51 protein-coding genes (1 of these 51 only partly in view) are annotated in these 57249 nt (G+C 62.4%); 6 read left to right on the top strand and 45 right to left on the bottom strand.

Annotation, left to right across the window (positions count from 1 at the left end):
* The 4 genes from U5775_RS30625 to U5775_RS30610 all read right to left on the bottom strand — a co-directional run.
* Positions 1-518: the 5' portion of a VOC family protein gene (locus tag U5775_RS30625; RefSeq protein ID WP_322061875.1), read on the bottom strand. The gene continues 85 nt to the left of window position 1, outside the view; the window shows 518 of its 603 coding nt (coding positions 1-518); it begins with the start codon at positions 516-518; the stop codon falls past the left edge of the window.
* Positions 519-684: 166 nt separating this feature from the next.
* Complete coding sequence (locus U5775_RS30620; RefSeq protein WP_322061874.1) at positions 685-1779, bottom strand: porin; 1095 nt, start codon at positions 1777-1779, stop codon at positions 685-687.
* Positions 1780-1875: 96 nt separating this feature from the next.
* Positions 1876-3126 carry an MFS transporter gene (locus tag U5775_RS30615; protein ID WP_322061873.1) on the bottom strand — a complete coding sequence of 417 codons (1251 nt, stop codon included), beginning with the start codon at positions 3124-3126 and terminating at the stop codon, positions 1876-1878.
* Between the two features lie 123 nt (positions 3127-3249).
* Positions 3250-4608, bottom strand: coding sequence for an MFS transporter (locus U5775_RS30610; RefSeq protein ID WP_322061872.1), 1359 nt, complete (start codon positions 4606-4608; stop codon positions 3250-3252).
* Positions 4609-4924: 316 nt separating this feature from the next.
* Here U5775_RS30610 and U5775_RS30605 point away from each other — a divergent pair, with 316 nt between their 5' ends.
* Positions 4925-5593, top strand: coding sequence for a helix-turn-helix domain-containing protein (locus U5775_RS30605; RefSeq protein ID WP_322061871.1), 669 nt, complete (start codon positions 4925-4927; stop codon positions 5591-5593).
* Between the two features lie 8 nt (positions 5594-5601).
* Here the strand turns inward: U5775_RS30605 and U5775_RS30600 are convergent, their stop codons facing one another.
* The 5 genes from U5775_RS30600 to U5775_RS30580 all read right to left on the bottom strand — a co-directional run bounded on the left by U5775_RS30600 (position 5602) and on the right by U5775_RS30580 (position 13746).
* Positions 5602-6891 carry a 2-oxo acid dehydrogenase subunit E2 gene (locus U5775_RS30600; RefSeq protein WP_322061870.1) on the bottom strand — a complete coding sequence of 430 codons (1290 nt, stop codon included), beginning with the start codon at positions 6889-6891 and terminating at the stop codon, positions 5602-5604.
* A gap of 33 nt (positions 6892-6924) precedes the next feature.
* Positions 6925-9588, bottom strand: coding sequence for an alpha-ketoglutarate dehydrogenase (gene mdeB, locus U5775_RS30595; RefSeq protein WP_322061869.1), 2664 nt, complete (start codon positions 9586-9588; stop codon positions 6925-6927).
* 49 nt (positions 9589-9637) lie between these two features.
* Positions 9638-10180 carry a VOC family protein gene (locus U5775_RS30590; RefSeq protein WP_322061868.1) on the bottom strand — a complete coding sequence of 181 codons (543 nt, stop codon included), beginning with the start codon at positions 10178-10180 and terminating at the stop codon, positions 9638-9640.
* Entirely contained in the window at positions 10164-11924 is a 1761-nt protein-coding gene (locus tag U5775_RS30585; RefSeq protein WP_322061867.1) for an FAD-dependent monooxygenase, read from the bottom strand. Before U5775_RS30585 ends, U5775_RS30590 begins: the two co-directional genes overlap by 17 nt.
* An 850-nt stretch (positions 11925-12774) precedes the next feature.
* Positions 12775-13746 carry a helix-turn-helix transcriptional regulator gene (locus tag U5775_RS30580; protein WP_322061866.1) on the bottom strand — a complete coding sequence of 324 codons (972 nt, stop codon included), beginning with the start codon at positions 13744-13746 and terminating at the stop codon, positions 12775-12777.
* Positions 13747-13976: 230 nt separating this feature from the next.
* On the opposite strand from U5775_RS30580, the gene U5775_RS30575 reads away from it, so the two are divergent.
* Positions 13977-14630 carry a TetR/AcrR family transcriptional regulator gene (locus U5775_RS30575; protein WP_322061865.1) on the top strand — a complete coding sequence of 218 codons (654 nt, stop codon included), beginning with the start codon at positions 13977-13979 and terminating at the stop codon, positions 14628-14630.
* 199 nt (positions 14631-14829) lie between these two features.
* Here U5775_RS30575 and U5775_RS30570 read toward each other — a convergent pair whose 3' ends face one another.
* The 5 genes from U5775_RS30570 to U5775_RS30550 all read right to left on the bottom strand — a co-directional run bounded on the left by U5775_RS30570 (position 14830) and on the right by U5775_RS30550 (position 20585).
* Positions 14830-16101 carry an MFS transporter gene (locus U5775_RS30570; RefSeq protein WP_322061864.1) on the bottom strand — a complete coding sequence of 424 codons (1272 nt, stop codon included), beginning with the start codon at positions 16099-16101 and terminating at the stop codon, positions 14830-14832.
* A gap of 149 nt (positions 16102-16250) precedes the next feature.
* The gene (locus tag U5775_RS30565; RefSeq protein ID WP_322061863.1) at positions 16251-17231 is read right to left on the bottom strand and encodes a fumarylacetoacetate hydrolase family protein; all 981 of its coding nucleotides are present in this window, start codon (positions 17229-17231) and stop codon (positions 16251-16253) included.
* A 39-nt stretch (positions 17232-17270) separates the two neighbouring features.
* Positions 17271-18071, bottom strand: a complete 801-nt coding sequence (locus U5775_RS30560; RefSeq protein WP_322061862.1) for an alpha/beta hydrolase — start codon at positions 18069-18071, stop codon at positions 17271-17273.
* Positions 18059-19753, bottom strand: coding sequence for an FAD-dependent monooxygenase (locus U5775_RS30555; RefSeq protein WP_322061861.1), 1695 nt, complete (start codon positions 19751-19753; stop codon positions 18059-18061). The genes U5775_RS30560 and U5775_RS30555 overlap by 13 nt, the downstream gene beginning before the upstream one ends.
* Positions 19754-19796: 43 nt before the next feature.
* A complete protein-coding gene (locus U5775_RS30550; protein ID WP_322061860.1) occupies positions 19797-20585 on the bottom strand; it encodes an SDR family NAD(P)-dependent oxidoreductase in 789 nt (262 codons plus the stop codon).
* A gap of 491 nt (positions 20586-21076) precedes the next feature.
* On the opposite strand from U5775_RS30550, the gene U5775_RS30545 reads away from it, so the two are divergent.
* Both U5775_RS30545 and U5775_RS30540 read left to right on the top strand, forming a co-directional pair.
* Positions 21077-22174 (top strand): porin, encoded by a 1098-nt coding sequence (locus U5775_RS30545; RefSeq protein WP_322061859.1) that lies wholly within the window; start codon positions 21077-21079, stop codon positions 22172-22174.
* Between the two features lie 349 nt (positions 22175-22523).
* Positions 22524-23384 (top strand): NAD(P)H-binding protein, encoded by an 861-nt coding sequence (locus U5775_RS30540; RefSeq protein WP_322061858.1) that lies wholly within the window; start codon positions 22524-22526, stop codon positions 23382-23384.
* Positions 23385-23707: 323 nt separating this feature from the next.
* Here the strand turns inward: U5775_RS30540 and U5775_RS30535 are convergent, their stop codons facing one another.
* The 13 genes from U5775_RS30535 to U5775_RS30475 all read right to left on the bottom strand — a co-directional run bounded on the left by U5775_RS30535 (position 23708) and on the right by U5775_RS30475 (position 36014).
* Positions 23708-23881: a hypothetical protein gene (locus U5775_RS30535; protein WP_322061857.1), complete on the bottom strand. Its 174-nt coding sequence runs from the start codon at positions 23879-23881 to the stop codon at positions 23708-23710.
* A 104-nt stretch (positions 23882-23985) separates the two neighbouring features.
* Positions 23986-25065: a porin gene (locus U5775_RS30530; protein ID WP_322061856.1), complete on the bottom strand. Its 1080-nt coding sequence runs from the start codon at positions 25063-25065 to the stop codon at positions 23986-23988.
* 78 nt (positions 25066-25143) lie between these two features.
* Positions 25144-26739 (bottom strand): hypothetical protein, encoded by a 1596-nt coding sequence (locus U5775_RS30525; RefSeq protein ID WP_322061855.1) that lies wholly within the window; start codon positions 26737-26739, stop codon positions 25144-25146.
* A 114-nt stretch (positions 26740-26853) separates the two neighbouring features.
* Positions 26854-27711, bottom strand: a complete 858-nt coding sequence (locus tag U5775_RS30520; RefSeq protein ID WP_322061854.1) for a fumarylacetoacetate hydrolase family protein — start codon at positions 27709-27711, stop codon at positions 26854-26856.
* Positions 27711-28118 carry a RidA family protein gene (locus U5775_RS30515; protein WP_322061853.1) on the bottom strand — a complete coding sequence of 136 codons (408 nt, stop codon included), beginning with the start codon at positions 28116-28118 and terminating at the stop codon, positions 27711-27713. Before U5775_RS30515 ends, U5775_RS30520 begins: the two co-directional genes overlap by 1 nt.
* Positions 28119-28139: 21 nt before the next feature.
* Positions 28140-29669: an aldehyde dehydrogenase family protein gene (locus tag U5775_RS30510; protein ID WP_322061852.1), complete on the bottom strand. Its 1530-nt coding sequence runs from the start codon at positions 29667-29669 to the stop codon at positions 28140-28142.
* Positions 29670-29696: 27 nt separating this feature from the next.
* A complete protein-coding gene (locus tag U5775_RS30505) occupies positions 29697-30122 on the bottom strand; it encodes a cupin domain-containing protein (protein ID WP_322061851.1) in 426 nt (141 codons plus the stop codon).
* Positions 30119-30886, bottom strand: a complete 768-nt coding sequence (locus tag U5775_RS30500) for a ribonuclease activity regulator RraA (RefSeq protein ID WP_322061850.1) — start codon at positions 30884-30886, stop codon at positions 30119-30121. The genes U5775_RS30505 and U5775_RS30500 overlap by 4 nt, the downstream gene beginning before the upstream one ends.
* A 97-nt stretch (positions 30887-30983) precedes the next feature.
* Positions 30984-31916 carry a VOC family protein gene (locus tag U5775_RS30495; protein WP_322061849.1) on the bottom strand — a complete coding sequence of 311 codons (933 nt, stop codon included), beginning with the start codon at positions 31914-31916 and terminating at the stop codon, positions 30984-30986.
* Between the two features lie 35 nt (positions 31917-31951).
* On the bottom strand, positions 31952-32488 hold the full coding sequence (locus tag U5775_RS30490; RefSeq protein ID WP_322061848.1) for a flavin reductase family protein: 537 nt from the start codon (positions 32486-32488) through the stop codon (positions 31952-31954).
* Between the two features lie 50 nt (positions 32489-32538).
* Positions 32539-34086, bottom strand: coding sequence for a 4-hydroxyphenylacetate 3-hydroxylase N-terminal domain-containing protein (locus U5775_RS30485; RefSeq protein WP_322061847.1), 1548 nt, complete (start codon positions 34084-34086; stop codon positions 32539-32541).
* A 380-nt stretch (positions 34087-34466) separates the two neighbouring features.
* On the bottom strand, positions 34467-35429 hold the full coding sequence (locus tag U5775_RS30480; protein WP_322061846.1) for an XdhC family protein: 963 nt from the start codon (positions 35427-35429) through the stop codon (positions 34467-34469).
* A gap of 36 nt (positions 35430-35465) precedes the next feature.
* Positions 35466-36014, bottom strand: coding sequence for a hypothetical protein (locus U5775_RS30475; protein WP_322061845.1), 549 nt, complete (start codon positions 36012-36014; stop codon positions 35466-35468).
* Between the two features lie 181 nt (positions 36015-36195).
* On the opposite strand from U5775_RS30475, the gene U5775_RS30470 reads away from it, so the two are divergent.
* Positions 36196-37191, top strand: coding sequence for a LysR substrate-binding domain-containing protein (locus U5775_RS30470; RefSeq protein ID WP_322061844.1), 996 nt, complete (start codon positions 36196-36198; stop codon positions 37189-37191).
* A 179-nt stretch (positions 37192-37370) separates the two neighbouring features.
* Here U5775_RS30470 and U5775_RS30465 read toward each other — a convergent pair whose 3' ends face one another.
* The 17 genes from U5775_RS30465 to U5775_RS30385 all read right to left on the bottom strand — a co-directional run bounded on the left by U5775_RS30465 (position 37371) and on the right by U5775_RS30385 (position 53936).
* Entirely contained in the window at positions 37371-37805 is a 435-nt protein-coding gene (locus U5775_RS30465) for a cupin domain-containing protein (RefSeq protein WP_322061843.1), read from the bottom strand.
* Positions 37802-38575, bottom strand: a complete 774-nt coding sequence (locus tag U5775_RS30460; RefSeq protein WP_322061842.1) for a ribonuclease activity regulator RraA — start codon at positions 38573-38575, stop codon at positions 37802-37804. Before U5775_RS30460 ends, U5775_RS30465 begins: the two co-directional genes overlap by 4 nt.
* A gap of 22 nt (positions 38576-38597) precedes the next feature.
* Positions 38598-39437: a xanthine dehydrogenase family protein subunit M gene (locus U5775_RS30455; protein ID WP_322061841.1), complete on the bottom strand. Its 840-nt coding sequence runs from the start codon at positions 39435-39437 to the stop codon at positions 38598-38600.
* Positions 39438-39439: 2 nt separating this feature from the next.
* Positions 39440-39943 carry a (2Fe-2S)-binding protein gene (locus U5775_RS30450; RefSeq protein WP_322061840.1) on the bottom strand — a complete coding sequence of 168 codons (504 nt, stop codon included), beginning with the start codon at positions 39941-39943 and terminating at the stop codon, positions 39440-39442.
* A gap of 35 nt (positions 39944-39978) precedes the next feature.
* Positions 39979-40620: a carbon monoxide dehydrogenase subunit G gene (locus tag U5775_RS30445; RefSeq protein ID WP_322061839.1), complete on the bottom strand. Its 642-nt coding sequence runs from the start codon at positions 40618-40620 to the stop codon at positions 39979-39981.
* 45 nt (positions 40621-40665) lie between these two features.
* The gene (locus U5775_RS30440; RefSeq protein ID WP_322061838.1) at positions 40666-40977 is read right to left on the bottom strand and encodes a YciI family protein; all 312 of its coding nucleotides are present in this window, start codon (positions 40975-40977) and stop codon (positions 40666-40668) included.
* A gap of 30 nt (positions 40978-41007) precedes the next feature.
* Positions 41008-43365, bottom strand: a complete 2358-nt coding sequence (locus U5775_RS30435; protein WP_322061837.1) for a xanthine dehydrogenase family protein molybdopterin-binding subunit — start codon at positions 43363-43365, stop codon at positions 41008-41010.
* 29 nt (positions 43366-43394) lie between these two features.
* Positions 43395-43913, bottom strand: coding sequence for a flavin reductase family protein (locus U5775_RS30430; protein WP_322061836.1), 519 nt, complete (start codon positions 43911-43913; stop codon positions 43395-43397).
* A gap of 68 nt (positions 43914-43981) precedes the next feature.
* Positions 43982-44386: a RidA family protein gene (locus tag U5775_RS30425; protein ID WP_322061835.1), complete on the bottom strand. Its 405-nt coding sequence runs from the start codon at positions 44384-44386 to the stop codon at positions 43982-43984.
* 45 nt (positions 44387-44431) lie between these two features.
* Entirely contained in the window at positions 44432-45358 is a 927-nt protein-coding gene (locus U5775_RS30420) for a VOC family protein (RefSeq protein WP_322061834.1), read from the bottom strand.
* 45 nt (positions 45359-45403) lie between these two features.
* Positions 45404-46933, bottom strand: coding sequence for a 4-hydroxyphenylacetate 3-hydroxylase N-terminal domain-containing protein (locus tag U5775_RS30415; RefSeq protein WP_322061833.1), 1530 nt, complete (start codon positions 46931-46933; stop codon positions 45404-45406).
* Between the two features lie 99 nt (positions 46934-47032).
* The gene (locus U5775_RS30410) at positions 47033-48043 is read right to left on the bottom strand and encodes an ABC transporter permease (RefSeq protein WP_322061832.1); all 1011 of its coding nucleotides are present in this window, start codon (positions 48041-48043) and stop codon (positions 47033-47035) included.
* Positions 48044-48059: 16 nt separating this feature from the next.
* Positions 48060-49610, bottom strand: a complete 1551-nt coding sequence (locus U5775_RS30405; RefSeq protein ID WP_322061831.1) for a sugar ABC transporter ATP-binding protein — start codon at positions 49608-49610, stop codon at positions 48060-48062.
* A gap of 100 nt (positions 49611-49710) precedes the next feature.
* A complete protein-coding gene (gene torT / locus U5775_RS30400; RefSeq protein ID WP_322061830.1) occupies positions 49711-50739 on the bottom strand; it encodes a TMAO reductase system periplasmic protein TorT in 1029 nt (342 codons plus the stop codon).
* 373 nt (positions 50740-51112) lie between these two features.
* Positions 51113-51853: an aspartate/glutamate racemase family protein gene (locus U5775_RS30395; protein WP_322061829.1), complete on the bottom strand. Its 741-nt coding sequence runs from the start codon at positions 51851-51853 to the stop codon at positions 51113-51115.
* Positions 51854-51912: 59 nt separating this feature from the next.
* Positions 51913-52998, bottom strand: coding sequence for a porin (locus U5775_RS30390; RefSeq protein ID WP_322061828.1), 1086 nt, complete (start codon positions 52996-52998; stop codon positions 51913-51915).
* 74 nt (positions 52999-53072) lie between these two features.
* A complete protein-coding gene (locus U5775_RS30385) occupies positions 53073-53936 on the bottom strand; it encodes a fumarylacetoacetate hydrolase family protein (protein WP_322061827.1) in 864 nt (287 codons plus the stop codon).
* Between the two features lie 222 nt (positions 53937-54158).
* Between U5775_RS30385 and U5775_RS30380 the strand changes: the two genes are divergently transcribed.
* Complete coding sequence (locus U5775_RS30380; RefSeq protein ID WP_322061826.1) at positions 54159-55082, top strand: LysR family transcriptional regulator; 924 nt, start codon at positions 54159-54161, stop codon at positions 55080-55082.
* Positions 55083-55287: 205 nt separating this feature from the next.
* Here the strand turns inward: U5775_RS30380 and U5775_RS30375 are convergent, their stop codons facing one another.
* A complete protein-coding gene (locus U5775_RS30375; RefSeq protein WP_322061825.1) occupies positions 55288-56832 on the bottom strand; it encodes a methyl-accepting chemotaxis protein in 1545 nt (514 codons plus the stop codon).
* Between the last annotated feature and the right edge of the window lie 417 nt (positions 56833-57249).

Here is a 57249-nt window from a genome sequence, read left to right as displayed (position 1 = left end):
AGGCGCACCATCTCATCGGGGTTGAATTCGATACCAAGCGGGTTATTGGTAAACGTCGGCGTATGAAAGAAGGCTGCGGCATCGGCCGGGTCGGCGTAGTTGTCGACCTGAAACTCAATCATCGTGCCTTCGGGGTCGCGGTAATAGATCGAAGTAGTAGGGCCATGATTGATGCACCAGACCGGCTGCACGGAGGCCGCCTTCAACCGCTCGTAGTGCACGAGGAGTTCGCCGATTGTGCGGAAGCTGTAGGCAACGTGGTCAATCCCCGCATGGCCGGGCGCCTTTACCGGAGCATCGGGCGTGTTCACGAACGCCGCGCGATGGTGCTCGTCGTCGAAGGTGATAAACGTCACCATGTCGTTCTCGAACACGACGCGCGCGTCAAACACGATCAGATACCAGTTCACGACCTTGCGGTAGTCAGCGCAGCGCAGCACGAGATGCGCCATCTTGAACGGCACGACTGGGCGGTCGGCAACGGCGGAAGCGGCCTGTGCCGCGGGTGTCGGGATCATCTTGCGTCTCCTTGGATGATGTGCGCACGTCGCGCGAAATAGCGGGCCAGCATGGCCTTGCCTCACTGTAGAGGTGTCCTCGGCGGCAGGTTTGACGTTAATTGCGCTAACGACAATTTCTTGCTCACGATTGCCAACCGCTGCCCGCTGACGCAACGGCTCTACCTCAAAACGACGTCTGGATCCCCGCGCGGGCAATGGCCTGGGTCGGCGAACTGGACGCGGCGTCGGCATCGACCACGCCGCAGATCAGCGCGTCGGCGCCGCTATTCGCCCGCTGGTAGATCCCCTGCACATAAACCAGCGTGCGCTTCGACAGGGAATAGCTGAATGTCGCGGCAAGCTGGTTCGCATGCGCGTTCGACACCGTGTCGTTGCCCTTCATGTAGGTGTAGTTGCCGGCGAGCGTCCACGCTGGCGTGATCGTCCAGCTCGCGCCGGCCTCGGCGGCATAGACAGCCGCGCCGTTGAAGCGGTTGCGCACCGTTGTGAACAGCGCGGCGGCGATGACCTTCCCAAAGTCGTAGTGAGCCCCGACACCCCAGTTGCGAACCGGGACGAGCGGATCGACAGGTGTGGCGCCGGCATACCTGACTTCGGTGTATGCGCCACCCATACCGAAAGGCCCGTGGTCGTAATTAACGCCGAAGCTCACCGCGCTGCCTGCGCTGAACTGGCCCGGCACGCCGCCGAACGCATACATGGCGCCGACACGCACGCCGGCCCAAGTCGGCGACTGATATTTGAGCGAATTGTGGACCTGCTCCCCGGCGAGGCGATCCCAGTCGAAACCGCCCGTCGGGTTGTTCGGAATGTCGAGCCCTGTAAACGGCCCGGCACGAAACGCGTAGAGACCGCCCGAGAAAAACGCCGGGTCATTGTGCGCGCGCGCGAGCGACTCGAACATGAAATCGAACTGGTTGCCGAGTGTCAGCGAGCCATAGTGCGTGTCCTGAAGTCCAACGTAGGCCTCGCGGCCGAACAGCCCCTCGCCCGGAAGAATGTTGCCGCCCCCGATCTGATACTGGCTTTCGAGCCGGAAAACGGCTTTGGTGCCACCGCCCAGATCCTCGCTGCCGAGCAGCCCGAACAACGTGGGCGTATAGATACCATCCGCGAACTTGAAGTTGCTGTGGCCGCCTTCGTTCGAAACCCACGACAGGCCGGCATCGATCAGCCCGTAAATCTGGACGCTGCTCTGGGCGCATGCCGAACCGGATGCCAGCAGACACGCCAGGGCGAGACTAGTCGAGTATTTCATTGATATTCCTTCGTTTATGTACGACCCGGTCGAAGCAGTTCCGGTCGCGACGAAGCGGTCGCGGGAACGTCATCGGATTGGCCTGGTGCGTTGAGATCAAGGCGACGTTGTCGCAACGTTTGCCCCACTGCGCAAAGGCGCGGTCTCCTTGAGCGCAAGTGCGACGAACAGACCGACCGCGAGGGCGCCGATCGCGAGCCATGGCACATACTGAATGCCGAAGCCTTTCGCGACGTGTCCCGCGAGCGCCGGCGCCACGCCGCCGCCAAATATCTCCCCCACGCCGATCACGAGCCCTGAGGCCGTGGTCGCCAGATGAGGCGGCGCCGATTCGGCGCTGATCGGCCCGACGGTCAGCGTAATCAGGCTGAATACGAAGAAAATCGTTGCGAGCAGGTAGCAGAACAATGGCGCCTCGCTCGGACCTGTCCCGTCGAACAGCCAGAACATCAAAAGCGCGCCGAGCACGGAGATCACCATGACCGGCCGGCGGCCGAGCCGGTCGGATACCGCCGGCATAATCACCGTGCCTAGCGCGCCGCCGATGCCCGTCGCGGAGAGCACGAAGCCCATCTGTGCCATGTCGAGATGCAGATAGTCGACGAGGTAACTCGGCAGGAACGCGCCCACGACGGTGAGCACGGTGATCCAGCAAAGCATACCGAGCATGTTCAGGCGCACATTGCGAATACCCAGCACTTCACGCCATGCGCGCGGCAGCGTAATGTGCTCGTTCACCTGCATCGCGTTGACTTGATGAGGCGCATCGCGCAGCACACGCCAGGTGAAGTAGCAGAGCACGAGACCGGGAATCGACACGATGGCAAATACCGCATGCCACGGGATCCAGCGCAGCATCTGCGTCACGACGATCGGTGTGAGGCACAGGCCAAGCAGCGGCGCCGCCGCCTGTTGCAGACCGATGTTCAGGCCATGCCTAGCCGGCTTCGACGCGTCGAGCGTCGCAGTGATACAGGCTGGCGCGTACGCACCCTCCGCAAGCCCCATGCAGGCGCGAATCAAGATCAGGCTTCCCACTCCCGCCGCCAGCCCGCTGGCCCCCACGAGCACCGAGAACACGAGCATCGCCGGAATGATCACCTTGCGATGTCCGATGCGATCGGATAGCCGGCCCGTCAGCATCGCCGACGCGCCCCACGCGATCGAAAGCGCCCCTGTGATGTAACCCATGTCCCGGTAATCCAATCCCAGGTCTTTCATCATGACCGGGAACAGCGGCATGATCAAAAACCGGTCTACGCCCACCAACCCGAACCCCAACGACAACAGCGCAACGATTTTCCATTCGTAGCCGGCATCCCAATCCTTTGACGCACTGCTTTTCATTGTCTCTCTCCAAACCAGTCTTGTTTTATCGATGTTTTATTGAATAAATTTAATTCGTCATCCTATATATAAGTGAAATTTCTGTCCCGAATCGTATGCTTCCCGGGCAGCACGTCCGGCCGCTTACTGCGTGTCAGCGTTCGTTGAGGTGTCGTAAGCCAGAATCTCCGGCTCGTTGCGCGCAGGCGTCCATAGCGCAAACCCCGCACCGCACGCGAGCAGCAGAGCGGCAAATGTCAGCCCTGCCGCGAAACTATGCGTGTAGTCTCGCAACCACCCAACCGCGAGCGGGTTGAGCGCGGAGCCCAGGTTGCCGATCGCGTTGATGGCGGCAATGCCCACTGCGCGCCGTTGCGGGCTCAGCAACCGGTCGGGAATGGTCCAGAAAATAGACATTGCGGCGTATGACCCCGCCACGGCAATGCACAACCCTGTCACCCGCAGAACGGTATGCCCCGGCGCCGCGGCAATCAGCCAACCGCTCGCGGCGGCCAGCATCGGTAGCAGCAGATGCCAGCGTCGTTCCTGGGTGTGGTCGGAATGACGGCCCCACAGGATCATCAGGACGATCGACGCTGCCTGCGGAATGGCGGCCACCATGCCGACCGATCGATTTCCGTGCACGCCATCGAGCGTCTTGATAATGAGCGGCATCCACACGATCATCGCCAGGCTGTTCACGAGGCAGAAGTACGCGACGGAGAAACGCAGCACGGCGGGCGAAAGCAGTTCGGCAACGAGGCTGCGGGGTGCGGATGCCGCAGACACGGGCACCGCGGCCGGCGTCAGCTGCGCTTGAAGTGCACGCTTTTCGGCCGCGCTGAGCCAGCGCGCGTGCTGTGGCGAATCGTCGAGCCACACGAAAACGATCATGCCGAGCAGGACAGACGGCATGCCTTCCAGCAGGAACAGCCACTGCCATCCCTTGAGCCCTACCGTGCCGTCGAGTGCCAGGACGTAACCCGATACCGCGGAACCGACCGCGGCCGTGACGGGCTGCGCGATCATGAAGAGCGCGTTGGCGCGCGCACGCCAGGCCGGCGGAAACCAGAAGGTCAGATACAACAGCATCCCGGGCAAAAAACCCGCTTCGGTCATACCGACGACGACGCGCAAAACGTAGAGGCTCGCCGGTCCCCGCGAAAGGAAGGTGAGCGTCGAGGCCACACCCCACGCGATCATGATCGCGCTGATCCAGCGACGTGCCCCAAGACGAGCGAGCATGATGTTGCCAGGCACGCCACAGACGATGTACGCGGCGTAGAAGAGCGCCGTGGCAACGCCGAACTCCACCCCGCTCAAACCGAGGTCGGGCACCATCGTGAGCGCGGCGAAGCCTATGTTGATGCGATCCAGAAACGAAAACACGTACAACAGAAACAAAAAGCCGAGCAGGCGGCGCGAAACCTTGCGGACCACGGCACGCTCCGGCATGAGCGACAACGCCTGACTGCTACCTGGCGCAAAACTGGGCCAACGCATGACTGTCTCCGGAAACTCGTCCGAGGGACGATTTTTTAGGATGCGGCTAACGGCGCATTCCGATATCGACTTTGAGTCAATACAGGGTCAGTATGACGATGCCGTTTTCTGTGGGACTATTTGTAAATCTATGCAGTAATTGACTTTAAGTCAATAACGGATTTACCGATATCGGGTAACCCCCGATCATTCCCGATGATGACCGACCCTGCCGACCAAGCGCCACCGGCAAAACGCAATATTGACTAAAAGTCGGTAATATGGCTCCATTGGGGCATCGCGAAACACACGAGCACCTTCGCTCCCGCACCCGAACATGGCCACTCGAGCAGCAAAGAAAACCTCGACCGCAACTCTGCGGCGCCCTAGAACTCGTCAGACCGGCGCCGACGCCGAGACCAGCGAACGCCTGCTGAGCGCCGGCGAGCGTCTGTTCGCGCAATACCCGTTCGACGAGGTGTCGATCGACGACATCGCCGAGGCGGCCGGCGTCGCCCACGGCTTGCTGTTCCACTACTTCAAGACCAAGCGCCATTTCCTGCTGGCCGTCACGCGCCGGGCAGCTGAACGCGTTGACGCCGCACATCTGAGCGTGCCGCCCCAGGCCACATCCGAGGCCGCCGTGCGCGCGTTCCTGAAGTCCCATATCGACTCTGTGTCTTCGCGGCGCGTCTCGTTCATCGGGAACTCACGCGGCGGTGCAGGCGTGGACGCCGAGGTCAAGGCGGTCTGGGAAGAGTCGCGCCGCCGCGCAATTCACCTGCTGTGCGGCTACCTGGAGATCGAAGCGCCGACGCCGAAGCTCCACGCACTGATTCGCGCGTGGATCGGGTTCATCGACGAACTGCTGATCGCGTGGATACAGCATCCCGAAATCGGCGAGCAGCCGCTTATCGACACCAGCGTCGCCAACCTGCGCACGACGCTCGCGAACTACGCGCTGATTGATCCGGGCGTGAAACTCGTGATGCGGCGCCCCCTCTAGGCGAGTCGTCACAGCGCCACACGTCGGAAGTCGCTCATCAGCGCCGCGATACAGGAGAGAAAGCGTGCGGCTTCAGCGCCGTCGACAGCGCGGTGGTCCCACGATAAGGACAGCGGCGCGATCAGACGCGGCTCGAATGCGCTGCCGCTCCAGACCGGTTGCATCGTCGCGCGGCCGACGCCGAGGATTGCTACCTCCGGCGCGTTGATAATGGGCGTGAAATGCGTGCCCCCGATTCCGCCGAGCGACGACACCGAGAAACATCCCCCCTGCATCTGCTGCGCGGCGAGCTTGCCGGCGCGGGCAGCGGCCGCGAGCGAGGCCATCTCCGTCGCGATCTCGCGCACACCCTTGCGCTCGACGTCGCGCACCACTGGCACCACGAGCCCGGCGGGCGTATCCGCGGCAAAGCCGATGTGCCAGTAGCCCTTGCGCACGACTTCTCCGCCTTCGAGACTCACGTTGAATTGCGGAAATCGCCGGAGCGCCACAGCGCAGATTTTCAGCACGAATGAGAGCAATGTGATCTTCGCTGCATCCGGACCGGCCTCGCGGTTCAAGGTCGTGCGCAACGCGTCAAGCTCGGTGACGTCGACTTGATCGAAGTTCGTGACGTGCGGAATCGTGACCCAGTTGCGATGCAGATTGGCGCCCGATAAGCGGCGGATCCGCGTTTGCGGTTCGCGCGTGACCGGCCCGAAGCGGGCAAAGTCGACCTGAGGCCAAGGCAGGAGCTGCAGCCCCGACCCGCCGCTTTCGGCCGCCGCCGCGGGCCGTGGCGCGGCGAGCGCAGCCTTCGCGTGCGCCAGCACATCCTCGCGCACCACGCGGCCGCGTGGGCCGCCGGGCTTCACGTCCGCTAGATCGACGCCCAGCTCGCGGGCGAGCTTGCGCACGGATGGCCCCGCCGCGACGTTCGCGTGGCCAGCGCCACGAACGGGTGCCGGCGGCGGCACAGGATGAACGTCTGACTGCGCGGCGACTTGCGCCACGCCGCCCCCGACAGCCAGCGGCCGCGCTTCCGCTGTGGCCGTAGCGGCTGCCGCATCTTTGGTGATCTCTTTCGCCACCGCTGCCAGCCGAGCGATTTCGCTTCCCGCCGACACGACATCGCCCGGTTTCAGCAATACTTCGCCGATCGTGCCGGCGTGGCTGCTCGGCACGTCCATTGTCGCCTTGTCGGATTCGAGCGTGACGAGCACATCGTCGATATTCACCGTGTCGCCGGCTCGCACCAGCACTTCGATTACCGGAATGTCCCGGTAGTCCCCGATATCGGGAACCCTGATTGACTGCATCGACTCCCCCTGCTTCGTTAGATCACGTGCGGCTCATGACTGCCACGACGCCTCACCTGCGGCGTCGATCCCGTAACGCGTGCGCGCTTCGGCATGTTTTGTCCTGTCCACCGCCGCCAGCGCCGCAACGACGATGTGATGGCGATCCACGCCGAAGAACCGGCGCAATGCAGTGCGCGTGTCGCTGCGCCCAAAGCCATCCGTGCCGAGTGCGAGATACGGCGCCGTGATATACGACGCGATCAACTGTGCATACGCACGCACGTAATCGGTCGCGGCCACTACCGGCGCAGCGCCCACGAGACAGCGCGCCACATGGCTCTCGCGGGTCGCCCCCGCGCCGAACACCTGTTCGCGCTCGACTTCACGCGCGTCGCGCGCCAGCTCGGAAAAGCTCGTCACGCTCCAGATCTCGCTGGCGATACCCCAATCGTTCGCGAGCAGTTCGGCAGCCGCGATCACCTCGCGCAGGATCGCGCCGGAGCCGAGCAACCGGACGGACGGTGCCCCCTCGCCGCGCACACCGTAGCGGCGCATACCCTTGACGATGTCGTCGTACTCCTCGGAGGCGACCTCTTCCTGCGCGTAGTTTTCGTTCGTGACCGTCAGGTAGTAGAACTCGTCATGCTGCTGCTCGAGCATGCGTCGCGCGCCATAGTCGACAATCGCAGCCACCTCGCCCGCGAACGCCGGGTCATAGGCGCGGCAGTTCGGCACCGTCGCCGCGACCACGTGGCTGGTGCCGTCCTGATGCTGCAGCCCTTCGCCCGAAAGCGTCGTGCGCCCCGCAGTCGCGCCGATCAGGAAGCCGCGCGCACGCTGGTCGGCAGCGGCCCAGATGAGATCACCCACGCGCTGAAAGCCGAACATCGAGTAGTAGATGTAGAACGGCAGCATAGCCACGCCGTTCACGCTGTACGACGTCGCGGCGGCAGTCCAGGACGAGATCGCACCGGCCTCCGTGATGCCCTCCTCGAGCAGTTGGCCGTCCTTCGACTCCTTGTAGTAGAGCATCGAGCCGGCATCCTCGGGCTCGTATAACTGCCCGAGCGGCGAGTAGATGCCGACCTGGCGAAAGAGTCCCGCCATGCCGAACGTGCGCGCTTCGTCGGCGACGATCGGCACGATGCGCGGCCCGAGCGTCTTGTCCTTGAGCAGGTTCGTGAAGAGCCGGACCACGGCCGTCGTGGTCGAGTTTTCGCGCTCCTGAGGCCCGAGTGCAAACTGCGCATACGAAGCGAGCGGCGGCACCGGCACGGCCTCGGCGCGGGTCGAACGGCGCGGCAGGTAGCCGCCAAGCGTTTCTCGTCGCGTACGCAAATAGCGCAGCTCCGCACTGTCCTCCTCGGGCCGATAAAAACGCATGGCTTCGAGCGCCTCGTCGCCGAGCGGCAACCCGAAACGGTCGCGGAACGCCCTGAGCGCCTCGACATCGAGCTTCTTTTGCTGATGCGCCGTGTTGCGGGACTCGCCGGCCTGTCCCATCCCGTAGCCCTTCTTCGTCTTGGCGAGGATCACGGTCGGACGGCCGCGATGAGCAGCGGCGGCTGCGAATGCCGCGTGCAGCTTTCGCAGATCGTGGCCGCCGCGCCGCAACCCGTCGATCTCCTCAGGCGACATGTGTGAAACAAGCGCCTGCAACTCTGGATCGAGATCGAAGAAATGCGCGCGATTGTAGGCGCCGTCGTTGGCGCCAAGCGTCTGATACTGACCGTCGACCGTGTTCGCAAAGCGACGCAACAACACGTGATGGCGATCCCGCGCGAACAGCGCGTCCCAGTCGGAACCCCACACCACCTTGATGACGTTCCAGCCCGCACCGGCGAAGAGCGCCTCAAGCTCCTGGATGATCTGGCCATTGCCTCGCACCGGTCCGTCCAGGCGCTGCAGGTTGCAGTTGATGACGAAGGTCAGGTTGTCGAGTCCCTCGCGTGCCGCGAGAGACAGCGCGGCGAGCGATTCAGGCTCGTCCATTTCACCGTCGCCGAATACGCCCCACACGCGCCGTGTGTCGGTGGGCGCGAGGCCACGGTGTCCGAGATAACGCAGGAAGCGCGCCTGATAGATCGCGCTGATCGGCCCGATGCCCATCGATCCGGTCGGAAATTGCCAGAACTCGGGCATCAGCCAGGGATGCGGGTATGAGCACAGTCCGCCGCCATCGACCTCCTGCCGGTAACGGGCGATCTGCGCCTCGTCGAGACGCCCCTCGAGAAATGCACGCGCGTAGACTCCGGGGGCCGAATGCGGCTGGAAGTACACGAGATCACCTTTGGCCGTCTCGCTGTCCGCACGAAAAAAATGATTGAAACCCACCTCGAAGATTTCCGCCGCCGACGCGTAGCTTGCGATGTGTCCGCCCAGCTCTCCATACGCCTTGTTTGCGCGCGCAACCATGGCGAGAGCATTCCACCGCACGATCGACGTGATGCGCTCTTCCATCGCGAGGTCGCCTGGATAGGCAGGCTGATCTTCGAGCGCGATCGTGTTCTGGTACACGGAATACGGATGTGCGGTCGTCGTCACGCCGAGATGATGGGCGTGCTCCGCGAGGCGCTCCAGCAGGAATCCGGCGCGCGCCTCGCCTGCGTGGCGGGACACGCCTTCAAGTGCGTCCAGCCACTCGGCGGTTTCCTGCGGGTCAGCGTCGTGGCCCGCAGCAGCGAGCGGGGAAATTTCATTCGGGTCGATCTTCATGGTCAGCTCGAACAGGAGAGGAAAAGGAACATGCAGACGCCGCAGGCAGTCATGCGTCGGGCCTGCGCATCAGGCGATCTTCCGGCTCGCCTGATGCGAGGCGTGCAATCATGCGTTCAGGATCGAACAACACGCCGATCGGATCGCGGCGGAACGCCTCGCCACGCATCCAGTCGGTCGCGGCTTGCGCGGTGTCGAATGCATCAACCTGCAACTCGATGTCGTTGCCGTCCGGATCGCGGTAGTACTGCGAGACGGTCGGCCCGTGGAGAATCGAACGCCACGGCTCGATACCAAGTCGCTTAAGACGCGTGTAGTTGTCCATCAGCGCAACGAGGCTCGCGTAGGCGAATGCCGCGTGATAAAAGCCCACGGCAACGCCGGACGGCCGCTCGGCGAGCTGCGGCGACGCGATCAGCGCAATGCGATGGTGCTCGTCGTCGTAGGTGAGAAACGCGATGTGGTCGTTGCGAAACACGACGTGCGAACCGAGCACCGCCTCGTACCATGCGATCATCGAATCGAGCTGCCGCGTGCGAAAGACCACATGCGCAAGCCGCATCGGGCGGATGGTGTCATGCGGATTCGGCATCGCAGCACCCCATCACGTCGTCTGCACAGCCAGGTTGCGCGGTAGCGAGCACCGTCGCGAGTACTTGCGCGAGAATGTCCTGCGCAACAGGCGAATTCGATCGCCATGCCACATGGCCGTCCGGGCGCACGAGCACTGCGCCTGTCCCGCCGATTCCGTAAAGCGTCGCGAACGTGTCGTCGTCTGCCGCATAGTCGCCGCCCGCGCCGATCGACACGACGCGCACGTCGAAACCTGCCGCACGCTGCGCGTCCTCGAGCGCGTATTGCCATACCGGCTTTCCATGCGGCGTCGTCAGCATGACGAAATGCGCGCCGCCGAACAGGTCGAGTATCGACAGGCGCGCACAGCCATCGCCGATCCCCAAGTGGGGTGCACGCGAGCCTGGACTGGCGTTGGGAACGTAGTGCGCGACGTCGAATGCCGGGCACGCAAGTCCGTCGTCGATGATTGCGTCCGATACATAACGATAGCCGAAGGTCTGGCCGTTGTACTCGAAATGCTCGCGCTGCGCGGCAATCGCCTCGCGCAGTTGCGCGCGCAGTGGCCCGCTGTCGGGGGCCTCGACACGCTCGCCGACACCCGGATCGTTGCGCAAAATGCCTGCGAGCCCAGCTTCCGCCATCTTCTGGGCGTTGCGTGCGCTCTGCTCGACGTTGAAGCGCGCGGTCGGCAGACGCTCGGCCTCGTAGGTGTCGAGCAGCGCGTCGGGCGCAACGCCATCGAGCACGAGCTTCAGCTTCCACGCCAGATTCTGCACGTCGCCGAAGCCCGTATTCATGCCCTGGCCGCCCGTCGGCGGCAGCGGATGCGCCGCATCGCCTGCAAGGAACACGCGCCCCACGCGCATACGTTCGACTGTGCGCGCTTGCATCTGCCACGGTTGCACGCTGCAGATTTCAACGGGCAGATCGGGCGCCCCGACCGCGGCGCGAATCAACTCTACGCAGCGCTCCGGCGTGAAGTCCTCCGGCGACTGCGTCGCGGGATCGTACGCGAAGTTGTAGGTCCAGCGATGCCGTCCGTCGAGCGAGATGAACACGCCGGTCGTGTCCCGGTTGTAGATCCACAGCAGCAGATACGGCAGGTCATGCACCCAAGGCCACAAATCGGCCTTCAGGTAGACGCCCATCTGGTTGCCCATCGACGCGTCCCCGCGCATGGCAATACCGAGCCAGTCGCGCGTGCGGCTGCGAGCCCCGTCGGCGGCGATCACATAGCGCGCGCTCACCTCGTACGGCACGCCCTCCGGCAGATCGACGAGCGTGGCGGTAACGCCGCTCGCATGCTCGCGCAGCGCATTGACCTGCACACCGAAACGCACGTCGACGCCGGATTGCGCCTCGGCATGCTGCCTGAGCACCGGCTCGAGCACATCCTGAGGACACGAGGTTTTCATGGTCGGGCTGTAGCTATCGATCAGGCAATCGTGCTCGATGTCGCCGCGCGTCTCGATGCGACCCAGTTCGTCGCCGGCGAGCCGCGTCCTGAATACCACACCACGATATCGTTCCGGCGGCAATGAAATTGACTTTACGTCAGACTCGAGCCCTAGTCCGCGTAAGATCTCCATTGAGCGCGTGTTGACGATGTGTCCGCGCGGATGCGTCGACGTCGTCGAGCGGCGTTCTAGCAACAATGCCTTTACACCTAATTTACCGAGAAAAATAGCGGACGCCAGCCCAACCGGGCCACCACCGATGATCAATACATCCGTCTCGAGCTGGGTGCTTGCTTGTTTCATTGGCTCCTCCATCACATCTATCAAAAGATGGATCGAGTCTATGTTTGTATTGACTATTAGTCAATATATTGCGCAACCGTACGGGTAAATACCTGGGCATGTATTATTTCAGGCAGAAATTCTGAGGGCGCCATCACATGGCTTAGGCGATCGAGCAGGAAGTGCTGCGTATTGCCCGGCGACCCATCCCTGTTGTTGCGCCGGCACATCGTGCCCAAGCGATACTTGCTGCGCAGCTCACTCCATCTCCGAAAACTCGGCGCAATGCGGCAGTTCATCGAAATCGCCTGGCTGCATCTGCTTTTTTTGTGCAAACCTCGTCCTCGCCTCTGTTGCGCCCCGGGAAATTTAACGTGGGAACGCCGCTCAGCGATTCGATAGTTTCCTGCGGGAGTGGCCAGCGCCAAACGAATTCAAGTCGATGCTGTACGCCGGGGGGCGAGATTGGCGTTCATGGTCAGTGTCTCGAAAGCATGCAAATGTTCGTGAAACCATGGCTCACCGCTGCGAGGCCATCGTCCGTGTTACTCTATTTGCACGCTACGCATCGCGCTCGACGGTTGTTGCGGTTTTAGCCGTATCTTGCGGGGAATGAGATTACGCGAGTGAGTCGCCAGCCATGGGGAAGGTAAACCGTCGACCGTACCATATATTATGAAATGCTAATCATCCGTAATTTTTCATATACGGCACGATTAGCGATCTCGCCACAGAGGACTCGAACCTTATCCTAAGGCGCAGCGACACTGCCACCACAGCCGGCGAATCCTGAAACGGATCGAAGCCAGCATGGGTGAACGAGCCAGCGAACGTTCGACGGAGAAAATTGCGACTGGAGTATCTGCGTCGGTTAGTCGACTGGCGTCGACCGGCCCAAGCCAATTCGATAGTCACGCGGCGTGCAGCCCAGCAGTTGTCGGAACAGACGTGCCAGTTCGCTCGACGACGAGCAGCCAACCTGCAATGCAATATCGGTAATCGAGTCGTCAGTCTGGCGCATCAATTCGGACGCCTTGCGTACACGCTCGCTCATCAGATACTTGTGCGGCGGCAAGCCAAACGACACCTTGAACGCACGGGAGAAATGAAACCGGCTCATATCGACCTGTTCGGCGAGCATAGTGAGGTCGATCCTGAGTTCGATATTCTGCGCGATAAAGTCTCGGACAACGCGCTTCGCCCGCGCCGACAATCCGCCGCGGCACGCAGGGAGTGCGCGATTATTCGCACTAGCCTGGACCCTCGACAGTTCCTGGACTATGAGCATCAGCACCGTTTCAGCATGTACGGGGTCAACGTCCTCGCAATTCATCGCACTGAGCCCACGCACGCGTGCCGCCAGCGCGACCAGTAAATCGTTTCTGAGTCCGACACCGCTCTGCAGAGAGGTTCGCCGGTCCGCGCCCCTTTCCCGGCCGACAATTTCGTCGTGGTTGACATCAAGCGAAATGAACGTGCACCCGACGTGAGACGTCAACCCTGACCACGCCCTCAACTGGCTACCAGAGGCAACGATGTCCACGCCACCGTCGAGCGGGCCCTGGGAACCCATCCTGATGCCGTCCACGCGCCGCTCCCCATCGCTATAGCTGCCGCCGTCAAAGACCAGCAGCGTATGCTCGTCACGCTGCATGTGCACCGAATGACGATGCGTGCCCGCGAACAGGTGGAGCACGTTGCACCAGTCCGACTCGAACACCGGGACGACGTTCATGGATGCCTCTTCGCATTCGAACGTCAGGCCAGCGGCCTGATCCAGAGCAGCCACGCGTATTGACTGACGCCCGGTAGCGACAAGCGAGGGATGGACTGCATAGGCCATGGTTATCTCCGGTGATGCTCCTGGCCAACATTCGTAAGGTGGCGGAGCGCCGCTTCGATCGCGGATTTTTCGTTATTTAGCGGTCAAATGACCTATTACGATAGCTAGTAAATACCCGGATCGCGGTCCAATTCCGGCATCGATGGCACAATTTACGGAGAAATGGCCGAAATCCGCGTTTCGTCCCACCTATAATAGGTCATTCGACTTATTATATGATGACTCCGACCATGAAAGCCTTGCATATCAACTCTGCCGATCTGCTGGGAGAAACCGCCCCCCCACGCGTGGCCAAAAGAGGGAATCGAGGAACCCGGATTCCGGAGATACTCGACGTGTCGGCACGCGTATTCGCGCGCGACGGCCATGCCTCGTTTACGACGCGCCGCGTCGCCGCCGAGGTCGGAATCCGGCTGAGTACCCTGCAGCATTACTTCAGCACACGCGAAGAACTGCTGCATGCAACCATCGGAGCGTTGATCGACCGATATGCGGCAAGCTTCGCCGGAGTAACGTCGAATCGTCACCTGCCGCCGGAAGCCCGCCTCGACGCGTTGATGGAAGTGTCCTTCAGTGAGTTCAGCAAGCCGGAGGTCGCGGCCTTCTGGGTCGAGGTCTGGGCGATGGCACGTAACGAAGCGTTTGCGCGGGAACTGGAGACCAAAGCGTACCAGGACGGCACGAAGATCGTCGAAGATCTGATCGCGGAGATCAATCCAGCCTGCACACAACGTGAGTGCGCGATCCGCGCTGGCCTGATTGCGATGCTGATCGAGGGGCTATTCGTTCTCGTACGGCGCTATCCTGCCGGCGGGGTACAGGTAGATGAGTTGCTGGTCGCAGCGAAGGCCGTCTACAAGGGACTTAGCCGGGTCTCTCCATAAGGAGACAGCATGACTTTTCACCTGGCACGATTCTCGTATCGTGCGGCCGCTCCCGCATGAATGGATCACGCATTTTTGCACTGGACGGTACGCCGCGCGTAAGCTGTTGCCGCCTTCCACACAGCACACCGATATTGCGGAATGCCGGATTCCACCTTTACCATGTATCACTAATGATTTTCGTCCATATTACGGGTGTCTAATTCGCGTGACTTCCAGCGATCCGGAAGACATAGCGAGGCAGCAGCACGATTAGAAGCGAGGACGCCGCCAAAGCAATCGCGCAACCCGTCAACGCATGGTCATAGGAACCCAGCCGATCGAACGCAATACCGACCAGCACCGGCCCAAGCCCCGCGCCTGCCACAATCGACGCATACACCAGGCCGTAAATTTCCCCATACGCTCGCAAGCCGAAAAACCGTGAGACGAAATACGCGCTCACGCTAATATCAGCGCCCAGCCCCATGCCCAGCAAAAACGCTCCAGGCAGCATGAGACCGGGATGATTCGACACCTGTGCGACTGCAACGGCGCCAAGAAACGCAGCGAAGAAATACGGTGCAGCCACCTTCGGCGAGTTGAGCCGGTCAAGCAGGAAACCACAAGTCAACTGGCTGACAACGCCCCCGACCGCAAAAATCGAAAGAAACGTTGCCGCGACTGCGGGCGTATGAAACGCCTCGGCGACCATGGCCGGCACATGAACTGACAACGCAAAAAGGCTGCCGCACGAAAGGCACATGGCAACGATGATCTGCCACAGAACGCGGGAACGGATTGCTTCAGCTCGCGTAGAACCGCTCAAATCCACGGGTACCCCGGGCTCGGCAAGCGTCTTCGCATCGTGATGCACCAATGGCTCATGCAGGAGTGCGAACAGGATGGGCACGCCGACGATAATAATGAAAATACCCAGCGCAACATAGCCCGCTCGCCAGCCTCCGCGATCAATTGCGGCCGCGGCAATCTGCGGCACGATGATGCCGCCACCGCCACTGCCGATCGCGGCTGCCACTGCCAGAACGAGACCGCGTCGCCGCCTGAACCACACCGACGCGACTTTCGCGTAGGCAATCGGATTTTGCACGCCAGCAAGCACACCCACCAGCATGTAGATACCGAAATAGACCAGGACCGAGCCGCGCGCGAGCGCCAGCGCCATTTCCACCAGCCCAAACAGAAACACCGCCGGCAACACAATGCGACGCACCCCGTACCGGTCAATCGCCCTTCCGGCGAACGGCGCGACGAACGCGGCGGTCCATGCAGCCATTAACATCAGGATCGAAAAGCCCGTGCGACCAATACCGAACTCAGCGGCGACCGGCAACATGAAAAGCCCGAGCGGAGGTCCGATCACCGATGAAGGCCCGACCAGAAACCCGACCGTCACGGCAACCGCCGCCCCGCTCGACTTCCAGTTGAATTCACTGATTGACGGTTCAAACGGCTGCGCAACCTGGTTCATGGTTCGTCTCCTGGGACATAGTATTTAATGATTACGCTCGCCCGGCCACGAGATGCGGTGCCTGCCCCGAGGGGACGGTTTCCGGTGGATGCGAGAAAATGCGAGAAAGAAGGCCGCAGACGACGCGGCGCGAAAAAGCACGTAGCGTATTAGCTGGTTGTACCGAAGCGGTTACCCAACGTGCCGATCCCCTCAATCGTCAACTCCAGCACATCTCCGGGTTTCATCCAGCGGCCCGATTCCAGGCTGCAGCATCCACTGACCGTACCGGAGCCGAACACCTCTCCCGCGTGAACGGTTTCCCCGGCGCTGGCGAAGGCAATCATGTCTTCGAAGCGATGCAGCATGTCAGCCGTCGTCGAGCGGGTCCAGACTTCGCCGTTGACGCGTACCTCCACATTCAACCGGTAAGGATCGGGCAGTTCGTCGCGTGTCACGATCCACGGACCGAGGATGTTGCAGCCGTCGTAGCTCTTGCCTTTGCACGGTCCCAGTCCTGCCGGGACCTGTCTTGCCTGTGCATCGCGCGCCGAGACGTCGTTGAAAATCAGGTAGCCGAACACGTGTTCTGCTGCAAGCGAAGCCGCTATGTTCTTGCCCGTCCGCCCAATGCATACCGCCATCTCGAGTTCGAAATCGAGAAACTTCACTGCCGGCGGCCACTCAACGGTGGCGCCATGTCCCGCCACGCTCATACGATTGCTGAAATAGAACACTGGCTCTCTGTCGTAAATCGGGGGATAGCCTTCGCCCGCCGCCTTGAACGAGGCATTGGCCCCTTCCGCAGCAAGGGCCACCTGTGCGAGTCCCTTGGGTGCGCCCCTCAGGTGCGCCGGAAATACCGAAAAATCACGCAATTGGGTCGGGCGCGGCAACGGCGCAAGCAATGTCGCGCTGGCTAGCGCAAACGTGTAGTCAGCGTCGCCCGGATCGCTGCGTTCGACCAGCGAGCGCACGAGCTCAAGCCCGCGCTCGCCGGCTTCGATCAGGTCCAGCATGCTGGCCAGTACGGCCGATCGGCTCCCGTGGAGCGTTTGATGAAGTTGCTGCAGGTCGATAACGACGTCGCGATCGACATCGACGACCCCAACGATGCGCACACCGCTTTTTGAACATGTCGCAAGTTTCATGCTGGTCTGGCTCTCTGGATGACGAGAAGAAGGTCAACTTCAGGTTTCGTTCAGGAATTCGCGGATCTCGCGCAGAGTCTGCGCAGGTGCGTCATAGGGCAGGTGGTGGCCGGCATTCTCCATGACCCGCACACGTGCACCTGGTACGCCAGCGGCAATCACCTCAGCCCAGCGAGATCCCGGATCGTGATCGCCGAAAATCGCAAGCATAGGACAACGAATTTCATGCAGTCGACCGGACGCGGGGGTCAACGTCCCCACCACGCGCGCAACCAGCGGCATGGCCTCGCGGTCATGCCCAAGCTGGATCTGCAGTTCGCGTTCGGCCGCCTGCGGATTACCGGCCCGCCAGCCGGGCGCGTGCAGCAGCGCCTGCATCGCATCCGAACTCAGCAGCGCCCGGCGCTCGTCCGGCGTGCCGTCGCGCAACTGGATGGCGATCTGGACCAGTCTGTCGGCCACTTCGGGCGGGTGCGGGTCGACGCTCGCGGATAGATAGACCAGGCGCTGGACCACCGCGGGGTAGTCGAGCGCGACGCGCAGAAAGACAGCCGCGCCGATCGACAAACCAATGAGCGTAGCCCGCTGCTCGCCCAATTTGCCGATCAGCTGCGGGATGGCCTCGACGAGGTCTGCCACGCCCCACCCCTCCGGTCGCCAACCGGAGCGTCCGTGTCCCGGCCAGTCCAGTGATACGCAACGATAGTGCGGCGCCAGCGCGTCGACGACGCCCTCGAACAGGCTGTGGTCGAGGAACGTACCGTGACCAAACAGGAGCAGCGGCCCACTCCCGCGCTCGACGTAGTGATAGTCCATGCCGCTCACGGTTAGGGTCGGCATGGCTCGCCTCCACGCACGGTGTCGAGCAATGCGCCGGGATCTGCAGGAACCGCATTGCCGCGCCAGGCCACGTGCTGGTCAGGTCGGATCAGCACAAGATGCGCCCCATAGAGTTCTGGCAGATCCGGGTGTGCGCCATGCAGCACGGCAAGCGGCACATTGCGCTCCAGGGCGGCGCGCTCGAGCGCCGAAGTGTCGATGTCGGTCCCTATCTTCAGCAGGGTGAAGCCGCGGCCGAAAGCATCGTAGAGCGAGCGTTGCTCGTCCAGCCAGACGTGGGGAGCACGCGCGCCGGCCGCAGCCGACGGAACATAGTTGCCAAAACCCGATTCCGCAGGGGGAGCGCCGTTCGGCACGACAATCGGGGAATCCGCGTAGGTGTAGCCAAGCTGCGCGCCGATGCTCACGAATTCACGCGACTTCGCAGCGAAGATCTCCTGCGCGATTTCGGCGCGAATTGCGTCACCGCGTGGGCCGTCCTCCTCCATGCCCGCGCGCACGTAGACGGGCCCGACGTGTTCCGTGCTTTCCTCGCAAAGTGCCTGGATCCACCTGAAAGCGCTACGGCGCTCCTGATCGTAACTGGCCAGCAGAGTCGGGCCGCCCCATCCGTTCAGGACCGCGGCCAGCTTCCACGCCAGATCGGCGGAATCCCCAATGGAGATGTTCATGCCAAAGCCGCCGAACGGCGAGACGAGGTGCGCGGCATCGCCGATCAGGAAAACGCGGTTGTCAAAAAAGCGCGGAGCGACGAGCGAGTGGATGCGAATATCGCCTCCGGAAACGGGTTCGACGGGAAACGTCTCGCCAACGTCGGAATAGAGATGCCGCCGTACCGTCTCCCAATCGTCGCCGTCAACGTCGTCCGGCACCGGCGCGGCGAAATACTGGAAATGGCCGCTGCTGTCCTGCGGCCCCAGAATGCCGCTCGATCGGTCTTCGTTGGTGAACCACGACATCGCCGCGAGGCCGACGCCGCGCTCGAGAATACCGGTCAAAGCCGGTGAGTGGATCAGCCACGCGAAGCCATGAGCCAGGTTGGCCGTGCCGTCCATCTTGATGCCGAGCTGGCGCCGCACAATACTCCGGCTACCGTCCGCGCCGACCAGGTATCGGCCGCGGACCGTATGCTGCGTCCCTTTCGCGTCCTCATAGACGACTTCGACGTGATCGTCGTGCTGCGTGAACTGCTTGACCGCGCATTGAAAGCGCAGATCGACTTCGTGAAGCGTCGCGATGCGTTGGCGGATGGTGCGCTCGATCGCGCCTTGCGGGCCCCACAACGATATCTCGGAGGCGAACGGCACGCGTTCCGCGAACTGCACGCCCCCGACGAAATTTGCAATGACGTGCCCCGTGCCCCGAGTCACGAAGCGAATGTCCCGGCTGATCTCCGGACCGAGCGGGATATTCCTGCGCAGCGCGTCAGCCATTCCCCAGCGACGGAAATGCTCCATTGAACGGGTATTGGTCAAATTCGTGCGCGCGGCAAATCGCTCGTCTTCTTCCCGAGACTCGATGATGAGGGTATTGATGCCGCTCAGTGCGAGATCAATCGCCAGACACATACCCGCAGGGCCGGCACCGGCGACAATGACCGGCGCATCGAGTGACATACCGCTAGCGGCCTTGCCGCTACACGCTTGATCCTGCCTCTGGCCGGTGTTATTTGCATTGTCCATGGCTCTCCTCCAATTCGTGTATTCGTTATCGGTCGACAAATGCTCAGGCCGTCGCCACATCGCCCGCGCCTCCGAACGCAGTCCAGCCGCCATCGACGGCGAGTATCGCGCCGGTGATATAGCTGGCGAGGTCGGAAATCAGAAAGGCCGCGGCGTTAGCTATTTCTTCGGGCTTGCCAAGACGCCGCATGGGCGTGCGCGCTTCGAGTGGCGGAATCGCGAGCTTGCCCTCGGCACTCAGGCGCTCGATCATCGGCGTAGCGATATAGCCGGGTACCAGCGCGTTGACGCGCACCCCCGTTTCGCCCCACTCACACGCCAGATTGCGTGTGAGCATCGCCACCGCGGCCTTGGACGGGCCATAAGCATTGCGACGGGGTACGCCGCCCACCCCGTAGGCGGAAGCGATATTGACGATCGACCCGCTGCGCTGAGCCACCAGATGGCGCCCGACCGCCTGGCACATGAGGAAGGTGCCGCGCAGATTGACGTCAGTGACACGCTGCCAGGACTCGATATCGAGTTCCAGTGCTGGCGTCACCTTGTCGCTTATACCTGCGGCCTGAACCAGCGCATCGACGCCTCCCAGGTATCCGATCGCCGTTTCGACGATGGTGCGGCAGTCCGACTCTTTCGAAACATCACCCGCGACGATCCCGTCAGCGCCGATTTCCTCGCCAACCACTTCGAGCGCGGGGCCCGGCAGATCGGCAACCATCACTGCAGCACCCATGTCTCTCAATCTCATGGCGCTTGCGTTGCCGATGCCACTGGCACCACCAGTAACAATAATGCGTTTTCCATGCAGCTTCAGTTCCGACGGATTTGACACGAGACTTCCTCCTTAACGTGTGCCGGCGCCTGCCCAACCGGGCTAAACGTAATTTGAACTTCCCGCGCCAACCCTGCTAACGGAAACGTGCGCAACCTGGCAGTTCTTGCTCCGCGATGCCGGCGAAAGATCTGATTGGATGTTCGAGTTCAGGACAGATTGCTCGATAACAGCAAGAAACTTGCAGTCCAGCACGATTAGCCACGCGCAAGAGCAGCGCGCTGTGCACAGTGCGCGGGTAGCGGAGGCCCGGGCGCTTCGAAGCCACGACGCCCGGCTTTGGTTACCAGGACATGGATAAGCAGGTGACAGGATCAAGTTCCCCCTGGCATCTTCATATCAATCCGCACGATTGATCATTGAAATAATTTTGTTATCCATATTAATTACTGGTTTATATCCGTTTCTCATGTTCCCCATCATGCAGTGTGCCCACCTGAGACGGGGAAGATCTTTCAAATTGCAATAGTTTCAAAGGGCTACCACAAAACATGGAGACAATGATGCGCAGAATGCTACTGGCAATGGTCATTTTTGGCGTAGCGACGGGAGACGCTTTTGCACAAAGCAACGTGACGCTATATGGCAACGTGTCGGACGGAATTGGCTTCGTCAACAATGTAGGCGGTGGAAAACGCTACATGGCAGACGACGGGAATTTCATTCCGAACCTGTTCGGAGTGACTGGAACGGAGGACCTTGGAGGAAGCCTGCACGCTGTGTTCAAGCTGGCGTCGGTTTTCTCCCTGGGCACCGGGGCGCTGATCGTACCTGATCAGCTATTCAAGTTCGAGTCATATGTGGGACTGCGTTCCGATACGTACGGAAAGCTGACATTCGGCAACCAGACGACCTTTAATTTTGATCTCCTTGGCCCGATCAGCAACCAGTGGGCCGCCGGGACCTTTTTTGCCGCACACCCTGGAAACATCGACGAGCTTGCCAATACGTTCCAGTTTCAGAACGCAATCAAATACACCAGCATCGACTATAAGGGACTCTCGTTTGGCGCAATGCTTGGGCTCGGCAATCAGGCCGGAAATTTTGCCAAGGGGCGCAACTATGGCTTCGGCCTACACTACGTCAACGGGCCGGTTGTACTGGCTGCGACCTACTCAAGCGAGAATAACCGCTTCCTTGAAGGTGCCTCTTATGTCGGCTTGCCGGAATTGCTGGGAACGCCCGTTACACCCGACATTGCGCTGGTCGCAGACAACGTCAAAAACATCGGTGTGGGCGGCTCCTACCAGTTGGGTCAGGTTCGCCTGCGTGCGCTGTTTACGCAGTCGCGTCTGTCTGGTGGCGGTGAGAGCGAGAACGTGAACAGTCTCGACCTAGGTGCGAACTGGCAAGTCACAACGGCCAATTCGATCAACTGCGGAGTCGGCGTGTCGCGTCTCGCGGGCGGCCAATGGATTACGTTCGTGCTCAATGACGTGTATTCACTCTCTAAATCTACCTCCCTATACGCGACTATGGACTATCAACGGGCATCTGGTCCGGGTGCGGTCGCCTCGCTCACAGGTGCTGGACAGGCTTCCGGCCCCAACCAGTTCGGCATGGCAGTCGGGATTCAGCATTTCTTCTGAGGCTCTCTGGCGCCAGCGGGAGCGACTTGAGACAGGAGCTCCCTCCTCTTCCGTCGGACTAACAGCAAGAAATCTCAAATTTAGCAAAATTTCCCCAGCGCGAGCGTGGCCGGTCCGTAAAATTGGCGGGATCATGCGATTGTGCGTTGCGCACGATAGCGAGTTCGAGCTACGCAGCCTCATTTCCGTCGCCCGCAGTGACTCTATCGCTCCTCGCACTCGCGGGCTACTGTGCCGACGCGGCTGTGAAAAACCCTTTCTGGAATGCGCTATCGAGGGACATGTTGGCGACCGGTTAGGAGCGGCTTTTATTCCTTTTTTCAATTCTTGATCGTTTCGGGGAGCACCCATGACCATTCTCGTCAGTGCCGCCGCAGGAAAAACCGGACAGCACATCATTGCAGCCTTGCGCAACAAAGCTGGCACGCCTGCGATTCGGGGAATCGTGCTGCACCCGAATGACCCGGTCGCTCCCGGCGTCGAAGCGATAGCATGCGACATGAACGAGCCCGCAGCGGTAGCACGCGCGATGGTGGCCGTCGACACAGTGATTCACTACGGTCCGCCCCTTCATCCGCGGGAGACGGCGATGGGCACCGCGATGATCGATGCCGCCCGCGCCGCCGGCGTACGCCGCTTCATCTTCGTGTCGGTGATTCATCCAGAGATTGGCGATCTGGTCAATCACAAGGCGAAGCTCGCCATCGAAGCCCATCTGATCAATTCCAGGCTCGACTGGACAGTCCTGCGTCCGCAGCATTACATGCAGAATATCGACGTCCGGAGAGTCATTCGCGATGGCCTGCTAACGATGCCCTACCCGATCGGCACGCGACTCGGGCACGTCGACATGCGCGACCTGGCAGAGGCGACAGCCAAGGTCGCGCTAGAAAGTGGCCACAGCTTCGCAACCTACGATATTGCAGCAGACGAGCATCTGACCGTATCGGAGATCTGTGCGACGATCTCACGCCTATCCGGGCAACCAGTCGAAGCAGTTGACGGTTCAGCAGCCGGGTTCGTCGCCGGCCTGGAGCGACAGGTCGGCCCTCTGCCGGACTATTCCGTAGAGGCGTTCCATCGCCTGTTCGGCTATTACGCGAGGATGGGTATCTCCGGTAACGCGAACGTGGCTTCCTGGCTGCTGGGCCGCACGCCAGGCAGTTTCGAAAACTATGTACGCGACGCGTTGGCCGGTGTACCGGTCTGAGGCGAGACTTTTCGGCAACGCAAGGGCCCTCGAAACGAATCGCGTGGATTGAATCGTTTCCGACCGCAGGAAGTCCGAGCAGTTGAAGATAGAGTTCACATTGTGGATCGTTTCGGCGGTCTTGCTGCTCATTGGGCGGAAATTCGAAATTCGCCTGTCGGTGCGCGCCACTGGCAAGTACCCAGTGCGCTAGGGTTTCATTCCACAACAGGCCATCAAGCGCTCCCATGAGCTACGGCCCACGAAGGTTCAGCTATGGACGAGAGGAGTATGAGCTCGGTATCCGGCAGAAGCTCTCTCCGGCGCTTTTTGTGGGGGGGGGATTATTCATTTACCGAGGCAAAGGAGCGTGCCCATTTGAGTATTGCGAGTGCGAGTATCCGGTCATTGAGCGTCCGCAATTGCAGCAAGGAGAACCCGGCTTCCACGGTAAACATCAACAACAGAATCCCGAAGGCCAATCGCAGCCGTGCTGAGATTCGCAGATTATTGAACATGCAGAATTTCCTACGCTAATTGTTGAAAACCAGAAAAAAAAGCGAGTCCGTACCCTGAGGTCGTGACCCGCCTGTGTTAGCAGCTTCTGGGCGCTTTTGCCCGGTTAGAAGCGATTTTCGATACCGATACGGGCGAGAAACTGGCTAGGCCCACTCGACGTACCATTCGGGTCGAGCACGCCGCTGATCAGTGCCTGCGCGCCCGAATTGGTTCGCTGATAAACCGCTTCCGCATAGACAGTCGTGCGCTTCGACAGCGAATAATCGGCTACCGCTGTAACCTGATGTGCGTGGTTGTTGTCAACAACCGCATTGCCCTTCATATACATGTAGTTGGCACTCAGACTGAGAGCGGGATCAACCTGGTACGAGGCGCCGATTTCGCCCTCCGCAACGGCGGCGCCGTTTGCCGTGTTACGTGCGGTAGTGATCAGCGCCGTGGCGACTATCTTGCCGAAGCTGTAGCGGGCACCCACACCCCAGTTGCGAATGCCGACCTGCGGAGCCGCTTCCTGCAAGTACTTCACTTCGGTATAGGCAGCGGCAAGCGCCAGCGGACCTTGATCGTAGTTCAGGCCCGCGCTTACCGCATTGCCGGACCCCATGTGCCCCGGAACGTTGCCGAACCCGTACATCGCGCCAAAACGGAAACCACCGAACGACGGCGACTGGTATTTCACGGAGTTCGTGACCGTTTCGCCCGACATACGATCCCAGTCGAAGCTGCCCGCATACGGCGGAGCATAAGGAATCGCGAGCTTGCTGAACGGCCCTGCACGGAAGTTGTAAAGGCCGCCGCCATACATGGCTGCATCGACGCCACCGAAAAAGAGCGAGTCGACCATGAAGTCGTACTGATCGCCCAAGGTGAGCTTGCCGTACTTCACACTGTCCAGACCCACGAAGGCATTGCGGGAAAAGAGACCGGTGCCGGCGGGAGTGATCGCGCCGCTGCCGACCGAGAACTGGTTGACGAGACTGAATACCGCCGATAATCCATCGCCCAGGTCTTCCTTGCCACGGAAGCCCAACATGTTCGGAGTCTTGATACCGTCATCGAACTTCACGTTCCCGTGGCCGCCTTCATTGCTGACATACGTGACACCCGCGTCAAGCACGCCCCAAAGGGTGACGCTGCCTTCTGCGTGTGCCGAGGCGCAGACCGCGAACAGCACGATGGCCATAATATATGGACTCCTAAACCTCATACGAACTCCGTTTCGTTTCATTTTAATAGTTTCGGTTTATATCGTTTTTATTACTTATGCCACTGCATTGGCACGCGTTACCGCTTCACGCACACCAACACGCACGGCGGTCGCGCACTCGTCGCATACCGGCAAACCCGTGTTCGGATCGCGGTCCATTGCGTATGCCGTATGGGTGCTGTCGCACGCCTCGCAGGTGACCCAGGTGCCCATGTAGTTACCGACTTCATCACGAACGTCGGACGCGTGTCCGCGTTTGGACTTCGACGTGAAGAGCAGCGACACGAGATACAACGCGCCAGCAATCACGAAAGTAAGCGGCGATGCCAGCGCATGGGCCAGCGGCGGAACCGAGCGACCTTCGATCAGCCAGATACCGATGCCGCTCGAAATGAGCCACGAGAACAGACCCGGCGTGACCATCGGAACACGGTTGGCGCGGAACTCCATACCCGATGTGCGCTCCTTCGGATTCAGCATCAAGTGAATCGCTAGAATCGCAATCCAGCCGACGAAGAACGCGCTCTGCCACTGCAGCGCGCGCAGGACATAGCTGAAAACATCGGTGAGCATCAGGACGAATGCGAGAATGCCAACGACTACGACCCAGGTCATACGGCCGAGCTTGATTCCCAATGCGCCCGCGAAGAAGCGCTCGAAGTTCATCGAGGACTCGTAGAAGTTGAACGTGCTGATACGCGTTTGCGTGACCAAAATCAGGATCAGGCCGAACAGACCACCCGCGGCGAGAATCGCCTGCACAACGCCAGTTTCCTGCGTCGGGTCGGTTGGGAGCATCGAATGCACGAGATAGATACCGATCAGCCCGTTGCCTGCGTACAACCACAGATAAAACAGGAAACCGAAAGTCACGTGATCATTGAACTTCTCGTCCTCGATCTTCCCGAAGCGCGCAACATCCGTTGCCGTCGGGATCAGCGGCCACGTACCCATTAACATGCAGAACGCCATTGCCCACGCAGGAATCGGCTGCGCCGCGGCAGGAACAACACCACCGAAATGCAGCCATGCCATCCCCTGATCGCTGTGCATGACTGTGAGGCCGATTACGATGGCGATTCCCAACACATAAATCGGCAGCAGCAGCCCATTCAACCGCGCCATCCAGGTTTGAACGCTGCCGAGCATGAGCGGTAGAATCGCGAGCGTCACCAGGCCGTACCAAACCCACATCGGCGCAACGTGGAAGTAGAGCTTCAGCGATACGGCAAGCGTGCTGCTCTCGAACACTGTGTAGTAGGTCACCAACGCCGCCATCATCAGCGAAGTCAGGAAACCACCGACAAGCCCAAGAGGCTTACGCGACATCTGCGTAGTAGACAGCCCACCGCGCGAGCTTACTTTCGTAAATAGCGGGCTTAGGATCGACATGACGGCAATAGTTGCTGCGAGAGCAATAAGAGCCGCTTCGGTGCCATAAAGCGTTGATGCGAGCGCGCCGAAGAACACCCAGCACATGGCGGAGATTAACGACCAGTACGACATCGTGAGCTGCCAGCGACCCACACGCGCCGTAAGTGGCACGGCGTGATGCACGTAATCGACCTGGCGTTGCTTTTGGGCGGTAACTTCATTTTCTGTGTTGCTTACCCGCAGTGCGGGCAAACGGTCACTGCTCCGACTTTGCATATCTCCTCCCTGGTGTTTTCTAAAAATCGCTTGTCATTGGCGATTCCCTGTACTTCACTGCACAAAAGCCGCGTTGAATTCAGCTTCAACGCGGCTTCAATTCAGAAAACGTAATCAGTTGCGCTTTTCCTTGACGATTTGATTGCGCACGACACCGATCCCTTCAACCTCGACTTCAACGGTGTCACCGTCATTCATAAAGAGCGGCGGCGAACGCTTGAACCCAACACCACCAGGCGTACCCGTCAGGATCACATCCCCAGCTTCCAGCGGCGTGAACGTCGATATGAAGCTCACGAGCTTTGCGATCGGGAATATCATCAGGTCCGTCGTAGTGGACTGAACTTCGACGCCGTTCAAGCGCGTTTTCAGCGCAATAACGCGGTCCAGCGGCAGTTCATCCGGCGTCACCATCCAGGGGCCAAACGCGCCAGTAGCCGGGAAATTCTTACCCGAAGTCCACTGCGTGGTCTTGCCCTGCCAGTCACGAATGGAGCCGTCGTTATAGCAGGACAGACCTGCCACGTGCTCGAGCGCCCGATCTTCAGCAATGCGGCGACCACCCTGCCCGATTACGGCTGCGATTTCGCCTTCGAAATCGAATGCATCCGACTCGATGGGGCATACCATCGGCTGGCCGTGACCGATTTGCGATTGGGCGAAGCGCACGAACAGCGTGGGGTCCGTCGAATCCGCGCGGCCCACTTCTTCCAGATGTGCCTTGTAGTTAAGGCCGACGCAGAAGATGCGGCCCGCATTGGGCAGCACCGGCAGGAACGTGAGATCACTCACGAGATAATCTGCGTCGCCCGCACCCAGGCGTGAAGCCACCGACGCCAGTGCGTTCGTCGCAATTGCCTGCTTCAGGTCTGGGGCTCGAGCACCGAGGCGGAGTGACAGATCGTAGACGCGTTCACCATCTACAAGACCGTAGCTCGCGCCCTGAGCGGTCATATAAGAAGAGAGCTTCATTAGGCCGCCGAGCAACCGATGTGGGCGATAGCCTCGATTTCCAGCAAGATTTCGGGCTTTGCCAACGAGGCGACCTGGACCAGCGTGCAAGCCGGGAAATGGCCGCTGAAGAATTCCTTGCGGGCGCGCCAGACTTCGGTGTTGTGCTCGATGCGCGTCACGAAGATCGTCATCTTCACGACGTCGTTCATGACGCCGCCTGCTGCCTCAACCATGTCCTTGATCTTCTGGAACACGACCTTGGCCTGCTCGTATTCGTCGGCGCCCAGAACGGTTTCGCGGTCCGCGCCACGGGAGGTCATGCCCGACACATAGGCGAGGTCGCCCACACGGAGGCAGTTCGACCAGAGGTCTGCGGGCGGCTCGTTGACTGCCGGGGAAATGATGCGTTGCTTCAGTTGGGTCATAACTTGTTCTCCAGATTCAGGTTAGAGCTTGATTTGTGCGTCCCAAGGCGTACCGCCGCCCCAGTTCATGCACACGCTCTGACGACGCATGAACATCTTCCAGGCGTCGGAACCTGCGGTGCGGCCACCACCGGTTTCCTTCTCGCCGCCGAACGACGCGCCAACGTCGGCCCCGGTCGTGCCCATGTTGACCTTGGCGATACCGCAGTCGTTGCCTGCTGCCGAAAGGAACATTTCGATGTTGTAGAGGTTGGTCGACTGAATGCCGGCCGCCAGGCCTTGCGCCACATTGTTGTTGATGGCGATAGCGTCTTCGATGGTGTCGCAGGTCAGTACGTAAATGACCGGCGCGAAGGTTTCGCGCTGCACACACGGCCAGTCGGGCTGGCAACCCGTAATAAGCGTCGGCTCAACGAAGTAACCTTCGCGATCCATGCGCTTGCCGCCGACTTCTACCTTGCCGCCCAGCGCGACAGCGTCAGCAATGGCAGCGTCGTAGTGATCGAGCGCCTTGGCATCGATCAGAGGACCAGCCATCACGCCTTCTTCGGTGAAGTGGCCGAAACGGACTTGCGACAGGGCCGATCTCGTGAGTTCGATAACTTCTGCGGCAACCGACTTGTGGACGATCACACGGCGTGCGCTAGTGCAACGTTGGCCGGTCGTACCGGCGCCCGAGTTGGCGATTGCGCGGGCGGCTTGCTTGAGGTCGGCCGTTTCGTCCACGATGATCGCGCTGTTTCCCGAGCACTCCAGTTGATAGCGACGACCCAGCGTCGAACCGACGATGCTCGCAACCTTGCGGCCTACGCCGGTAGAACCCGTGAACGAAATCAGCGCGACACGGGTGTCCGCAACCAGCTTTTCAGCCACGGAGTCATCGCCGGGAATGAACAGCGAGAAGATGCCTTCGACGCCGAATTCCCGCATCGCCTGCACGGCCAGGCGCTGGCAGGCGATGGCGGTCAGCGGAACCTTGGGACTCGGCTTCCAGATCACGGTATTACCGCAGATAGCCGACAGGAACGCGTTCTGCGCCCACACCGCAGCCGGGAAGTTATAGGCCGAAATGACGCCCACCACGCCCAGCGGAAGCCACTGTTCGTACATGCGATGCTTCGGGCGCTGCGACTGCTGCGACGGACCCGAGAGCATGCGCGACAGGCCGCCGGCCATCATCGCCATGTCGATCGCTTCTTTCAGCTCGAAGCGGCACTCGCCCAACGTCTTGCCCGTGTCGAGCGCAATGACGCCTGCGAGCATGTCGATGTTCTCTTCCATCAACTGGCCGATACGCATCACCAGCTCGCCACGGCGGGGAGCCGGAACCATGCGCCACGAACGCTGCGCGGTCACAGCCACGTCGATAATTGCGTCGTAATCTTCAGCCGTTGCACCAGCGATCTTCGCTACGACATTCCCGTCTGCGGGGCAGATCGCGTCGAAGGTCGCGCGGCCTTCGACTGCCGTCCAGCCGCGACCGGAAACGAAACCGCCTGCGGTAACCGGCTCAATACCGAAATGCTTGAGCGTCTTTTGGGTGTCGAACATCTAATTCTCCGTATTTCGCTAGTCCGTTCAGTCTTTCCTGGCCAGGAAGCCGCCGATGGTTTCATCGGTGTGAAACACGGGCTTCTCCGCGTAGTGCGGGCCGTCATAAATCTCGATCAGTACGCTCTTTTCATGCGCGATGGTCGGACCGTGGGGATTGCCCTTCGGGTTCATGTAAAACGAACCCGGCAGCAGGCGCATACCCACCTCGGTGTATTCGTAATCGCCTTCGAGGCAGAACATGAACTGGTTCGAAGCGTGCGTGTGCTTGACCGGAATGCGACCGCCCTTCTCGTATTCAAGCAGCGCAATGCTGGCGCCGGTTTCCTCATTTTTGAACAGGAAATACTGGCGAAAACCGTACTCGGGAAAGTCGATCCATTTGGCGGGGTCGAGCTCCTGCGTGCGGATGAGCACTTCGAGCGATTTCATCATGCTGGCGTCGGGCGTCATTGCGCGTTCTCCAGTGACGGGCGGCCAGCGGCCACCCATTGTTCGTATTCGGCGCGGCTGTCCGGCGTAGCCGGGAAAAGGCCGAAAATCGGGCGGCCGCGCGCGATGTGCAGCGCGGCGAACGCCTCGTACTGCACGGCGTCGTACGCCTGCTCGGCCACTTCGTCGACGAGTGCTGCCGGGATCACCACCACGCCCTCGGCGTCGCCCACGATCACGTCGCCGGGGTAGATCGCCACGTCCGCGCAGCCCACCGGACCGTCGAGCTCGACGGGATGCATGGCGATGGGCGTGGCGGGCGGCGCAGCCTGCTTCTGGTAGCACGGCAGGCCCACGTCGCGAATGGCGGCCGCATCGCGGTAACCGCCGTCGGTGACAACCCCGGCCACGCCGCGTTGCTTCAGGCGTGCGGCCATCATGTCGCCCATCGCGGCGGAGCGCGTCGAGCCCATCGCGTCGATGACGAGCACCGCGCCGGGCGGGCATTCCTCGATTGCGCGGCGGTGCTTGTTGTCGTCGCGCCCATAGTTGGCCATCGAGTCCACGTCTTCGCGCGCTGGCATGAAACGAAGCGTATAGGCGCGCCCCACGAGCTGACCCTGCGCGGGCGTAAGTGGCGCGAGACCCAGCAGGTAGACGTTGCGAAAGCCGTGCTTGAGCAGCACGTTCGCCACGTTCGCGGAACCCACCTGCATGAGCCGCGCGAGCGTCTGCTCGGCGATGGGCTCAGCGGACGGACTGGATTTCGGTTGACTGTCGTTCATGACGACCCCTTTCGTTTTTTGGCGTGAGCGCGCCCCCGGCCATGCGCGGATGGCCGTGCAGCGCGCATGACGCGCGAGGTTTAAGCGTGAAGGCGAATTACTCGAAGAACTCCGCGGGCGGCTCCATGCCCCACTGCGTCGTTTCGCCGGCTGTGCCCCGGAACACGCCAGGCTGATGCGCGGCATCGACCACATCGCCATCGGTGTAGTGCTCGACACGGAAGCCGAACGGATCTTTCCAATAATCGAAGATCTGGCTGCCCATCAAATGCCGGCCCACGCCGACATCGAGCCGCCAGCCCTGCGCGAGCAGATAGTCGTGGGCGCCCATCACCGCGTCCAGGTCATTCACCTCGAACGAGCAGTGATGCACGCCCACGCGTTCCGACTGGAGCACGAGGATGGCGTGGTGGTCCACGAGCGTGGCGCCGCGATCAAAGCGCAGGAAGGTGCCGTAGATCGGGCCGCTTTCGTCCGGTGCGCCGAAGTGATCGGACTTGAGCAGCTTGAAGCGCTCCGTCAGCCACTCGACCGACACGTCGTGATCGCTCACATGCAGCACGAAGTGGCCGAGACGCAGCGCCTCGCACGGCCCGCGCTGCACGCGCACCCAGCCGTTCACGCGCGGCTTGCGCGTACGGTCATTGAGCGCATTGGGCTCGCGCACCGTTAGCGGTTCGGCGTGCGAGCGGCCCCAGATCGCGTCGATGACAAAGCCGTCGGGCATCGTCATGCGCACGAACCAGCCGCCGCCGGGTTCGTCGCTCGCGGTAACGGGCGACGAACCGGGAAATAACGCCAACTCATCGAGATCCGCGCGGCTCGATACTTCGAGACTCGCGCCCACGAAGCGCGGCGCGGCCGCGCGCCGCGTAACGTGCAGGTGATGCTGATGGCCCGCGCCACGCATATAGAGCACGCGCTCATTGCCGGCGGTACGCGTGAGGCCGAAGTCGGTCATGAAGCGCTCCATCAGCGCGAGATCGGGCGCTTCGTAGGTGACTTGCGCTATATCGATTGCAGTTGCCATGATGGTGACGAAGTAAAGCGGATACGTGGGCGCGGTCAGTTCGCGTCGGCGATGCGGCCATAGCGGCCCGCATGGAACAGGAGCGGCGCGCTGGCGTCGGCGGCCGTCATGAGCGCTTTCACCTCCCCGACGAACAGCGTGTGATCGCCGCACGGATACGCGTGGCGCAATTCGGCGGCGAGTTGCACGGCCGCGCCCTCGATCACCGGCAACTCGTCCAGGCGCTCGAATGCGGGCGCATACTGTTCCGACGGCTTGCCCGCGAAATGCTGGCTCACATGATCCTGCACATGTGCGAGCACGCTGACGCCGAATGTGCGCGCGCGCCCGATCTTTTCGTGCATCCGCGCCGTACAGGCCACCGAGACAAGCACGAGCGGCGGTTCTAGCGAACCGGACATGAACGCGTTGGCGGTCATGGCATGCGGTTCGCCATCGATCTCGGTCGAGATCACGACCACGCCGGTCGCGAACTGGCCCATCGCGTTGCGAAACTCGCGCGCGGTGAACTGCGGCACGACGGCCACGGGCTGCGCGGTGGCAAGCGCCGCGGCATTGGAGGTCTGCAGCATGGTTTCTTCTCCTGTTACTGGACAGCAGGGTGTTGGGCGGCTCGCGTGCATCAGCGGCGCGTCAGGATGCTGACGTCGTCCGGGTTCACGAGATCGGGCACGGTCCAGCCATCGAGGTCGTACTCGTCCATCGCCGATTGCGCGAATGCCTTGAAGCGGTCGAGATTTCCGCTGCCCTGCGCCGCGTACAGGTTCGTGAGGCGCGTGACGTCATTACTGCCGATGTAGTTGATTTCGTATAGCTCGTGGCGCGCGCCGAACTCGGTGCCGATCGCGTCCCACAGCATCTTCATGACCTTCACGCGCTCGACGGCGTCCGCGCCCCCCGAGCCGCGCACGTACTTGTCGAGGTAGTCGCGGATCTGCGGCACCTTGAAGTCGCTCGTGTGCGAGTTCAGATAGATGAGACCGCTCGCCACGACCTGCTCGATGATGTTCTTCACGCGCGGCATCGCCTCCTGGTTCAGCACGCGGTACGCACCTGCGAAGTGCGGATCGGGGCGGACCATGTTGTTCCAGCTCACCTCGCTCTTCGCCATGGCATCAGAAAGCGCCCAGAACGCATTGCGCCATGCAATCACCTCGCCCAGTTGCGCCTGTACGCCGAAAAAGCTCTTCGCACCCGTGATCTCCAGCGCGCGCGTCAGCAGGCCGACGATAAAGTCCATCTTCACGGCAAAGCGCGTACACCCATGCAGCGACGCGCGCTCGAGGAAGCCCGAGCCGGTGTTGAACTTGTTCGCGTGCTCGACATCGCCGTGCATGAAGACGTCTTCCCACGGAATGAACACGTTGTCGAGCACGAGGATCGCGTCGTTCTCGTCGAGGCGGCTCGAGAGCGGATAATCAAAAGGACTGCCAAGCACGGCCGCACGGTATTCGTTCGAGACACGGCACAGCAGCTTCACGCCGGGCGCGCCGGTCGGCACGATGAACACCGGGCAGAACTTCGGGTCCTGGATCGGCACCTGCGCGATGTGCGCGATGAACGTGTAGTGCGTGAGCGCCGAGCCCGTGGCGACGACCTTCGCGCCGCTCACATAGATGCCCGCGTCGGTTTCCTTCACGACGCGCACAAACACGTCCGATGACGCGTTCGGCGGCAGGTCACGATCCACGGGAGGATTCATGATCGCGTGATTCACGTACCAGGTACGCTCCTGAGCCTTGCGATACCAGCGCGTCGCGTTCTCCTCGAAGCCACGATAAAACTGCGCGTTCGCGCCAAGCGTGCCGAGGAACGAGCCCTTGTAGTCAGGCGAGCGGCCCATCCAGCCCCACGCGCAACGCTGCCATTCCGCGATCGCATCGCGCTGGGCAACCTGCTCGGCCACCGTGTGCGGCGCGCGGAAAAAGCGCTGCGTATAGCCGCCCCACTCCGTGGGCGTGGTGAGAATGTCCTTGCGCGCCGGATCATGCAGCGCGTCGTACATGCGGGCGATCATCCGCGCCGAGTTGCGGAACGCCGGATGCTCGGCCACGTTCTTCACCCGCTCACCGTAGATCCAGACTTCACGGCCGTCGTCGAGGCTCTTCAGGTATTCGGCCCCGGTCAGGGGAATGAAGGCCTTGTCGCCGGCATTCAGATTTTCGGACATCTATCCGTCTCCTTCGATACGTCGTCCACCGCGTGGCGGACCTAACTGTTTATTTAATCGCCGCGTGACACAGGCGTTCTCGATAGAGAAATCGTCACATCTCAATATATGACTGTCGAATGAAAAAGATGCCCGCCATTCATAACTCAACTCTCATGTCAGTGATAACCCTAACGATGTGGAGCCCTTCCCCTACATGGCTGCACGGCTGCTGGCGCTCGGCGCGAACGTGAACGCGCACGCGAGGCGGATTTCGCGTCGCGTGTTTGGCAGGAAGGCAATACCGGCATGTAAAGGAGGCCGAAGAATAATTGGGGCTTGATTTCATTATCGTTGTGTCAACAACGATAAAATCGTATGCGACTCCGATTCCGCGCTTTCTACTCGTTCGATACGAGCGCGTTTGCCCTGATGAGAGGCGCCCGAGAAGGCATGCTCTTGCCGGCCAAACGCTCGGCGCGCATTTCGATGAGCGCCGCCAGCGCCGTCACGGCCACTTCCTCGGGCGTGCGCGCAGCGGACACGATGCGCTCACCGGGGCTCGCCGCGGGCGAGCATGTCGCATGCACGGGATCCCTGCGAGTCTGCACGCAAAGCGGCGATCCACAACGCTCGATCGCTTCCTGCAACGCCTCGGCGAACGGCAGAGGTTCCACATCGAAACCCAGGACGATCGTCAGCGCATCGAGCTCGTTTGCACTGATCGTGCCGGGCTGCATCGTTGCCGGCAAAGTGGGTAGCCCCGCGGTTCCGGCGCGGCCCTCGAACTGCACGAACACGACTTCGAAATGCACAAAGCGGGCGACACGGCGAATGGCCTGCACCACCGCCTCGCCGGCAAGCGGCCAGACGCGCCATGCAGGTCGCAGCAGCGTGCGCACGGTGCGCCCGTCGGCGCTCACGGCGCCGCGGCTCGCGGCGTCGACCACCTCGATTTGCACGGCGCCGCTATCGAGATCGACCTCGCGCATGACCACCTGACGCGCACGGAGCGCCTTCGCTGCGAGGGCCAGTTCAGCCACACCAGGCGCCGGCTCGAGCGCGACCGTGAGTTGCGCGCCCGCGGGCAGACGTCTTTGCTCGGGCTCGTCGCCACCCGTGTAACAGAGCAGACGAACGGGCCCATCCCAATAGATGCCGCTGCGCACCAGGTCGATGAGTTCGTCTTCGATGAGGCCGCCCGAAACAGAGCCCGAGAGGCGCCCGTCCTCGCGGATCGCGCAGAGCGCGCCACGTTCACATGGCGATGCTGGCCATGTCGAGCAAACGGTCAGCAGAGCGGCGCGATACCCTGCGCTGCGCCAGCTCAGCAAGTCGTCGAGAACGACGAGTTGGGGGCTCACGACGCGCCCCCGCATGCATGCCCATAGTGGAAAAACTCAGGCACGGGGTCGTCCCGGCATGGAAAACTCCAAGAATTCAGCGCGCTCGAACTCGGCGACAAGGCGGCCCTCGCGCATCACGATCAGGCGATCCGCGCAGGATGCAAGCGCCGCTCGATCGCGCGACAGAACAAGTACGCCGGCACCGGCGCGTGCCAGGCCAGCCAGCCTCGTGGCCAGATTGGCTCGAGCCGCAGCGTCGAGCCCTGCGAACGGATCGTCGAGAACGTATGCCGCGCCACGCAGGTTGGCGCGATGCAGCCCCAAGCGAGCATGAAGGGCGGCGCCGACACGGATCGCGCCCCTTTGCAGCGGCGCGCCCAGGCAGACTGCGGCGAACGATGCGAGCGAGCGGGCGTCGTCCCCAGCGAGGGCTACCACCTCGCCCGCGCGTACGCGCAGGCTCACATTTTTGACGGCATTATCGAAGCTCGTCACTCCGTCCGCGACGAGAAGCGCCGGCGCGCGGTACGGATCGACCTCCAGCGCACGCGAGACAAGGGGAAGCGCCCCCGCGCCGCGCACTACCGCCGGCAGTGCGCTCATGGCAGCCCGTGAGCAGGAGCAGCCCACGCCAGATTGATTTTCACGACTCGTCCTCTCAGGCTAGATTCGCCGCCGCGCAAATAGGCGCACCAGCGAGACTGCCAGTTTTCACTATTGACGTCATGAAATCTATTGAATATTCTGCCGCAGAATTATTCCTTTTCGGTTATGGGCGCTCGACATGGCGAAACTCGACTGGTACATCCGTGCCAACCTGAAGCTGCGGCACCTTCAGTTGCTGGTTGCGCTCGACGACTTTCGCAGCGTGGGCCGGGTGGCGGCCTATCTCAACGTGAGCCAGCCGGCGGTTTCGAAAACGCTGGCCATGCTCGAGGAAGGTCTGGAAGTGACGCTGTTCGACCGCTCGACACGCGGGATGGAACCCACGGAACACGGCGTTTGCCTGATTCGTCACGCGCGCACGATCCTCAACCAGCTTTCGAGCGTGCGCGACGACTTGCGGGACATTAGCGAAGGCCGCGTCTCGCGCCTGTCGCTGGGCGTACTGCCCGCCGCGACCACCGTACTGATGCCACGCTTCATCGCGCGACTCGAAGAGACCTCCGTCGAGACCGCCGTCTCGCTCGTCGAAGCCAACATGGATGCGTTGCTGCCGGCGCTGCGTGCCGGCGACATCGACTTCATCGTAGGTAATCTGCCGCCGCGACCGCTCGGCGGTGAGTTCGAGAGCGAACTGCTCTACGAAGACCCGATCGTCGTGGTTGTCAGGCGCAATCATCCGCTTGGCGGCGTGAGGCGCGTGCGCTGGGACATGCTTAACGGCTATCCGATGGTCCTTCCGCCCGAGTGGACCTTCACGCGCGCGCCCATCGATGACTTCATGGCCCGCAACGACGTGTCCATTCCACGCCGGCATGTCGAATCGATTTCGACGCTCGCCAACGTGGGTGTCCTGCAGCTCACCGAATCCATCGGCTTTCTCGCGCGCAGTGTCGCCCAGCATTTCACGGCGCTCGGTCTCCTTGTCGAGCTGCCGCTGGAGTTGCCTAACGTACTGATGCGCGTGGGGCTCGTGTGGCGCAAGGAGCGTCACGAAACGATTACGCATCAACTCGTGCGGCGCGTGTTTCACGAGATCCGCGACGGCGTGCAGGCGCCGCTCGGCAAAGCCGGCAGTCAGTCACCCGACGAAATCGGCGACTGGAACATGTTCTGACGCGCCGACCTTCAAGCTCACAGGCGCGCTAAAGGACAGGACAGCGTTCCATACCGCACGCGCCGATGATGAGCAAGCGATCACGTGAGCCATGCAGTGTCGCTAGTGTGCACGCGTCGAATTCCACGCGTGCGGCCCGCCCCGGGGCGCTCAATGTCACCGCGCCAGGCCAACGCGCATCACGCGTCGCCCGTGTCTTTCGAAAGAAACGCGCCGATTGTCTCGTCCGTGTGATAAACGGGCTTCTCGTGGTAATGCGGGCCGTCGTAGATCTCGATTAACACGCTGCGCTCGTGCGCGATCGTCGGGCCATGCGGATTGTCCTTCGGGTTCATGTAAAACGAACCAGGGCGCAGGCGAAGCCCAACGTCGACGTACTCGTAGTCGCCTTCGAGGCAATACATGAACTGGTTCGACGCGTGCGTATGCTTGACCGGAATGCGCCCGCCCTTCTGATATTCGAGCAGTGCGATGCTGGCCCCCGTGGATTCGTTCTTCCAGAGAAAATACTGTCGAAACCCATACTCGGGAAAATCGATCCACTTCGCCTCGTCGAGGCGATTGGTGTCGATCAAAAGCTCAAGCGTCTTCGCGATTGCCGCGGGATCGTTCATGGCTGATTCTCCAGTGGGGGGCGGCCGGCGCGCAGCCAACGTTCATAGGCGACCCGGCTTTCGGGACTGGCGGGAAACATGCCGATCAGCGAATGTCCACGCTCGATGTGCCACGCCGCAAACGTTTCGTACTCTTCGGATTCCAGAGCATCAAGTGCCACCGCTTCGGCGAGATGGCTCGGAATCGCCACCAGGCCGTCGCTGTCGCCGACGATGATGTCGCCCGGATAAATCGCGACGCCCGCGCAGCCGACCGGCCCGTTCAGCTCGAGCGCATGCATGGTCAGCGGCGTCGCGGGCTGCGTGCCCTCGCGCTGGTACGCCGGAAGCCCGACCGCCAGCATGCCCGGCACGTCACGAAAGCCGCCGTCCGTCACGATGCCCCGCACGCCGCGGTGCTTGAGCCGCAACGCCATCATGTCGCCTGCCGAAGAGGAGCGCGTGTTGCCGAACGCATCGATGACGAGCACTGCGCCTTCCGGGCAATCCTCCATCGCGCGGCGATGAAGGTTGTCGTCGCTCGCGTAGTGTTCGAGACTGTCGAGATCTTCGCGGGCGGGAATGAAGCGCAGCGTGAAGGCCGGTCCGACCATGCGCTGTCCCTCTCGAATCGGGCGGATTCCCTGCAAGCACACGTTGCGGAATCCACGCTTGAGCAGCGCGTTGGCGATGTTGGCTGTCCCTACGCGCCCGAGAATTTCGCGCGTTTTGGGTGAGAGCGGAACGGGCTCTTGGCGCGAGGCGGCCCGCACAGGAAGTGCCTGCAACATGGAAGAACTCATGATTTTGAGGTTAATTGATAGAAACGATGGCCTCACGGCAGGATGGCTGGTCTGGCTGCAAGGCACGCGCCAGGGCGCGCTTTGCGGCAACTTTCACGAGCTGCGCGCGGTAAGCGGCGCTCGCATGCATGTCTGCGTTAAGTCCTGCTGCGTCCTGCGCGCAGTGCTCCAGCGCCGCCAGCTCGAAACGCGCGGAAAGCGCTTCTTCGAATGCGCGCTGGCGAAACACGCACGGACCCGCACCGTTCACGGCGACGCGCGTGTCCGCCGCGAATTGCGCGATGAAGCATCCGGCCATCACATAGCCCGAGGCCGGATTCGGCAGCTTGCAGTAGCCCGCGCGCCGCGGCCGTGCAAAGCGCACGCGCGTGACGATCTCCGAGTGTTCAAGCACGGTGCTGAAAAGACCGGTGAAAAAGTCGTCGGCGGCGATCACGCGGTGCGTCGTCACGACTTGCGCGCCAAGGCCCACGACTGCTGAGGGGTAGTCCGCGGCCGGATCGTTGTTCGAGATCGATCCGCCGATCGTGCCCTGATGCCGGACCTGGGGATCGGCGATGCCGCCCGCGAGAAACGCCAGCGCCGGAATGGCGGCGGCAATGCCCGGATGCGCGGCGACCTCGGCGTGGCGCGTCATCGCGCCCACGCTGACCCACTCGTCGTTCACTTCGATGCCGCGTAACGCATCGATGGCCTGCAGGTCGACGAGCAGCGCGGGCCGGTTCAGCCGCTGCTTGAGCGCCGGGATCAAGGTCTGGCCGCCCGAGAGCGGGCGCGCCTCGGGATTGTCGGCCAGCAGCTTCGTGGCCTCGTCGAGCGTGGCCGGCCGCGCATATTCGAAATCGTACATGGTCAAGCCTCTCCGCTCGATTCGGGCGTGTGGCCCTGCGCCTGCGCTCGACGCCCTGCACAGGACGCAATCGCATCGACGATGTTCTGATAGCCCGTGCACCGGCAAAGGTTGCCTTCGAGCTCGTGGCGGATCGTGGCGTCGTCGGTCGCGCGTTCGCGGCGCAGGATGTCGATGCCCTGCATCACCATGCCCGGCGTGCAATATCCGCACTGCAACGCGTGTTGTTCGTTGAACGCGCGCTGCAAGGGATGCAGTGCCTCCACGCTGCCCACTCCTTCGATCGTTCGCACCTCGTGACCGTCGGCCATCGACGCGAGACAGGTGCACGACTTGATGCTCCGCCCGTCGAGATGAACGGTGCAGCAGCCACACTGGCTCGTATCGCAGCCGACGTGCGTTCCCTTCAGGCCGCAGTGCTCGCGCAGAAACTGCACGAGCAGCGTGCGCCCTTCGACTTCGTGCGTCTGCACGATGCCGTTGACGATAATGGTGACTTTCGGCATGTCTATGCGCCTTGCGCCGTTCTCAATGGTTCATGTCAGTGCGCGCCGTACCAGCCGGCCAGCGCGGCGAGCGCCGCGATCGTGAACGCCCACGTCCACGCGGGCATCTGCAACGTGACCATGCCGCGTAGCGGTTGCCCCGGCGCTTCTCGCGAGACGCCAGCGGTGACAGCGGCAGCGGGCGCGGCCACACTCGCCGCCTCCGGCTGACCCGCCCGCGCGGCAGCGCCCTCAGGCGCACCAAGCAATTCCGTAAAGCGGCCGAAGAACTGCGCCGACAGCTTCGCCGCGCTCGCATCGACGAGGCGCGCGCCGATCTGCGCAAGGCGGCCCCCAATCTGCGCCTTGGCCGCATAGCGCAGCCGCGTTTGTTGCTCGTCGAGCGCCTCGAGCGTCACTTCGGCGCTCCCGCGCGCGAATCCCGCCACGCCGCCGTCGCCTTCGAAGCTCATCACGTAGCCCTGCGGGCGCTGCGGGTTTTCGAGCCGCAGCCTGCCCTTGAACTGCGCCTTGACGGGCCCGATGGCGGTCACGACAGCGACATCGTAAGCACCGTCGCCGGCGCTCGTGATCGACTTGCAGCCGGGTATGGCCGCTTGCAGCATGACGGGGTCGAGCAGTGCATCGAACACGCGCTCGCGCGGCATCGGCAGCAGTTGTTCTCCAGTCAGATCCATGCGTTGTTCATCCTGCCTGTATGGGTTGAAGGTGACTTCGGCGCATCAAAGCGGCGGCAGGTCCGCCGGGCGATTCGTCTGCCAGCGAAACTCGCTGACCTCGATGCGCTCCGAAAGCGCCGCCTGTTCGAACGGATCGTTGCGCACGATGGCCCAGACTTCAGATTCGCTTTCCGCCTCGATAATCATGGCGCCCCCGAACGCATCGCCGGAGGGATCGAGCAGCGGCCCGCCTGCACGCACGCGCGCGCTGAAGCCGCTCATGTAATCCCGATGCAGCGCGCGGGTTGCCCCGCGAATGGCGGCAGCTTCGCCGTCGGTCCGGTCGGTGCGGTAGACGATGAATAACTTGTTCATGCTTGACTTCTCACTCAGCTCGCATTGGAATCACGCGCGCTCTTGCGCGCTCCGGATGGCTTCCCAGACTTTCAAGGGCGTGGCCGGCATGTCCAGGTGGCGCACGCCGTAAGGCCGAAGCGCGTCGATCACGGCTGAAATGATCGCGGGCGGCATGCCCACCGTTCCTGTTTCCGCGCCGCCCTTCACGCCGAGCGGATTGGTCTGCGTCGGAACCGGCCGCATGCCGAGCGTGAAGCGGCAAAAGTCGCTCGCTTTCGGCATCGCATAGTCGGTGAACGCGCCCGTGAGCAACTGGCCGTCGGCCGAGTGCACGATCTCCTCCTTGAGCGCCTGCCCGGCTCCCTGCGCGATGCCGCCGTGCACCTGCCCTTCGAGCACGAGCGGGTTGATGACATTGCCGACGTCGTCCACCGCCGTGATGCGCTCCAGCGCGACGTCGCCCGTTTCCGGATCGATCTCGACTTCGGCCACATAGCAGCCGTTGGGATAGTTCTGCGGCGACGCCGTGAAAAAACCGCGCCCTTCGAGGCCGGACCACAGGTCCGCCGGCAGCGGCTTGGGCGCGCCCCACGCATAGGTCGCGCGCGCGACGCGGTCGAGCGTGATCTCACGGCCCGCGCCGCCCGCTTCGCGATACACCCCCGCAGCGAACGTCAGCGCTTCTTCGTCGCAATCGAGCAGGATCGCGGCCACCCGCTTGCCCGTGGCGATCACCTCCTCGCACGCGCCCAGCAGCGCGGAGCCGCCGACCGTCATGCTGCGCGAGCCGAAGCTGCCGCGGCCATTGGCGATCTTGTCGGTGTCGCCCTGCATGAAACGGATGCGCTCGATGGGCACGCCAAGCCATTCGTGAACCATCTGCGCGTAGCTCGTCTCGTGGCCCTGCCCATAGGAGAACGTCCCGGCCAGGATCGTGAGGCCGCCGGTCGCGTCGAAGCGGATCTCCATGCGGTCGCTGATCGTCCCGCACACCTCGATATAAAGTGCGAGCCCGCGGCCGCGCAAACGGCCGCGCGCCTCACTTACGGCGCGGCGCGCGGCGAAGCCGTTCCAGTCGGAGAGCTTGAGGCCCTCATCGAGGATCGCTTCGAATTCGCCGCAGTCGTAGGTCTCGCGAATGGCCGTGGTGTACGGCATCTGCTCGGGACGAATCAGGTTGCGGCGGCGGATTTCGACGGGATCGATGTCGAGGTCCAATGCGGCCAGGTCGAGCATGCGCTCGACGATCAGCGTCGCCTCGGGCCGCCCCGCGCCGCGATAAGTCGTCAACGTCCGGCTATGCGTGAAGACGCCGTTGATCGCGACATGCATGGCCGGAAAGGCGTAGACGCCCGAGAGCATCCGGCAGCCGACGAGCGGCGGATGCGCAGTGGACGGCCCCAGCTGGCAGCCGAGATTGTGATGTACCGTGACCCGCATGCCGAGCACGGTGCCGTCGCGCTTGAGCGCGAGTTCGGCGTCGGCGATCTGGTCGCGGCCATTGAAGTCGGAGAGGAACGCCTCGCTGCGGTCGCTGACCCACTTCACCGGCCGGCCCAGCCTGCGCGCGGCCCACAGCACCAGGATCTCCTCGGGATAGATACCGCCCTTGGTGCCGAACCCGCCGCCCACGTCGCCGGCCACCACGTGAACGCAATGCGCCGGCACCTTGAGAATATGTTCCGCGAGCAGCAGGCGAATCCGGTGCGGATTGGCCGTCGACGAAGTCAGGTGATAGCGGTGCCCGGCTTCGTGCCACGCGCCCAAGCACGCACGCGGTTCGAGCGGATTACCCGCGAGGCGCTGGTTGCGGATGCGCGCGCACACGACGTGATCGGCGTCGGCAAAGGCGGCTTCGGTGCGCGCCGGGTCGCCGAGCTCGTGCCGAAAGCAAATATTGCCGGGCGCCTCGTCCCAGACGAGCGGCGCGTGGTCCGCGATGGCGGCTTCGAGCGTCGGCGCGGCGGGCTGCGCGTCGTAATCGACCTGGATGCGCTCGGCGGCGTCCATGGCCGCTGCCAGCGTTTCGGCCACCACGAACGCGACGCCCGAGCCGATCGCGAGCACGCGGTCTTTCTCCAGCGGCGCAAACGGCGTCTTGTGATACGTCTTGCCGGTGATCGTCGAGGGAATGCTCACGCAGGGGATGAGACCCAGCCCGTCCGCCGCATAGTCCTCGCCGGTCAGCACCGCGAGCACGCCCGGCACTTCGAGCGCCCCGCTGACGTCGATGCTGCGGACGCGCGCATGGGCGACCGGCGAGCGCAGCACGTAGCCGCGCGCCTGATTCGGCAGGTTGGTGTCGTCCGCGTAGTGTCCCTGGCCGGTAAGCATGCGCAGGTCTTCGACGCGCGGGAGCGGCGCGCCGATGCCCTGGGCAACCTTCGAAATCGGTTCGACTTTCATGGGCTTCGCTTGTTTGATTCGAATTCCACTCAATGGCTCAACGCTGCAAGCGTCGCATAGCGTCCGCCATGAAACAGCAATGGCGCGGTTGCCTCGCCCGCCGTGACGAGCGAGCGCACTTCACCGACGAACAGCGTATGGTCGCCGCACGCATAGGCGTGCCGCAGTTCCGCGGCAAGCTGCACGTTCGCGCCTTCGACGACCGGCACGCCGCCGATGCGTTCGAATGCGGGCTGACGGTCCGGCGAGGGCTTTCCTGCGAAATGGTTGCTGCACCATTGCTGGCAGTCGGCCAGCACGCTCACGCCGAACACGCCAGCCGCGCGGATGCGCTCGTGCATTTTCGCGGTGCAGGCAATCGAGACGAGCACGAGCGGCGGCTCGAGCGAGCCCGACATAAACGCGTTGGCCGTCATGGCATGCGGCAGCCCGTCGACCTCGGTGGTCACGGCGACGACGCCGGTTGCGAACCGGCCCATCGCGTCGCGGAACTGGCGCGGCGTAAAGAGACGGCCCGCTGCGGACTCGGGCGACTCGTCAGAATTCATGATGCGTGTCCTGTGTGTTCAGTGCGCCGGCACGGCCCCAGACCGGCAGCCGCGCACATCGTCGGCAATCAGGCGCCGCTGCCCGCGTGGGCAATGCCGTCGATCTCAAGCAGGATTTCCGGCTTCGCGAGGCCTGCGACCTGCACGAGCGTCGAGCACGGAAAATCGCCTTCGAAAAACTCCTGGCGCGCGCGCCAGATTTCCTTGTTGTCGGCCATGTTCGTCACGTAGATCGTCATCTTCACCATGTCGGCGAGCGTGCCGCCCGCCGCTTCGATGCAGTGCTTGATTTTCGTGAAGATGACCTTGGCCTGTTCGTAAGCGGTTTCGCCCTGAATGCTTTGCAGGTCGTTCGCGCGCGCCGTCATGCCCGACACGTAGATCGCGTCGCCCACCCGCAGCGTGTTGGACCAATGGCCCGGCGGATACTCGGCGACGAGCGGGGAAACGAAGCGCTGTTTCTTGTGTGCCATGTTCTGTGTTCTCTCTGAAGTTAAAAGACCAAGCGAAACGCGATATCAGTCGAAGAATTCGGGCGGCGGCTTCATGCCCCATTGGGTCGTCTGGTCCGCGGTCCCGACGAAATACGAAGGCTCGAACGCGTTGTTCACGACGTCGCCGTCGGTGTAGTGCTCGACGCGAAAGCCGAATGGATCGCGCCAGTAGTCGTAAATCTGGCTGCCGAGCAGATGGCGCCCCACGCCGCATTCGAGCCGGTGGCCGCGCGACACGAGATAGTCGTGCGCGCCCATCACCGCGTCCACGTCCTGAAGCTCGAACGAGCAGTGATGCACCCCTGTCTGCTGCGCCTGCACGATGAGGATCGAATGGTGATCGACGGGCGTGCCGCCGCGGTCGACGCGCAAAAACGTGCCGATCACGTTATCGCGCATGCCGGCGCACATGTAGTCGCTCGGCAGCAACCCGAAACGCTCGCGGAACCACCGCACCGTTTCGTCATGGTTCGTCACGCGCAGCACGAAGTGCCCCAGCCGCAGCACGAGGCCCGGCTCCCGTTGCGTGCGCAACGAGGCGTTCACGCGCGCCTTCGATTCCCCTGCGTTGAAGGGATGCGGCGTGCGCAACGGCAACGGCGATGCATCCTGCCCCCAGACCGCGTCGATCCGCACGCCATCCGGCGTCTTCATGCGCACGCGCCACCCGCCGCCCGGCGCGTCGATCGGCTCGACGGCCGAGGAGCCTGCGAGTTGCGCTAGCGTGTCGAGATCCGCGCGCGAGCGCACGCGGAACCCGCCGCCGACGAAGCGGCTCTCCGGGCCCAGCTCGGTCACGTGCGCATACGGCTGCGGACCGGCGCCGCGCATGTAAAGGCACTGGGCGTCATGGCGCGCGGTGACGAGACCGAAGTCCTCCATGAAGGACTGCATCTTGTCCAGGTCGCTCACCTGGTAGACCACATACGAAATGTCTGCCGCCTTGCTCATGTTCTGATGTCCTGGTGCTGCCACCCTGAAATGACGAAGCGTCGTTCAACGCGACGTCAGCACGCTGACGTCGTCCGGATTGATGAGATCGGGCACGGTCCAGCCGTTGATGTCGTACTCGCCCATGCACTTCTCGACGAACGCCTTCATGTGGTCGAGATCGCCGCTCGTCTGCGCGTCGTACAGGTTCGCGAGGCGCGTCACGTCGTTCGAACCCAGGTAGTTGATCTCGTAGAGTTCCGAGCGCGCGCCGAATTCGGTGCCGATCGTCTCCCAGAGCAGCTTCATCGTCTTGACGCGGCCCTCCGCGTCGACGCCGCCCGAGCCGCGCACATAGGTGTCGAGATAGCCGCGCAGCATCGGATCCTTGAAGTCGTTCGCGTGCGAATTCAGATAGATGAGACCGCTTGCGACGATCGTCTCGATGATGTTCTTGATCATCGGAAAGCCGATCTGCGAGATCACGCGATAAGCCGAAGCGAAGCGCGCGTCCGGCTGCACCATGCCGTGCCACGGCACTTCGCTTTTCGCCATCGCGTCCGAGAGGCCCCACATCGTGTTGCGCCAGGCGAGCGCCTCGCCGAAACGCGACTGCACGCCGTGAAAGCCATTCGCGCCCGTGATTTCAAGCGCCTTGGCAAGCGCACCGCACATGAAATCGAGCTTGACCGCAAGACGCGTGCATCCGTGCATCGAAGCGCGATTGTTGAAGCCCGAATCGAGCGCCCAACGGTTGGCAAGGTCGACGTCGCCGTACATGAACACGTCTTCCCACGGGATGAACACGTTGTCCAGCACCAGGATCGCGTCGTTCTCGTCCAGGCGGCTCGAAAGCGGATAGTCGAACGGGCTGCCGAGAACGGCTGCGCGATATTCGTTCGAGACACGCGAGATCATCTTCACGCCGCGCGCACCCGTCGGCACCATGAACACCGGCGAATACTTCGGGTCCTTGATCGGCACCTGGCCCGCGTGGGCAACAAACGTATAGTGCGTGAGCGCGGAGTTGGTCGCGACGACCTTCGCGCCGCTCACGTAAATGCCCGCGTCCGTTTCCTTTACCACGCGCACGTACACGTCGCTCTGGTCGGCGCTCGGCTTGTTGCGATCGACCGGCGGATTCATGATCGCGTGGTTGATGTACCACGTGCGCTCCTGCGCCTTGCTGTACCAGCGCAGCGCGTTCTTTTCGAAGCCTTTGTAGAAGCTGTTGTTCGCGCCGAGCGTACCGACGAAGGATCCCTTGTAATCCGGCGAGCGGCCCATCCAGCCGTAGGACACGCGCTGGATTTCCGCAATGGCGTCGCGCTGGGCAAGCTGCTCGGCACCGTTGCGCGGCGCGCGGAAGAACCGGTGCGTGAAGCCGCCGGAGTCGTTCTCCGTCGTCAGCACGTCGCACCGGGCCGGATCGTGCAATGCGTCGTACATCCGCGCGATCATACGAGCCGAATTGCGGAAAGCAGGGTGTTCGGTGATGTTCTTGACGCGCTCACCATAGATCCATACTTCGCGGTCGTCGTTCAGGCTCTCGAGATACTCCTGGCCCGTGAACGGTACGTTCTTTGCTTCACTCATTGCCCGACACTCCTTGATGGGGAACCTTCCGGTTCCCGTCTGTTTTCGAACCCTTCCCTGCTGCGTGGTTTCCCTGCAATCTGCACCGCGCTCTTGCGCTTACCGCTGCCGCGCAATCGCCATCGCGAAGATCAGGATCGCGCCGATCGCCATGGTTGCCGCATAGGCGCCTACCTGCATCAGATCGAGACCGTTCTGCACCAGCGTGATGAGCAGCGTGCCGATAACGACCCACAGCGTGCGACCTTTGCCGCCCGCGAGACTCACGCCGGCGATGACGCAGGCCGCAATCGATTGCAGCGGCAGATTCTGTCCGACATTGGTCTCGCCGGTGCCGAGCTGCGCGGTGAGAAGCATGCCCGTCAACGCCGCGAGCACGCCCGAGAGGACGAACGCGAGCAGCCCGACTCGCGCCGTGCGCACGCCCGAGAGCGCCGCCGCGCGATGGTTGCCGCCCGTCGCATACAGATGGCGGCCGAAGCGGGTGCGCTCGAGCAGCACGTAGACGAGCACGGTCAGCACGATCGCGACGACGGCCGGCACCGGCACGCCCCACACGCTGCCGAAGCCGAAGACGGCGCCAAGCTCCTTCGGTAGACCGTCCACCGGCACGCCGCCGCTGATGAAGAGCGCGACGCCGAAGACGACCGACGACATGCCGAGCGTCATCATGAAGGCAGGAATCCTCAACACGGTGACGCCGATGCCATTGAGCAGACCGACCGATGCGCCGAGCGCGACCGCCACCGCGCAGCCGGCAAGAATCGCGAGCAGCGGCGCGTCCGGCAACGCATGATTGACGGCGACCATGACCATCGAACCGACCACGGACACGAGTGCCGCAATCGTCCCGACCGACAGGTCGAGGCCGCCGACGACGAGCACGATCAGCTGCCCGAGCGACGCAATCAGCAGATAGACCGACTGCCGCGCGACGTTGGTTAGATTGTCGAGCGTGAGGAAGCCAGGGGCCAGTGCGCCGAAGAGCGCGACGGCCACCACGAACATCAGCGGCAAGGCCAGCGCCTCGCGATGCGCAGCCAGGCTGCGGAGCAGGCCGCGGTTCTTTATGGAGCCGCCATGCTCGACGCGTGCGGTCGGGATATTCATCTCTTTACACTCCAGCTCAGAAAAACTTTTCCAGAATCCTTCGTTCGTCGAACGCGTCGCGCTGAAACTCCGCCACGATCCGTCCGTCGTTCATCACGAGCAGACGATGCGTGAGGCCGAGCAGCTCCGGCAGGTCCGAGGAAACGAGCACGATGGCCGCACCGTTCGCGGCGAGCTCCGAGAGGTATCGGTAAATCGCCGGGCGAGCCCCCACGTCCACGCCGACAGTCGGCTCGTCGAACACATAAACGCCAATGCGTTGCGCGAGTCCCTTCGCCAGCATCACCTTCTGCTGATTGCCGCCCGAGAAGTTGCCGACCGGTTCGTCGAGACGCTCGGCCGCGAACGCGACCCGCGACGACAGCCGTTCGAGCACCGCGCGCTCGCGCCGGCGCCTGATGAGGCGTCCACGCATGTCGCCCCAGAGGGTGCCGGAGAGCGCCATGTTCTCGCCCGCGCTGCAGCCCTGCATGAGGCCGTCGTTCTTGCGATCCGCCGGGCTGTACCACAGGCCGCGCGCGATGGCGTCGGCGGGATGGCGTGCGCGCAACGGCTTGTCGTCGAGCACGATATGCCCGCTTGCGACGGGCCGCAGACCGAAACACGCCTGGCCGACCTCGCTCTTGCCGCAACCGACGAGACCCGCGATCCCCACGATTTCTCCCGCGCGCACCGCGAGATTCACGCCCTTCACCTGCGTCACGCCGGGTTGCGCAATCAGCGTCAGGTCGCGCAGCGCAAGCCGCACGTCGCCAAGATGCGTTCCCGGCGGCGGAAACAGGCTCGTCACGGCGCGCCCCGTCATCAGCTCGATCAACTGATCGTGTGGCGTGTCCGCGCCGACCGTGGCGATCGACCTGCCGTCGCGCAACACCGTCACCTCGTCGGCCAGCAACGCGATCTCGTGCATACGATGCGTGATGTACACGATGGCCGTGCCGTCCGCCTTCAGTCGCCTCACGAGCGCGAACAGCGACTGTGCATCGTGCTCGGACAGCGAGGCGGTCGGCTCGTCGAGAATCAGCACGCGCGGCGGCCTGCGCAGCGCCTTGCAGATTTCGACCATCTGCTGCTTGCCGCGCGCGAGGTCGCCCACGCACGCATCGACGCCGAGATCGAAACCCAGCTCTGCGATGAGCGCCAGCGCCTGATCGCGCGCGGCGCGCCGCTTGAGCGTGCCCGCCGCGCCGACGAGCTCCTCGCCCAGCACGATGTTCTCCGCCACGCTCAACTGAGGCACTAGCGAAAACTCCTGAAACACCGCGCGTATGCCGTGGGCGCGCGACTGGGCGACCGACTGGAATACGCCGCGAAAGCCGTCCATTTCAAGCTCGCCGCTCGTCGCCAGATTGGCGCCGGCGAGCATGGTGATGAAGGTCGACTTGCCCGCGCCATTCTCGCCGAACAGAACGTGAATCCGGCCGGGATGAAAGTCGAGGCTCACGCGGTCGAGCGCCGTGTGACTGCCATAGCGTTTCGTCAACTCGCGCACGCTCAGCACGGGAGCGGCGCAGTCGCGCGCGCCAGGCTGCGGAGCGTGCGCAGCGCGATCTCCTGCTACGGACATCTGTGAATTTGCAACGAGTGACATGATCGGTGCCGGGCGATTGCGGGTCCAAACTTTCAAACTTCAACAGGCGCGAGCCGGAAGGCTCGCGCGTCTCACATCAACTGCCCGCGTAGCGGAAGGCCGGCTTGAAGCCTTCCGGCGCCAGTACCGTGTTGACGTCGAGCGTGCCGATGTCTTTCGCCGTGTAGACACGGCCGATCGTGTCGTACTGCACGAGCGGCGCGGCCTGCTTCTCTTGCAGCAGTCCGACTGCGGTGTCGATCGTCATGCGAGCCGTCGTGACCACGGGCGACACATGCGCCGCCTCGACGCTGCCGTCCTTGAGCCCCACCAGCACGCCGGGGGTCAGGTAGAGCGACACGAGCTTCACCTGCTTTTCGAGTTGATGCGCGCGCAGGAGCGGGATCGCCGCTTCGATCGTGACCGCCGTCCCCACGATGTAGTCGATATCCTTATGCGCCTGCAACACATTCTCCACGAGGCGCGCCTGCACTTCCTTGCCGACGTCGCCGTTCTTCGTCTCCACGACCTGCACGGCGCTGCCCTTGATAGCCGTCATGAAGCCGTTGTTGAACGCATTCACGAAACCCGCGCCGGCCGGGCCCGGCAGCCAGGCGACACGCACCGGCGGCGAACCGGCCGGGTGCAGCTTCGCGAGGTATTGCCCCGAATGCAGGCCTTCGTCATAGGGGCTCGTGAGCACGCGCGCACCCACGTCCGTCGAGGTCACGCCGTTGATTGCGTCGACCACGACCACGTTCTTCTGCTTGAGCGTGTCGAGCAGATTGCCCATCCCTTCACGCGAGATCGCCACCATCACGACCGCCTTCGCGCCGCCCGCCACGCAGTTCTGGATCTGCGAAATCTGCGAGGAGAGTTGCGTGTAGCCGCCCGCGTCGAGCACCTGGACCTTCACGCCGAGTCGCTTGGCCTCTTCGATCACGCCATAGTCAGCGGCCACGAAGTACGGATCTTTCATATGCGGAAACGACACGCAGATCTGCCACGGCTGGGTCGCCTTGTTCTGGCCCGTGTAGTCGATCATCTTCTGCGTGCCGTCAGCGGCCGTGACGCGCACGGGCACGGGGAAACCATCGGCAGCATAGGCGCCGGCTGCGCCAGTCATTGCGGCTGCAACGGCGAGACATCGTGCATAAGTCTGGAGACCCTTCATGTGCTGCCCCGTATCAAGGTTTAAAAGTTGTGCCCGCATCGATTTATGGGCACCGCATGAATAGCATCGTAAAAACCCCCACCTCGATGGTCCATTGAAAAATAATTCGGAGCGGTATGTCGTTTTGGTTATGTCCGCGGTACGCCAAGGCTGGCGACGCGTTCGGCCGTTTTTTCATTTCACCCCTTGATTTCCCTGTCTATTCTGGAGAATGTGTCCACCCGGGTTATTACCTTGAGGGAATACCCGAACCAAAAAGAAAGCCGGCTGCGAATCCGCAGCCGGCTACAGACAACGTCATGGACCAGGAATGGAAACCGCAGGCTCAGCGCAGGCTAAACGCGACGTCCTTCAGCACCTCGGGGGGCGGGTAGGCTTTCGCGCTATGAGCGAGCCCGAGATCCAGAAACATCTCGCACATCTTGTACGCAATCACACCAGGGTTGAGCACCGGAACCGGCAAGCGCGAAGCAAGATAGGCATGGGACTGATGCATCGTGGTCGAGCCCAGCACGATGACGTCGGCGCCGTCCTCCTCGATCGCGCGCCGCGCCTCCTCTTCGAGTTTCGCGAACACGACGCTCTCCTTGCCGGACAGCAGCGCCTCCGTGTCCGGCCTTACGCCGATCTGCCGGATCGAGGCGACCCGCGATTCCAGGCCGTATTCGCGCAGGGTCTTGCGATAGAGCGGAAACCACCGCTCCCACATGGTCAGGATGCTGAACTTGTGCCCGAGCATGCAGGCGACGTGAAATGCGCTCTGCCCCGGCGAGAGCACCGGAATGGAAAGGCGCGAGCGCAACGCATTGAGCCCCGAATCGCTCACCGTATTAATGCAGACGGCGTCGAACCCCTCTTCCTCGGCGTGCAAGCCGGCTTCGATGACGGCCAGTTCCGCGATCGCCATGTCGTAGTAAGTATCCGTGAGCGTCAGCACCTGCCCCGCACCGACAAAGCTCACTTCGATATCGTCGCGCCGGTATTCCGGCGGCAACTGCGATTCCACCATCCCGCGCGTGGCGTCGCTCAACGGCACGGGAAAAATCATCTTGATGCGTTTGCTCATGACTTCCTCACTGCGCTCCTGAAAAAACGGTCGAAGGCCGTCCACCCGCCCGCCGTGCCTTAGAACGAGGTACGCATGCCGATGCGGACGATGCCTTGCTTGTTGCTCGACGAAACCATCGTCGGATCGAACAGGCCGTTCGCAAGCGCATTCTGCCCCTCGTTCGCAATCTGGAAGATCCCCGCGAGATAGACCAGCGTGCGCTTGGACAACGTGTAGTTCAGCGTGCCACCAAACTGGCTGGCGTGCGCGTTCTCGAGCGCGTCATTGCCCTTCATGTAGGTGTACGCCAGGCCGATCGACCAGGCGGGCGAAAACGAGTAGAGGCCGCCGGCCGAAGTCTGCCATGCGTAAGCGCCGTTCTGTTCGTTTCGCACGGTCGTGAAGTTCGCGATAGCGCGCAGCGGGCCGAAGTCATAGTGCGCGCCCAACCCCCAGTTACGGATCGCCGTGATCTGCGTCCCCACGAGGTAACGCACTTCCGTGTATGCCGCGCCTGCGCCGAACTTGCCGGTCGCGTAGTTCAGCCCGAAGCTGACGGCGCTGTTCGCGCGAAAGTCGCCGGCCACGCCGCCGAACGAATAGAGCGCCCCCACCTTGAATCCGGCGACATCGGGCGAAAGATACTTGACCGAGTTGTGCACCTGCTCCTGCGCTGTGCGGTCCCAGTCGGACCAGCCCGTGGCATTGTTCGGTATGCCGAGGTTATGAAACGGACCTGCGGGATAGTTGTAGAGACCGCCAGCCACGACCCCAGGCACATTGCCCGACATCGTCAGGGAGTCGTTCATAAAGTCGAATTGATTGCCGAGCGTCACCGTGCCGAAACGCTCGTCCTTGAGACCGACATAAGCATTACGTCCGAAGATGCCCTGCCCCGGTATGAACTCGCCGTTCGCAAGCATGAACTGCGATTCGAGGTCGAAGATGGCCTGCGTCCCCCCTCCCAGATCCTCGGCGCCGCGCAGGCCGATGAATGAAGGCACCGAAATACCGTCGTCGAACTTCACGACACTGTGCCCACCCTGGTTCGTGACGTAAGACACGCCGGCGTCGAGCAGACCATACAGTGTCACGTTGCTCTGCGCGAACGCGGCTGGCGTGGCCAGCGCACCGATAACCGCCGCCATTATCTTCATCCTCATTCCTTTCCCCTAAATCGAGTAATTTCAATATGGATTACTAATTTAAAAACAACCTTCCCCTCCCATCAACCCGATCAGGTGTGCCGCGCCCTTTCTTTGACTACGCTATTGCGCAGCACGCCGAGTCCCTCGATCTCGACTTCGACCTCGTCGCCGTGCTTCATGTAGAGCGGCGGCGTGCGGCGTAGACCCACGCCGCCGGGCGTGCCGGTGACGATCACATCCCCCGGCACAAGCGTAGTAAAAGTCGAGATAAAACTGATGAGTCGCGCCATCGGAAATGTCATGAGCTCCGTCGAAGTGCGCTGCACCTCTTCGCCGTTCAGGCGTGTGACAAGCGTGAGATCGCGCGCTGGGGACAGCTCGTCGGCGGTGACGAGCCACGGACCGAAAGCGCCCGTGGCCGGAAAATTCTTGCCGGCCGTCCACTGCGTCGTCGCAAGCTGCCAGTCACGTACAGAGCCGTCGTTGTAGCAGGACATGCCGGCGACATAGCCGAGCGCATCCTCCTCGGCGATCCGGCGCCCGGCCTTGCCGATGACCACCGCCAATTCGCCTTCGAAATCGAGCTGGTCGGATTCGACCGGGCACACGAGCGGGCGGCCATGCCCGGTCTGTGATTGCGCGAGTCGTATGAAGATTGGTGGTTCCGTCGTTTCCGGACGATTGCCTTCGGCGCGGTGCGCGTAGTAGTTCAGCCCGGCGCAGAAAATCCGCGACGGGTTCGGCAGCACCGGCAGGAAACTCACCTCGTCGACGCGGAAATCGGCCGGAGCACCGCTGATGAGCGCGGGCAATCGGTCGACCCAGCCCGCGCACAGGACGCTCTTGAGATCGGTGCAGGTGTGGACCAGTCGCGGCCCGAGATCGAAAATACGATCGCCGTCGACGATGCCGAAGGTGGCTCGTTGCGGCGTGACGAACGACATCAGTTTCATGCGTGGCTCCAGCCAATGACGCGTAGGTGAAATCCCTTAGCAGCCCTGCACGCAAGCGAAAGGCGGCGTGGGGATTGGGTTAGGGCGCATCGTAGGAACCGCGGGATATGACGTCCATTGAAAAAATATTGAGACCAATATTCTCTTCTGGTTATACTGCGCCGAACTCGTCCTCCGCCAGCCATGTCTAGATCCGATTGGTACATCCGGGCCAACCTCAAGTTGCGCCACCTGCAACTGCTGGTTGCGCTCGACGAACTCCGCAGCGTCGTCAAGGCCGCCAACCTGCTATCGATCAGCCAGCCGGCAGTCTCGAAGATGCTGGGATCGCTCGAATCGGGCCTGGGCGTTCGGCTGTTTGATCGTGGTCCTAACGGTATGACGCCGACCGAGTACGGCACGAGCTTCTTGAGCCACGCGCGCGAGGTCCTGTTCCAGCTCACGAGTGCTCAGGAGGATTTGCGCGCCCTGCTTGAAGGAAGGATTACGCGCGTCGCGCTTGGTGTCATGCCCGCTGCGGCGCTCGTGCTGGTGCCGCGTTTCATCGTCGAACTCGAAGCCAGTGCGCGGGAAGTGGCCGTCTCAGTGCGCGAGGGCCCCGTCGAGATGTTGATGCCAGCGCTGCGCAACGGGGAGCTGGATTTCCTGGTGGGCGTCCTGCCCAATCGCCCGCTCTCCCCCGAGATCGCGAGCGAAACGCTCTATACCGACCCGTTCGTCATCACGGTGCGCAAGGATCATCCGCTTGCCCTTCGCGAGGAGAAGGAGCTGGACTGGAGCGAACTGCGTGGGTACCCCGTCGTCTTGCCGCCCTCGGGCGCGCTGACTCACGAGATGATTCTCGACATGCTCGCGCGGCATCGCGTCAGCATTCCGCTACGTTATGTCGAATCGCTCTCCACTCTCACCAATGTCGGCGTGCTGACACAAAGCGATTCGTTCGCCCTCATGCCGCTCGAGATCGCCCGCTATTTCGAAAATTTCGGAGCCCTTGCGATTCTTCCCATTCCGATCCCCGACCTGCGACGAAATGTGGGCCTCATGTGGCAATCGCGGCGCGGCGACCGCGCCACCGCCACCGTGCTCGAACTCTTTCGCACGGTACGCAATCTGACGATGCCGCAGACCGCGCCGGAGGCCGCCTGAACGGGACCGGATGAACGGGTTGGCGTTGGCGAATTGCGGCGTTCCGCTTTCGCGCGACAAAAAGACTTAACGGCCTGGAGCCGCTGTTCGGCGGACAACGCTTTGATCCGAAGATCACCTCTTCGCGTGTTCGCCGATACATGCGCTGCGAGTCCGGCCGACGCGATCGGCTCGAGATAATGCCGGAAAACATAAAGACATCGGCTCAAATTCTAAATGCGGCGGCGGCTTCCTTCATCTTGCCCGCCTGCGCCTCGAGCGATTGCGCGGCTGCGGCCGCCTCTTCCACCAGCGCCGCGTTCTGCTGCGTTACCTGATCCATCTGCACGACAGCGCGGCCGACCTGGTCGATCCCCCTGCTCTGTTCATCCGATGCGGCCGAAATCTCGCCGACAATGGCGGACACCCGGTTGATCGCCTGCCGGATGTCCCCGACGATACCGCCAACGTGCGTCGCCTTCGCCGAGCCATTCTCGACCAGCGCAACCGATGCCTCGATCAGCAGCTTGATTTCCTTGGCCGCAGCAGCGGAGCGTTGCGCGAGACTGCGGACCTCGCTCGCGACGACGGCAAAGCCGCGCCCCTGGTCTCCCGCACGCGCCGCCTCGACCGCAGCGTTGAGCGCGAGGATGTTGGTCTGAAACGCAATGCCTTCGATCATCCCCGTGATGTCGGAAATTTTCGTCGAGCTTTCTCTGATGTCTTCGATCGTCTTGAGCATCGTATCGACGGCCACGTAGCCCGAGTCGGCGAGTGCGCTCGCCGCGCCCGCCACCGTCGCGGCCTCACGGGCGTTGGTGGCATTCTGGCGAACAGTACCGGTGAGTTGGGTCATGCTTGCGGCCGTTTGCTCGAGCGAGGCAGCCTGCTCTTCGGTGCGAGCAGACAGGTCCAGGTTGCCAGACGATATCTCGCGAGAAGCGGTAGTCACCGAGTCGACCGAACCGACCACGAGCCCGAGCACACCGCCCAGCCGCTCGGTCAAACCGTTGAACGCTATCGCGGTCCGGCCGATTTCGTCCATACGCATGACGGGCACGCGGCGCGTCAGGTCGAGCGTCTCGCTGACCTCCAGCAGCGTATTCTGGAACTGTCCGACGCTGCGGTCGATCGAGCGAATCTGGACCCATCCGTAAAGGCCCGTCGCGAGCGAGCCGATGACGAAGATCGTCAGGATCAAGACCATCGTGCGACGGTACGCGGCCAGGTCGGCTTCGTGCCCCGCCTTGGTGGCGCTTTGAAGCAACCGGGTGAACTTGTCGACGTTCGCGGAGTAAACCATGCCCGCTGAGCGCACCGTGGTCGATTCCAGATCGATGGCGGCCGCCGTGTTGCCCTCCCGGAAGAGTGCCATGCTCTTTCCGAACGCGTCGGCGAGCGCCGCGCGATTGCGGACCAGTTCTTCGGCCAAAGGCCGGATCGCGTCGACCTTCGGACTCTGCGAGAACAGGGCGAACTGGTCGTCGCTCGACTGCTGGAGCCTCTCGATGAGCTCGAAGCGCTCCTTTCTCGCGTTGGGATCGGTTAGCTGCATCGACTCCATCAGTTGAATATCTTCGACGAGGGTGGTGCCATACGAAGTCTGGAGGTATTGCCCCGGCAGCGTTATCTGCCGATACGAAACGAGCGCGCGATTATTCGTGGCCTGGATGCCGTACACGCCGACGCCCGCGATGACGAGGCACAGCAGCGCGAATGCGGCGAAGATTAAGAGAAGGCGGGCTTTCAGGCTGAGATCGGGTCGAGACATGGATTTATTATTCAAGGCAGACAATGGACGATATGGCGGACGCACTGTAGCGCCGCATGTATTTGCGGCGACCATTCGCATCGTCGTGTGATGTCGGCTGTGGCGGTGGCTTCCTTTTGGCGAACGACTGAGGCGACACCAGGATCCGCGTTCGCAGAACTGTGTCGATTGATTGCTACTGGTGAGTTTACGGCGCGTTTTCGCGAAACTGAAGTGCGCGCTCACACGGATCGACAAGGGTTTAACCGCGTATTACTTCGCATAACGAATAGCACGCGAAGATTTTCGATCGCCTTTTGCGCAACGCGCGGAATCACATAACGTGTTCCGGGCGGTCGGCCCGGAACATTCGAAAATCACGCGGTGTCAATCGACGTTTATTGCTTTGAACGCTCCGTCATGAACTTGCCCTGCGGT

The organism is Paraburkholderia sp. J63, from assembly GCF_905220245.1.
In the GTDB taxonomy this organism is placed as follows: domain Bacteria; phylum Pseudomonadota; class Gammaproteobacteria; order Burkholderiales; family Burkholderiaceae; genus Paraburkholderia.
This window is presented reverse-complemented; position numbering and strand designations above follow the sequence as displayed.

What these genes read in the sequence shown, in the direction of transcription:
- U5775_RS30515 (WP_322061853.1), bottom strand. Translation starts at nt 28,118, where the DNA reads ATGACCCAACTGAAGCAACGCATCATTTCCCCGGCAGTCAACGAGCCG.
- U5775_RS30560 (WP_322061862.1), bottom strand. Translation starts at nt 18,071, where the DNA reads ATGCCGACCCTAACCGTGAGCGGCATGGACTATCACTACGTCGAGCGC.
- U5775_RS30490 (WP_322061848.1), bottom strand. Translation starts at nt 32,488, where the DNA reads ATGCTGCAGACCTCCAATGCCGCGGCGCTTGCCACCGCGCAGCCCGTG.
- U5775_RS30590 (WP_322061868.1), bottom strand. Translation starts at nt 10,180, where the DNA reads ATGCCGAATCCGCATGACACCATCCGCCCGATGCGGCTTGCGCATGTG.
- U5775_RS30570 (WP_322061864.1), bottom strand. Translation starts at nt 16,101, where the DNA reads ATGAACCAGGTTGCGCAGCCGTTTGAACCGTCAATCAGTGAATTCAAC.
- U5775_RS30375 (WP_322061825.1), bottom strand. Translation starts at nt 56,832, where the DNA reads ATGTCTCGACCCGATCTCAGCCTGAAAGCCCGCCTTCTCTTAATCTTC.
- U5775_RS30605 (WP_322061871.1), top strand. Translation starts at nt 4,925, where the DNA reads ATGGCCACTCGAGCAGCAAAGAAAACCTCGACCGCAACTCTGCGGCGC.
- mdeB (WP_322061869.1), bottom strand. Translation starts at nt 9,588, where the DNA reads ATGAAGATCGACCCGAATGAAATTTCCCCGCTCGCTGCTGCGGGCCAC.
- U5775_RS30385 (WP_322061827.1), bottom strand. Translation starts at nt 53,936, where the DNA reads ATGAAACTGATGTCGTTCGTCACGCCGCAACGAGCCACCTTCGGCATC.
- U5775_RS30505 (WP_322061851.1), bottom strand. Translation starts at nt 30,122, where the DNA reads ATGACGCCCGACGCCAGCATGATGAAATCGCTCGAAGTGCTCATCCGC.
- U5775_RS30520 (WP_322061854.1), bottom strand. Translation starts at nt 27,711, where the DNA reads ATGAAGCTCTCTTCTTATATGACCGCTCAGGGCGCGAGCTACGGTCTT.
- U5775_RS30470 (WP_322061844.1), top strand. Translation starts at nt 36,196, where the DNA reads ATGGCGAAACTCGACTGGTACATCCGTGCCAACCTGAAGCTGCGGCAC.
- U5775_RS30540 (WP_322061858.1), top strand. Translation starts at nt 22,524, where the DNA reads ATGACCATTCTCGTCAGTGCCGCCGCAGGAAAAACCGGACAGCACATC.
- U5775_RS30610 (WP_322061872.1), bottom strand. Translation starts at nt 4,608, where the DNA reads ATGCGTTGGCCCAGTTTTGCGCCAGGTAGCAGTCAGGCGTTGTCGCTC.
- U5775_RS30620 (WP_322061874.1), bottom strand. Translation starts at nt 1,779, where the DNA reads ATGAAATACTCGACTAGTCTCGCCCTGGCGTGTCTGCTGGCATCCGGT.
- U5775_RS30415 (WP_322061833.1), bottom strand. Translation starts at nt 46,933, where the DNA reads ATGAGTGAAGCAAAGAACGTACCGTTCACGGGCCAGGAGTATCTCGAG.
- U5775_RS30535 (WP_322061857.1), bottom strand. Translation starts at nt 23,881, where the DNA reads ATGTTCAATAATCTGCGAATCTCAGCACGGCTGCGATTGGCCTTCGGG.
- U5775_RS30580 (WP_322061866.1), bottom strand. Translation starts at nt 13,746, where the DNA reads ATGGCCTATGCAGTCCATCCCTCGCTTGTCGCTACCGGGCGTCAGTCA.
- U5775_RS30545 (WP_322061859.1), top strand. Translation starts at nt 21,077, where the DNA reads ATGGAGACAATGATGCGCAGAATGCTACTGGCAATGGTCATTTTTGGC.
- U5775_RS30450 (WP_322061840.1), bottom strand. Translation starts at nt 39,943, where the DNA reads ATGCCGAAAGTCACCATTATCGTCAACGGCATCGTGCAGACGCACGAA.
- U5775_RS30445 (WP_322061839.1), bottom strand. Translation starts at nt 40,620, where the DNA reads ATGGATCTGACTGGAGAACAACTGCTGCCGATGCCGCGCGAGCGCGTG.
- U5775_RS30500 (WP_322061850.1), bottom strand. Translation starts at nt 30,886, where the DNA reads ATGAACGACAGTCAACCGAAATCCAGTCCGTCCGCTGAGCCCATCGCC.
- U5775_RS30565 (WP_322061863.1), bottom strand. Translation starts at nt 17,231, where the DNA reads ATGAAACTTGCGACATGTTCAAAAAGCGGTGTGCGCATCGTTGGGGTC.
- U5775_RS30455 (WP_322061841.1), bottom strand. Translation starts at nt 39,437, where the DNA reads ATGTACGATTTCGAATATGCGCGGCCGGCCACGCTCGACGAGGCCACG.
- U5775_RS30460 (WP_322061842.1), bottom strand. Translation starts at nt 38,575, where the DNA reads ATGTTGCAGGCACTTCCTGTGCGGGCCGCCTCGCGCCAAGAGCCCGTT.
- U5775_RS30395 (WP_322061829.1), bottom strand. Translation starts at nt 51,853, where the DNA reads ATGAGCAAACGCATCAAGATGATTTTTCCCGTGCCGTTGAGCGACGCC.
- U5775_RS30420 (WP_322061834.1), bottom strand. Translation starts at nt 45,358, where the DNA reads ATGAGCAAGGCGGCAGACATTTCGTATGTGGTCTACCAGGTGAGCGAC.
- U5775_RS30575 (WP_322061865.1), top strand. Translation starts at nt 13,977, where the DNA reads ATGAAAGCCTTGCATATCAACTCTGCCGATCTGCTGGGAGAAACCGCC.
- U5775_RS30390 (WP_322061828.1), bottom strand. Translation starts at nt 52,998, where the DNA reads ATGAGGATGAAGATAATGGCGGCGGTTATCGGTGCGCTGGCCACGCCA.
- U5775_RS30525 (WP_322061855.1), bottom strand. Translation starts at nt 26,739, where the DNA reads ATGCAAAGTCGGAGCAGTGACCGTTTGCCCGCACTGCGGGTAAGCAAC.
- U5775_RS30615 (WP_322061873.1), bottom strand. Translation starts at nt 3,126, where the DNA reads ATGAAAAGCAGTGCGTCAAAGGATTGGGATGCCGGCTACGAATGGAAA.
- U5775_RS30495 (WP_322061849.1), bottom strand. Translation starts at nt 31,916, where the DNA reads ATGGCAACTGCAATCGATATAGCGCAAGTCACCTACGAAGCGCCCGAT.
- U5775_RS30555 (WP_322061861.1), bottom strand. Translation starts at nt 19,753, where the DNA reads ATGGACAATGCAAATAACACCGGCCAGAGGCAGGATCAAGCGTGTAGC.
- U5775_RS30465 (WP_322061843.1), bottom strand. Translation starts at nt 37,805, where the DNA reads ATGAACGATCCCGCGGCAATCGCGAAGACGCTTGAGCTTTTGATCGAC.
- U5775_RS30600 (WP_322061870.1), bottom strand. Translation starts at nt 6,891, where the DNA reads ATGCAGTCAATCAGGGTTCCCGATATCGGGGACTACCGGGACATTCCG.
- U5775_RS30425 (WP_322061835.1), bottom strand. Translation starts at nt 44,386, where the DNA reads ATGGCACACAAGAAACAGCGCTTCGTTTCCCCGCTCGTCGCCGAGTAT.
- U5775_RS30510 (WP_322061852.1), bottom strand. Translation starts at nt 29,669, where the DNA reads ATGTTCGACACCCAAAAGACGCTCAAGCATTTCGGTATTGAGCCGGTT.
- U5775_RS30410 (WP_322061832.1), bottom strand. Translation starts at nt 48,043, where the DNA reads ATGAATATCCCGACCGCACGCGTCGAGCATGGCGGCTCCATAAAGAAC.
- U5775_RS30405 (WP_322061831.1), bottom strand. Translation starts at nt 49,610, where the DNA reads ATGTCCGTAGCAGGAGATCGCGCTGCGCACGCTCCGCAGCCTGGCGCG.
- U5775_RS30485 (WP_322061847.1), bottom strand. Translation starts at nt 34,086, where the DNA reads ATGTCCGAAAATCTGAATGCCGGCGACAAGGCCTTCATTCCCCTGACC.
- U5775_RS30435 (WP_322061837.1), bottom strand. Translation starts at nt 43,365, where the DNA reads ATGAAAGTCGAACCGATTTCGAAGGTTGCCCAGGGCATCGGCGCGCCG.
- U5775_RS30585 (WP_322061867.1), bottom strand. Translation starts at nt 11,924, where the DNA reads ATGAAACAAGCAAGCACCCAGCTCGAGACGGATGTATTGATCATCGGT.
- U5775_RS30530 (WP_322061856.1), bottom strand. Translation starts at nt 25,065, where the DNA reads ATGGCCATCGTGCTGTTCGCGGTCTGCGCCTCGGCACACGCAGAAGGC.
- torT (WP_322061830.1), bottom strand. Translation starts at nt 50,739, where the DNA reads ATGACTGGCGCAGCCGGCGCCTATGCTGCCGATGGTTTCCCCGTGCCC.
- U5775_RS30475 (WP_322061845.1), bottom strand. Translation starts at nt 36,014, where the DNA reads ATGAGCGCACTGCCGGCGGTAGTGCGCGGCGCGGGGGCGCTTCCCCTT.
- U5775_RS30440 (WP_322061838.1), bottom strand. Translation starts at nt 40,977, where the DNA reads ATGAACAAGTTATTCATCGTCTACCGCACCGACCGGACCGACGGCGAA.
- U5775_RS30430 (WP_322061836.1), bottom strand. Translation starts at nt 43,913, where the DNA reads ATGAATTCTGACGAGTCGCCCGAGTCCGCAGCGGGCCGTCTCTTTACG.